Raw genomic sequence first — 55,697 nt, 5'->3', positions numbered from 1 at the left:
TTGCAGGCCGCCGAGCCCCTCTCCCCGGACCGCTTCGTCCGCGCGACCGCGGCATGGATCGAGGACGCCACCGAGAAGACAGCCCTGTGGGACGTCGGCGCGGTGCTGTCCACGGTTGCCGTAGCAGCTGGAGACGACCTCCTGAGCGAGATCCTCCTCCAGCTCCCGCCAGGCTTCGACCTCCTCTTCGGCCGGCCCCAGCCCACCTGACCGCCTGCCCGAACGCCGGGCTCTTCACGAGAAAGCCGCAGCACCATGTACGACCAGCCGCGACCGGACCAGGCCCGTCCCGCCATGACGTTCGACCAGATGCTGGAACGCGTGCGCTACGAAGGCGCCTACCCCACCCGCGAACGCGCCGAGGAAGCCGTCCGGACCGTTCTGGCCGCCCTCGGCCGACAGCTCGTCGGAGACGAACGCGTCGACCTCGCCCAGCGCCTTCCCGTCGAAGCCGCCCTCACCCTGACCGCCCAGATCCCCGACCCCGACCCCCTCACCGGCTGGGGCTTCGTCAAGGACCTCTCCGACCGCACCGGCGCCACCCCCGCCGTGGCCCGCTGGGACACCGGAGCAGTGCTCTCCGTCGTCGCACGCGCGGCCGGCCCCGAACTCCTCGCCCGAATCCTGCACCACCTCCCCAGCGGCTACGCCCTCCTCTTCGGGCAGGCGGAACTGAGCCGGCTCCAGACGGTCGCCTGACCTGCCCCAAGGGCAGCCGCAACCCGGGAGAGCGCGCGCCGGGCCCTCGTGTGGAACAGCCACGGCAGTGAAACCGAGGGCCCGGTGGAGCGCAAGATCTGGCGAAGATAAGCGTGCTCATGGAACAGGTCCGGCACCACATCCAGGGGGGAACAGGACTGGTTCCCGGAAGGGAATCTGGCCGGCGAGGCTCGGCCCTGGACACATCGCGGGACCGGGGAAGGAATGCTTTCCGGATGGTCAGACCACGAGATGGTGGGTAGACGCGGGCCATGATTCTCTCTACTGGTCTCGCGGCCTCCGGTTCTCCGTCCCTCTTCCTGATCCTGGCGGGCGTGGTAGTCGTCGTGCTTCTGATCGGCGCGTTCTGGTACGGCAGCAGGCGCGTCGCCGCCCGAAAGGACCCGGGTGCGCGCCCGTCGGAACAGAACGCGGCCGCGCGGGAGCGCCAGGGGTCCTGGAAGGCCCCCGACGACCCCGACTCGGGTCCCGCCACCCGGCCGCGCCCGTGACGTCGCCGCGACGGGGTGTGCCTGCCGACGCTGGAGGAAGGCCCAGGAGGGACCCGTGACGAGCACCGAGTTCGCTCTCACCGACCCCTACCCCACCTGATCGCGCTGCCGTCGGCGCCTGCGGCTGCGTGCCCCTGCACGGTGATGTCGTCGATCGGATCCGGGGGCGGCGCTTCGACCTGGCCCCGCTGCCTGGATCGGGCTCTGGCTGGGAGGCCCGGGGCCGTCGGCCGGTGTGCGGCTCAGCGCTTGGAGATGCGGACCACTCCGGTTTCGGTGCCCTGGTAGAGGGTGCCGTCCGGGGCGGCCGTTCCCCGCATTTGGAGCGGGTTGTAGACGAGCCCGATGCCCAGGAAGGAGCTGGTGAGCTGGGCGCCGGTGGCCGGATCGATGACGGAGTGGTGGTACTGGGCGAAGGTGTTCAGGCCGGCGCTGCCCGTCGGCCCGGTCACGGAGACGGTGTAGATCTTCCCGTCGGCCAGGGAGAGCCGGGGAAGTGCGGCGGACTTCACCGGGCTGTTCCACACCACCGAGCACCCCGTTCCCTCGGCGTTGACGTCGATCCGGCTGAGACCGCCCTCGAAGCTCGCGGAGGAGGGCCGGCTCGCCGGAGCGCCCTCGGGCAGGGCCGGGTAGGGGTAGCCGTAGGTGTTGGTGACGAAGACGCTGCGGCCGGAGGCGATGACGGCGTCCTCGGTGCCGCTGCGGGCGTACTGGGTGAGCACGGGGATCCGGCAGATCGGGTCCGGTCCGCCGGCCACCCGGTAGACGAGCAGGTTCCCGTGCGGGTCGGCGTTGTCGACGATGGTGATGTACTCGGTGCCGTTGCCCGGCCCGAAGAAGCTCGGGGTGGTGCCGGTGCCCCAGCTGAGCTGGCCGGGCTTGCGGGCCGGACCCCGGTCGTACGGCGCCCGCCAGTCCACCACGGGGGTACCGTCCGGGCCGGCCGACAGCAGGTAGAGCGCGTGGTCGGTGGCGACGGCGGTTCGGCCGGGGACGGTGGAGATGCTGTTCTGGACGCCCTCGCCGGTGCTGATGCTGCGCACCGCCTGGGTGACGGTGTCCACGGTCCCGATCACACCGCCGCTGGTGGCGAACCAGACCCTGCCCTCCCAGTCGGGGGTCAGGCCGACGATGTTGTCCCCGGCGGGGACGGCGTTGCCGAGTGAGGTGGACTCCTCGACCTGGAGGGTCCATCCGGAGCCGGCGCGACGGTGGCCGATGCGCACGAGGTTGTTGTTCCCGTCGACCACGACCAGCCGGTCGCCGTTGTCGAGGTAGGCGTACACGCCGCCGAAGAGACTGCCCTTGGGCAGTGTCAGGGAGGCGAGGTCGGCCCCGCCGGCGGGGTCGAGCAGGTGCACGGTCGGGTTTTGGCCGAAGATCGTGGTGCAGAGCGCGATCACGTAGCCGTCGCCGCCCACGACCACGGTCGGGCAGGCCGAGGCCAGTGCCGTGCGGGAGTAGTCGATGGCGGACGTCCCGGGCCCCGGGTGGGGTGTGGTGCCGCTCGAGGCGCTGTCGCCGTGCATGGTCGCGGCGCCGTTGGCCGCGGTGGCAGGGTTCTGCGGCGCCTGCGGGCCGAACGGGGAAGCCGGGTCGGCGGCGGCGGGGGCGCCGCCGAGCGCGAGGGTGAGGGAGAGGACGAGCACGGCAAGGCGCCCGCCCGCGGGCAGGGAGAAAGGCATCAGGGGTCCTCGTGACTGGAGGGGGAGGAAGCGGCTGCGGAGCGAGGAGCCGCTGGCCGCACCGGGCGCCGCGGCACCCGGAGACGGCCGGCGAGGGGGGAACGGCCGGCGTGATGGGGAACGGCCGACGGGGCGGCTGCCGATGGTGCGGCCCAGCCCTTGCTTCCGTGTGTGGCGGTTGCCCCCGGAACGGCCCTGACCGAAACGCTATCCGCTGCCCTCACGGTTCGGATCTTTCCGTGGCGGCCTGCCACAGCCTGTTCACGCAGTTCACGTTCCCGCAGCACGCGGGCAACCAATGGCGGGGGCGCACGGACCTCCGCCGGTGTCGCTGCCGGTGACGCGATCAGCCGTCACGGCCGGGAACGGCTCCACCGCGCATGATCTCGGCGAGACGACCGCGCAGCCGGGCGAACTCGGGTGAGGCCCGCAGCGCGGACACGTCCGTGCCGGGCCCCCTCGCCAGGTCCACCGGCAGCTCCGCCACCACCCGGCCGGGCCCCGCCGCCATGACCAGCACCCGGGAGCCCAGCAGCACCGCCTCCTCCGCCGAGTGAGTCACGAACAGCACCGTCGTGCCGAGCCGCCCGGCCAAGTCCCGCACCTCCTCCTGGAGCCGCTCCCGAGTCAGGGCGTCGAGCGCGGCGAACGGCTCGTCCATCAGCAGGAGTTCGGGCTCCGCGGCCAGTGCTCTGGCCAGCGCCACCCGCTGCTGCTGACCGCCCGACAGCTCCCACGTGCGCCGGCCCGCCATCCCGGGCAGTCCCACCCGCTCCAGCAGCTCCGCGATCCGGCCGGGCCGGTCGGATCGCGGCACACGCAGCCGGGCCAGCGCGAAGGCGAGGTTCCCGCCGACCGTGCGCCAAGGGAAGAGCCGGGGCTGCTGGAAAACCACCCCCGCCCCCGCGCCCGGCCAGGGAAGCGCGCCCCTGACCCGGGCATGGCCCGCGGCGGGCCGCTCGAAGCCCGCCACCACGCGCAGCAGGCTCGTCTTGCCGCAGCCGGAGGGCCCGACCAGGACGACGAACTCGCCGGCGTGGATCCGTACGTCCACGCCGTCGAGCGCCGTCACCGGCGCCTTCGCGGAGCCGTAGCGGACCGACACGCCCGTCAGCTCGACGACCGAGGTCCGCGTGTCAGGCTCGTCAGTTCGCGGCACGGCCGAGCTCCTCCACCGCGAGCGCCCGCCCGAAGACCGCCTCGTCCGGCACGGAGTCGACCGCCTTCTGCCCCTTCAGGAACACGGCGGCGTCGTACAGGTTCGCCGCGAGCTTGCCGGGGGCGCCCGGCGTGCCCAGATAGTCGGGTCCGGTCTGCTCCTTCGCGCTGAGCAGCACCAGTTCGGACAGCTGCCGCTTCGCCTCCTCCGGCGGCAGCCCGAGCTCCGCCCCGATGGACTTCGCGGCCTGGTCCGGTGCGGTACGCGTCTGTGCGACGGCCGTGTCCTGCGCCTTGATCCAGGCCGTGACCACTTCCGGGTGCTTGGCCGCGAACGCGTTCGTCACCACGCCCAGGTCGGCCGTCGGCTTGCCCTGCTTGGCCAGTTCACGGCTGGTGACGAGCACCTTGCCGTCCTTGGTCAGTTCGCTCAGCGTCGGCGTCCACACGTAGGCGGCGTCGATGTCCCCGCGCTTCCAGGCGGCGAGCGCGTCCTGCGGCTGGAGGTCGATGGTCTGCACGGACGACGGCTCGACACCCGCCGCCGTCAGCGCGGCGAGCAGTGAGTAGTGGGCCGTCGACCCGAAGGGAGTGGCGACCTTCTTGCCCACCAGGTCCTTCACCGAACCGATCCCGGGCTTGGCGACGAGCGCCTCGTTGTCCCCGATCAGGTCATGGATCCACACCACCTTGTACGGGATGTTCAGCGGCGCGGAGAGCCCCTTGGTGACGGGGCTCGACCCGGCAAGACCCAGGTCGACCGCGCCGGCGATGACGGCCGTGTTGACGTCGCCACCGGACTCGAACTTCACCCATTTCACGTCGACTTCGGGAAGCGCCTGCTCCAGCAGACGCTGGTTCTTCACCACCAGGTCGGCGTTGGGTATCGCCTGGTAGGCGATCCGTACGGTGGTCCGCCCCGAGGATCCGCCGGCCGCGTCGCCGTCACCTGCGCAGGCGGTGGTGACGGAGGCCGTCAGGGCGACGGCCGCGGTGAGCAGGAGGGTGCGGCGGGACAGACGTGCGGGCATGGACGATCTCCGGTCTGAAGTCGGACGACGAGGGAGGAAGGGAGCGAGGGAAGAAGGGAGCGAGGGAAGTAGGGAACGAGGGAGAAAGGGGACGAGGGAAGGAGGGAACGAGGGAAGGAGGGAACGAGAGGGAAGGGGCGGGCGTCAGGCGTGGCCGCGCCACGGCACGGCGATCCGCTCGACGAGCCGCAGCAGTGCGTCCAGCACGATCCCGGACAGGCCGATGGCGAGGATGCCCGCGATCACCAGCGCGGTCTGGTTGTAGCGCTGCGCGTCGCGGATCATGCCGCCGATGCCGGGCACACCGTTGATGGTCTCCGCCGCGACCACGGAGGTGTAGGCGACACCGACGGCGATGCGGACACCGGTGAGGATCTCGGGCAGCGCGGAGGGCAGCCGCACGGACAGCAGCAGCGCCGTCGGCCCCGATCCCAGCGCCCGTGCGGCCTCGACGAGTTGGCCGGGCACCGTGCGTACGGCCGCCGCGGTGGCCGCGGCGATCGGTGGCAGGGCCGCGATGACCAGCAGCCAGATCTTCGGGGCCTCGTCGATGCCGAACCAGATGACGAGCAGCGAGAGGTACGCCAGCGGCGGCAGCGTCCTCAGGAACGTCACCGCGGGCTCCAGGACGACGGCCAGCGGCCGGACCGTACCGATCAGCAGCCCCAGCGGCACTCCGGCCAGCACGGCGTACGCGGAACCGGTGCCGATCCTGCCCAGGCTGACGCCCAGATGCTCGATCAGCAGATGGCCGCCGTAGCCGCGCACTCCGTCGTGCTCCGTGGAGGCGAGGACGAACTGCCGCCACACGTCGCCGGGCGAGGGAACGAGGACCCGCGGCCATACTTCGGCGGAGACCACCGCCTGCCAGGCGGCGAGGAGCACGGCGAGCGCGAGAAGCCGCAGCCCGCCCCACCGGAAGGCTTCGCGCAGGCGGTCCCGCCGGGAGGAATCGCCCCCGGTCCCGGTCCCGGTCCCGGTCCCGGACGGTTCGGGGGAGGGTTGCGGGAGCCGGTCCGGCCCGGACGCCGCCGCCGTCGTCGTCGTGGGAGCGCTCACGGGGCTTCCGCCCCGGTCAGAGCGCGCAGCCGCGGTGCCACTTCCTCGCCGACCCGGTACGCCTCTTCGAGGTGCGGGTAGCCGGAGAGGATGAACTCGTCGATGCCCAGGGCACGGTACTCGGCGAGCCGTTCGGTCACCTCGTCGTGCGAGCCGACCAGCGCGGTCCCGGCGCCCTCGCGGACCAGGCCGATGCCCGCCCACAGGTTCGGCGCCACCGTGAGGCGGGCGGCGTCCACGACCCCGCCGTGCAGCGCGGTCATCCGGGCCTGCCCGGTGGAGTCCATGCCGGCGAACCGCTCCTGGCTCGCCCGTACGGCCTCCTGGTCGAACCCGGCGAGGATCCGGTCCGCCTCGGACCAGGCCTCGGCGGAGGTGTCCCGGCTGATGACGTGCAGCCGCAGCCCGAACCGGACGGTGCGGCCCGCGGCCCGGGCCCGTTCCCGCAGCCGGGCGACGCGTGCGGCGACGGCGGCGGGCGGCTCGCCCCACAGCAGTTGTACGTCGGCCTGCCGTGCGGCGACCTCCTCGGCGGCGGGGGAGGCCCCGCCGAAGTACAGGGGCACGGGGTGGCTCAGGTCCGGATCGGTGATCCGGGCGCCCGCGATCCGCACGTGGGCACCGTGGTGGTCGGCCGTCTTGCCCTCCAGGAGGGTGCGCAGGACCGTCATCACCTCCTCGGTCCGGGCGTACCGCGCGTCGTGCTCCAACCAGTCACCGTACGCCCGCTGTTCGGTCGGATCCCCACCGGTCACCACGTTGAGCGCGAGCCTGCCACCCGCGAACCGGCGGAAGGCGTCGGCCTGCTGGGCGAGCAGTGTCGGACTGGCGAATCCGGCGCGGAACGCCACGAGGAACCCGATCCGGGTGGTGTGCTGCGCGAGTGCGGCCGTGAGGATCCAGGGGTCCGCGCAGCCGAGCCCCACGGGTGTGAGCAGCGAGTGGAATCCGGCCTGCTCCGCGGCGCGGGCCACCTGGGACAGGTACGGGATGTCCGCTGACCGCCGGGTGGCGGATCCGGTACGGCCCTGGACGGCGGTGACACCGCCGGGATCGCGGCCGTCCCCGCCGGTGGGCAGGAACCAGTGGAGCAGGAGGGGGTTTTCCGGCATGAGGGAACCTCGTCGAAGCAGCAGCACGGCACGCGCCGGCACCGAGGGGAGCCGACACGTGTACGTGAGCAGAGGGGAAGGCGGAAGGGCGCGCGAAGGGGGCGCGCGGTTGTTCCGTTCCGTGCGGGATCAGGAGCGGCGGAGCGCGTAGTCCTCAGCGGACCTGCGGATCAACAGCCGTGCGCACGAGGGGAATCGGCCCGACACAGCATGGTCGAAACACGCAGCAGATCTACGTGACGACGCGATACGAGTACGGGGGCCATGGTTCGCATCCTGTCGGGGCGGCTCAGGAGCGTGCAAGCAGCGTCCGAGTGCTGGACCATGTGGTTCCGCATGCCGAGACTCATCGCTACGACCTCAAGCCCGCCCCCACGGGCGGGGCCGCGGCCTGAAGTTCCCAGACCCTGACAGCTTTACGGACGCGGTCTACGGGTTGGACGCCCCGGTGGTGAGCAGCGGGAGGAGACGGTCGGGGGTCAGGGGGAGGGCGCGGAGGCGGGCGCCGCAGGCGTGGTGGACGGCGTTGGCGATCGCCGCCGCTGTGCCGACGATACCGATCTCCCCGATGCCCTTGCTGCCCATCGGGTTGAGGTGGGGGTCGTGCTCGTCCACCCAATGTGCCTCGATGTCCGGCACGTCGGCACAGACGGGGACGTGGTAGGACGCCAGGTCGCGTTCGCGGAAGTCGCCGAAGACGAGGTCCATGGTGCTGTGTTCGGTGAGCGCCATCCCGAGCCCCATCGTCATGCCGCCGATGAACTGGGAGCGGGCGGTGCGCGCGTTGAGGACCCGGCCCACGGCGTAGACGCCGAGGAGCCGGCTCACCCGGACCTCACCGGTGACGGTGTCGACACCGACCTCCGCGAAGTGGGCGCCGAAGGCGTGGCGGGCGTACGGGGACGTCCGCCCCGCCTCCTCATCCGTGTCCGCCTCGACCGTGACGCCCTCGGGCGGCAGCGGGCGACCGGGGTCGGCCGCCAGGGTCGCGCGCAGCGCGGCACAGGCCTTGTGCACGGCCCAGCCCCAGGACGCCGTCCCGGAGGAGCCGCCGGCGACGGGGGCGTCGGGCAGTCGGCTGCTGCCGACTTCGACGGCTACGGAGTCCAGCGGGGCGCCGAGGGCGTCGGCGGCGATCTGGGCGAGGACGGTCGGCGCCCCGGTGCCGATGTCGGTGGCGTTGACGCGGACGACGAAGCGGCCGTTCGGGGCGGCGTGGGCGGAGGCGCGGGACGGGCTCAGGAGTACGGGGTAGGTGGCGGCGGCCACGCCCGTGCCGGCCAGCACGTCCCCGTCCCGCCGGACGCCGGGGCGCGGGTCCCTGTCCGCCCAGCCGAACCGGCGCGCGCCGTCCCGCAGGCAGGCGGCGAGGCCCCGGCTGCTGAACGGTTTGCCGCTGTCGGGCTCGGTGTCGGGTTCGTTGCGCAGCCGGAGCTCCACCGGGTCGACGCCGAGCGCGTCGGCGAGTTCGTCCATGGCCGCTTCGAGGGCGTACATCCCGGACGCCTCGCCCGGGGCGCGCATCCACGACGGGGTGGGCACGTCGAGGGCGACGACCCGGTGGGTGGTGCGGCTGTGGGGAGAGGTGTACATGATGCGGGCCGGAACGGCGGCCTGTTCGACGAACTCCTTCACCGTGGACGTCTGGGTGACCACGTCGTGGGCGAGAGCCGCGATCGTTCCGTCGGCGGCGGCGCCGATGCGGACGCGCTGGATGGTGGGCGCGCGGTGCCCCACGGTGGCGGGCAGGTCACGGCGGGGCAGGGCGAGCCGGACGGGTCGGCCGGTGTGCCGGGCGGCCATCGCCGCGAGGACGGCCGGCGGCCGGGGGGTGCCCTTGGAGCCGAAGCCGCCGCCCACGTAGGCGGAGACGACGGTGACCTTCTGCCGGGGCAGTCGGAACAGGCGCGCGAGGACGTCCCGTACGGTCGTCGCGCCCTGGCTGGAGTCGTACACGGTCAGGCCCTCGTCGTCCCACCAGGCTGTGGCGGCGTGCGGTTCCATCGGGTGGTTGTGCAGGGCGTCCATGGAGTAGGTGGCGTCGATGCGGACCGGGGACGCGGCGAAGGCGGTGTCGAAGTCGCCCCGCTCGCGTACGGCCGGATGGCCGCCGTTGGCCTTCTCGGGCGTGTAGAGACGCGGGTGGTCGGCGCTCAGCCGGACGTCGTGCTCGCTCGGCGCGTAGTCGATCCGCAGCACGTCGGCCGCGGCGCGGGCGTTCTCGGGCGTGTCGGCGACCACGACGGCGACGAGCCAGCCCCGGTGGGGGACCCGGTCCTCCTGCAGCAGCGCGAGGGTCGGGTCGTCGGTGTCACCGAGGCGCGGGGCGTTCTCGTGGGTGAGGACGGCGTGTACGCCGGGGCGCCGCAGGATCTCGTCGGAGTGGACGGCGGTGACCCGACCGCGGGCGATGGCAGCGGGCACCGCGCAGGCGTGGAGGCAGCCGGGCGGCGTCCGGTCGACGGCGTACCGGGCCTCGCCCGTCACCTTCTGGCGGGCGTCACGCCGGACGGCCGCCGGGGGCGGCGCGGTCGCGGGTTCGTGGCGGGTCACGGCGTGGTGCCTCCTCCGGTCGGCGTACGGCGGGCAGTGCGCGGTCGGACGTTCGGCGGGCCGACGGATGCCGGGCGAGCGGGGCGGACGCCGGGCAGGACGTCAGGGGGCGCGGCAGACGGGTGCGCGCGCGTCGTGGTCGTCACGGGGCGGCCGCGGCGGCGCGGGACGCGAGGTCGCCCAGGAGGCTCACGGCGAGGTTGCGGGCCAGCGGCACCTTGAAGCCGTTGTCGCGGAGGGGCTCGGCGGCGGCGAGTTCGGCGTCGGCGGCCCGCCGGAAGGTCTCGGCGGTGGCCGGCGCGCCCCGCAACACCTCCTCCGCCGCCCACGCCCGCCAGGGCTTGTGAGCGAGACCGCCGAAAGCGAGCGCGGCGTGCCCCACCCGGCCGTCCTCGACGCTCAGGACGAGGGCTACAGAGGCGAGCGCGAAGGCGAACGAGGTGCGGTCGCGGGCCTTGCGGTAGGCGCTGAGCGCGCCGCGCGGCGGCGCGGGGAGCGTCACGCCGGTGATGAGTTCGCCCGGCGCGACGACGGTGTCCAGGTCCGGGCGGTCGCCGGGCAGCCGGTGGAACGCGTCGACGGGCACCGTCCGCTCACCGTCCGCCCCACTCAGCCGGACCTCCGCGTCGAGGGCGGCGAGGGCGACGGCCATGTCCGAGGGGTGTGTGGCGACACAGTGGGCGGAGTGGCCGAGGACCGCGAGGTCCCGGTGAACGCCCTCCCTGGCGGGGCAGCCGGAACCTGGCAGACGCTTGTTGCACGGCGTGGACGTGTCCTGGAAGTAAAGGCAGCGGGTGCGTTGGAGGAGGTTGCCTCCGGTGGTGGCCGCGTTGCGGAGCTGGGGTGAGGCGCCGGCCAGCAGGGCCTGGGACAGCACGGGGTAGCGGGTGCGCACGTCGGGGTGTGCGGCGACGTCGCTGTTGCGCGCGGTCGCCCCGATCAGCAGCCCGCCGTCGGGGGTCTCCGCGATGCCGTCGAGGGGCAAGGCGCCGAGGTCGACGAGCAGCGGCGGGCCCGTGACGCCCAGCTTCATCAGGTCGACGAGGTTGGTGCCACCCGCCAGGAAGCGGGCCTCGGGGTGGGCCGCGAGGTGCGCGATGGCCTCCTCGGTACCTTGCGGGCGCACGTACGCGAAGGGCTTCACCGGGTGACCTCCTCGATCGCGGCCACGATGTGCGGGTAGGCGCCGCAGCGGCAGATGTTCCCGCTCATGCGTTCCCGGATCTCGTCCGGGGTGAGGGCGACGGTTTCACCCGGCAGGCGTTCCGGCGGTGTCACGTGCGAGGGTTCGCCGCGCGCCACCTCGTCCAGCAGGGCCACGGCCGAGCAGATCTGGCCCGGTGTGCAGTAGCCGCACTGCAGGGCGTCCCGGGCGACGAACGCCTCCTGGACCGGATGGAGGCGCTCGCCGTCCGCGAGGCCCTCGACGGTGGTCACGGAACGGCCCGCGCACGCGACGGTGAACAGCAGACAGCTGTTCACGCGCCGGCCGTCGACGAGGACGGTGCAGGCACCGCACTGCCCGTGGTCGCAGCCCTTCTTGGTGCCGGTGAGGTCGAGGTGATCGCGCAGCGCGTCAAGCAGGGTCGTGCGGTGGTCCAGGGTGAGCGAGTGGTCCGCTCCGTTGACGCGCAGCGCCACCCTGGACGCGCGCTCCGGCAGGCTCTGCTCCACCGGTCTTCCTCCTCACCTCTGAGTCATCGCCGACGCGCGCTCGAACGTCCGCCGCGCGGCGGTACGCGGGCGAACCCGACCGACCGGGTCACCACCGGCCACGCTCACCGGCCCGTCCCACTGGCGTGTGGACTCATGTCGGGACGGCGTGTCCATCCGTACGCCCCTGCGTCGACGCTATGCGACGACCGCCTCCCCCGCCTCCCGCGAGCCACGCGTCCCGCGAGCCATGCGTCCCGCCCTGAGGGCGCTACGGAAGGCCTGGCTCCGGCAGGCCGAAGTGGCGTTCGACCCGCTGCTTCACCGTGTCGAGGCGAGGTTGCGCTGCCCGCGCGGGAGGGCGCGCCCGGCTCGCTTGGGCTGGTCGATTTCGGGTGAGCGAACCTCCGATCAAACCACTCCGCGGCCCCCGCAGGAGTCCGCTGTGGGCAGGAGCCCGCACAGGCTCCGGGTACGGTCGGGCTGGCTCCGATCAGGTTGAACAGACGGCGCTCCGTGAACGAAGCCGTCAGACCCATTGCTGTCGGGCAGTTGGGCTACTCTCCTTCCTCGTGGACCAGTTGACCGCCGAAGACCCGCCCCACATAGGCCCCTACCGCCTCATAGCCCGCTTGGGCGTCGGCGGAATGGGCCGCGTCTACCTCGCCCGCTCCGAAGGTGGGCGCACTGTCGCGGTCAAGGTCGTGCAGACCGAGTTCGCCCAGCACACCGAATTCCGGGCGCGGTTCGCGCGCGAGGTCACCGCCGCGAAGCGGGTCGGTGGGGCCTGGACCGCGGCCGTGCTCGACGCGGACACGGACGCGGAGACGCCCTGGGTCGCGACCCAGTACATTCCCGGACCCGATCTGCACGCCGTCGTGGCCGAGCAGCACGGGCCGTTGCCCGAGCAGTCGGTGCGGGTCCTGGCCAACCGGCTCGCGCTCGCCCTGCATGCCATCCACGAGGCAGGCCTCGTCCACCGCGACCTCAAGCCGTCCAATGTCCTCGTCACCGTGGACGGGCCCCGGGTCATCGACTTCGGAATCGCCCGGGCGCTGGACAGCATCAGCGGAGACAGCCTGCAGACCCGCACGGGCATGGTGATCGGATCGCCTGGCTTCATGTCGCCGGAGCAGGTACGTGGGCTCCACGTCACCGCCGCTTCCGATGTGTTCTGCCTGGGTTCGGTCCTCGCCTACGCCGCCACGGGGCGGCAGCCCTTCGGGGCGACCGGCAACGGGCTGCACGCCCAGTTGTTCCGGGTCGCCGAGGAGGAGCCCGACCTGGACGGGCTGCCGGAGACGCTCCTCGGACTCGTACGGGCGTGCCTGCAGAAAGACCCGGCACAACGCCCCACGCCGGAGCAGGTCGCCGCGCGCACCGCCACAGAAGGCGTCGACGAATGGCTGCCAGGCGCGCTGCTCGGTCGACTGGGGCGGCACGCAGCACAGTTGCTGGACTTCGACCCGCTGCGGCCGCACACGGCCCTCGCGCCGGGTCAGGTTCCCACTCCGCCGACGCCTGGCCGACCCGTGCCCACACTCCGGCCCGTGCAAGCGCCCGCCGCACCTCAGCCCGTGCAAGCTCCCGCCGCACCTCAGCCCGTGCAAGCGCCCCCCGAGCATCAGCCCGTGCAAGCGCCTGCCACGTCCCCCTCGGACGAGCTCGCGCACGCGCCCACGGTGGGGCCGGGATACGACGAAACGGCACGCTCGCACGTTCCGGCACAGACCCCGGAACTGCGGCGTCGCCCGGCCGTCGTGGCGGGGACGGCAGCCGTCGCGGTGCTCGTCACCCTCGGCGGCCTGCTCGCGCTCCGCCCCTGGCAGGGCGAGGCGGGGGAATCACCGTCCCTGAGTGCTCCGGAGGTGTTGCAAGGGAGCTGGGAGGCACGTCTCAACTTGCGGGACAGGGGCGGCCTGCGCATCGAGGGCGTGCTCGGCCGCCTGCTCATCGATACGAAGGGCACCGCCGAGTACTCCCTGCTGAACGAGGAGCGGTTGTGCGTCTGGGAAAGCACCATCACCGCATCCAGAAGCGACGCGATCAGGCTCGGCTCGAGCCGGCTGAAGAGGGCGAGCCCCAAGTCGGAGGCGGAACGTTGCGAGGACAACACCAGTGACTACGGTTCCTCCGCCCCGGACGGTACGGGGGCGTTCGTAGCCGTATGGAACGGTGCGTTCGAGTGGGATGACGACACGGGTTTTTACGACCACCAAAACGAAGGCATCTCCTACACACCTGACATGTTCGAGAAGGTGCCGCCCGCCAAGGGCGCGCTGCCGGAGAAGTTCCGGGGCTCGTGGGGCGGCCGCGCAGCGGACGGCACCTACCGCTTCGAATTCACGATGGGCGAGGGGCCGACGAACCGCGACATTCGTCTCGTGTCCATCAACGCGATGGGGGAGAGGTGCACGTACAAGGCGGAGGTGTTCTCCCGGGAGCCGGCCCGGCTCCGCACCGCGCCCGCGGAGCTCGCCGACAGCAAGCAGCCATCGGGCTGCGCCAAAAGCACCCCCTCCCTGACTTTCTGGGAGAGCGAGGAGAAGGGAAGGCGGAAGCTGTCGTCCGGGCCCCTCCTCGGCGCCGACACCCCCCTCATCGAAGCCGGGCACTGGGTGGGAGAGCTGACCGCCGTGGGCACCTGACGAGCTCGGACACGGCCGAATGCGCTCGCAGAGCCGGTCGGAGCATCGAGGCCCTGTTCCGCTTCTTCGCCAAGTTCCTGGACGGCGGCGAACCGTCTCATCGAGCAGCCCATGGAGGAACCGGACCGTGTCAGGCCCACGCGACCGGTGGGCGCCTGCCTGGGTAAAACCCCAGGTCAGGCGCCCTTTCTTGTACCCCTAAAAGAAGCCGAGCTTCTTCGGGGAGTAGCTGACCAGCAGATTCTTCGTCTGCTGGTAGTGGTCCAGCATCATGCGGTGGGTTTCGCGGCCGATGCCGGATTGCTTGTAGCCGCCGAAGGCGGCGTGGGCGGGGTAGGCGTGGTAGCAGTTGGTCCAGACGCGGCCGGCTTGGATGGCGCGGCCGGCGCGGTAGGCGGTGTTGGTGTCGCGGGTCCAGACGCCGGCGCCGAGGCCGTAGAGGGTGTCGTTTGCGGTGCGGATGGCGTCGTCGAAGTCGGTGAAGGAGGTGACGGCGACGACGGGGCCGAAGATCTCCTCCTGGAAGACGCGCATGCGGTTGTCGCCTTCGAAGATGGTGGGCTGGACGTAGTAGCCGCCTTGGAGTTCGCCGCCGTGTTCGACGACCTGGCCGCCGGTGAGGATCTTGGCGCCTTCCTGCTGGCCGATCTCGAGGTAGGAGAGGATCTTCTTGAGCTGGTCGGCGGAGGCCTGGGCGCCGATCATGGTGGTGGTGTCGAGGGGGTGGCCCGGGATGATCTGTTCGGTGCGGGCGATGGCGGCGTCGAGGAAGTCGGCGTAGTGGCCGCGCTGGACGAGGGCGCGGGAGGGACAGGTGCAGACCTCGCCCTGGTTGAGGGCGAACATGGTGAAGCCTTCGAGGGCCTTGTCGCGGAAGTCGTCGTCGGCGGCCCAGACGTCGTCGAAGAAGATGTTGGGTGACTTGCCGCCGAGTTCGAGGGTGACGGGCTTGAGGTTCTCGGAGGCGTAGCCCATGATCAGGCGGCCCGTGCTCGTCTCGCCGGTGAAGGCGATCTTGGCGACGCGGGGGGAGGAGGCGAGCGGTTTGCCGGCTTCCTCGCCGAAGCCGTTGACGACGTTGAGGACGCCCGGCGGGAGCAGGTCGGCGACGAGGCTGAGCCAGAAGTGGACGGAGGCCGGGGTCTGTTCGGCCGGCTTGAGGACCACGGCGTTGCCCGCGGCGAGCGCCGGGGCGAGCTTCCAGACCGCCATGAGGATCGGGAAGTTCCAGGGGATGATCTGCGCGACGACGCCGAGCGGCTCGTGGAAGTGGTACGCGACGGTGTCGTCGTCGATCTCGCTGAGGGCGCCCTCCTGGGCCCGCAGCGCCCCCGCGAAGTAGCGGAAGTGGTCGATCGCGAGCGGGATGTCCGCGGCGAGGGTCTCGCGTACGGGCTTGCCGTTGTCCCAGGTCTCGGCGACGGCGAGGGCCTCCAGGTTGCTCTCCATGCGGTCCGCGATCCGAAGGAGGACGGCCGCGCGCTCCGCGGGTGCCGTACGGCCCCAGGCGGGGGCGGCCGCGTGCGCCGCGTCCAGGGCGCGCTCGACGTCCTCGGCGGTGCCGCGGGCGATCTCGGTGAAGGGGCGGCCGTCGACCGGGCTGGGGTTGTCGAAGTAGCGTCCGCCCGCCGGGGCGACGTACTCGCCGCCGATCCAGTGGTCGTAGCGGGCCTGGTACGACATGAGCGCGCCCTCGGTACCGGGTGCGGCGTAACGGGTCATGGGCTTGGCCTCCCTCGGACGCGCCGGCCGTCCCTGGCCGGCGCTCACGGCCGAGTGTGGTGGCCCGTACGTTGCAACCCCGTTGCACCGGCGGACAGTTCCGCCTCCAGGGAGTCGAGCCGGGCCCGTACGGGTGCGAGCCGGTCCGCCGGTACGGCCGCGCACAGCGCACGCCAGACGACCACGTCGTCCTCGCCCCACGTGCTGTACGCCCAGTCCGCGAGCAGCCCCGGATCGCCCCGGTCCACGAGCGCCGCCCGCAACCGTCCCGCCAGCCGCTCCCGGAGCCGTACGACCCCGGGGGCGGTCGACGAGGGAAGCAGCGGGCCCGGGTAGTCGGCGGCGGCCGCCGAGACGGCACCGGAGGCGAGCCGGCGGTCGACCGCTGTGAAGTCGGCTTCGACGGCGCCCGCGAGGCGGTACGGGCGGGAGCGCAGCACATCGGGGCCGAGGAGCGTGCGCAGCCGGGACAGCTCGGCCCGCAGGGTGACCGGGGTGACGTGCTCGTCCTCGTACAGGAGCGTGAGCAGGGCGTCGCCGGTCAGGCCGTCAGGGCGGTGCGCGAGGAGCACCAGGATCTCGCTGTGGCGGCGGCTGAGCCGGATCCGCCGCCCGTCCACGCCGAGCACGGCCTCGTCACGGCCGAGCGCCGACACCGTGAGCCGGCCGGGTTCGGGGGCCGGCGCGAGCAGCGCGAGCTGGGACTCGGCCGCCCGCGCGACGGCCTGGACGAAGCCGAGGCTGTGTGGGTGCGCGAGCCGTGCGCCGCCCGTGATGTCGACCGCGCCGAGGAGCCGGCCGGTGCGCGGGTCGTGCAGGGGAGCGGCGGCGCAGGTCCACGCCTGGACGGGGCGCCGGAAGTGCTCGGTGGCGACGACCTGCACCGGCCGGTCGACGGCGAGCGCGGTCCCGGGCGCGTTCGTCCCGGCCGCCGACTCCGACCAGCGGGCCCCGGCCACGAAGTTCATGCCGTGTGCCTTGCGGAGGGTGGCCGGATGGCCTTCGACCCAGAGCATCCGCCCGGCCGCGTCGCAGACCGCGAGCAGGTGCTCCCCGTCCGTCGCGTACGCCCCCATCAGCTCCCGGATCACGGGCATCGCCGCCGCCAGCGGATGGCCGTCGCGGTGGGCCGCGAGTTCGTCGTCCGCCAGCTCCACCCGCGCCGCCCCGTCGGGGCTCACGCGCGCGCGTACCGAACGCCGCCAGGACTCGGCGACCAGCGGCCGGGCGTCCCCGGCGGCCGGACCAGGGTCGGCTTTCCCCGTCACCCACGCATCGCTCAACTCGGCCTCCCCGTCGAGGTCGTCATGGCCCGTCCGGGTCATCGTGGTGCCCGTGCGGGCCGCCGACAAGCGGCCGGACCGGGCGGCATATGCACCCTGTCCGGGACCCGACGCGAGCCCCTCACGTAGAGTGGGGCTCGGGCCGTGACTGGCGCTTGAGGTGGATCACCACCGGGGAGCGGCCCGGCGGCGCGCGTCCTGTCGGCGCGGGCCCGCCGATGCCGTGCGCCTGGGCGAACCACCTGTCATCGACGACGCCCAGGAGCAGCCATGTCCACCAGCACCGCCACCCTCATGGACGGCACGGCCCTCGCCCGCCGCACGGTCGAGGAGACCGCCGCCCGCGCCGCCGAGATCACCCGCCGCACCGGCGTCACGCCGTGTCTCGCGACCGTCCTCGTCGGCGAGGATCCCGCCTCCGTCACGTACGTGAAGATGAAGCAGAACCGCTGCGCGAAGGCCGGAATCCGCTCCAAGCACGTCGAGCTCCCCGCGTCCACGACGACCGAGGAACTCGTCGCCGCGATCACCGCGCTGTCCGAGGACCCCGAGGTCCACGGCATCCTCCTCCAGCACCCCGTCGGCCCGCACATCGACGAGCGCGCCGCCTTCGAGGCCATCGCCCCTGAGAAGGACGTCGACGGCGTCACCATGGCCTCCTTCGCCGCCATGGGCTTCGGCCTCCCCGGCTTCGTCTCCTGCACGCCCGGCGGCATCATGCGCCTCCTCGACGCGTACGACGTCGAGCTCAGCGGCAAGCGTGCCGTCGTCGTCGGCCGCAGCGCGATCCTCGGCAAGCCGGCCGGTCTTCTCCTCCTCGGCCGCGACGCCACCGTCACCTACTGCCACTCGCGCACCAAGGACCTCTCCTCCGTCGTCCGCGAGGCCGACATCCTCGTCGCCGCCGTCGGCAAGCCGAACTTCATCAAGGGCGAGGACATCAAGCCGGGCGCCGTCGTCATCGACGCCGGCTACAACCCCGGCAACATCGGCGACGTCGACTTCGCCTCCGCCGCCGAGCGCGCCTCCCTCATCACCCCCGTCCCCGGCGGCGTCGGCCCCATGACCATCGCCGTCCTCCTCGCCCAGACCGTGGAAGGCGCCGAGCGCCAGCTCGGCCTGTAGGCACCGAGGCGGCACCGGTGCGGCCCCGGAACCTCGGGGCCGCCCGGCCATGTCCGGCGCGCGCCGGAGTTCCGCAGCGCCTGTGGAGCCCGTGGCGCTGCGCCTGGGCCGGGCCGGGCGGGTGGCCGGGACTGGGCCGGCGCGCCCCGGTGGGCCTACGCGCTCTCGCCCGCCGCACCCGCTGTCAGCGCCGTCGCCAGCGCGACGGCCGGATCCCGGTCCGCCGGCCCCGCGGGCGACCAGTGCGCGCCTTCCCTGGCGTACGGCCACCAGCGGCCGTCCGAGCCGAGCCGCAGCTGCGTGTCGTCGCTCCCGGTCGTCCACCGGCAGCCCGCGGACCGTCGCAGGGCCGGCCGCTCGTCGTCCTCCCACGCATCGGCCAGCCGCGTCTCCGCCCAGGCGAGGCCTTCCGCGTCCGGGGTCCACTCCTCCTCCAGTACGGAGAGGGCGGCGGCCCCGCCGAGGCGCCACGCGCGCGTGGCGAGGTCCAGCTCGGCCGGAGTCCGGCCGGAACCGGAGGCCAGCCGGGCCGTGATCCATGACACGGGGGAGTCGGCCGCGAGCCGTACCGCGTCCTGAGTGGCCGTCAGCTCCGGTGCGGCGGTGCCGGACGAGGCGAGGGACGCCACCAGCATCCGATGGGCCCGGGCCGCCGCGTCCGTCGCGAGGAACTCCAGCGCCGTCGGGTCGACGCCGGGCTCGGGGTCCGTCTCCGTGTCCAGCGAGGGCGAGACGCCGGGTGCGGCAGGGGCGGCCGGGGGGTCGGGCAGAGGCGGCAGGAGGAAGGACTCCGCGTACGCCTCGGCGGCGGGGACGCCCGCCATGCCGCCGACACCCGCCGGAGCGTCCTCGGCGGGCCCGTCGTCGCCCTGGCGCCCGCCGCTCGGAGCGAGGGCGCGGGCGGCGCTGCGGGCCTGGAGCTCGTGGAGGAGGGTGCGTTCGCCGCGGCCGCGCATCAGGAGCAGCACGAAGGGGTCCTCGTCGAGCAGCCGCGCGACCTGGTAGCAGAGCGCCGAGGTGTGCGGGCAGTGGTCCCAGGCCTCGCAGCCGCACTCCGGCTCCAGGTCGCCGATGCCCGGCAGCAGGTCGAGACCGGCGGCCGCGGCGTCCTCCACCAGATGCGGGGGCATCTCGCGGTCGAGGAGCGCCGCGATGTGCCCCGCGCTGTCCACGGCGAGGTCGAGGAGCCGCTCCCACTCGTCCTCCGAGAGCTCCCGCACCAGGACGTCGCTGCGGTACGCCGTGCCGTCGCGGTCCTTGACGACCGCCGTGATCCGGCCGGGCCGTACGGTCACGGCACCCACCGCTCCCGCGCGCGCGTGGCGGCGCCCGGCCTTCAGCTGCACCCCGTCGAGCGCGGTGTCCTCCAGGGCCTTGAGCCAGGCCCGGCCCCACCAGGTCCGGGCGAAGGCCGTGCCCTGCGTCGGCGGCAGCGCCGTGAACGTCCGCTCGTCGCCGCCGTGCCCGGGGCCCGGAGCGGCCTCGTGCCCGCCGTACGATCCGCCGCCGTGCCCGCCGTACGATCCGCCGCCGTCCCCGCCGGGTCCGTACTCGTCCCCGTACTCGTTTCCCGCCCCGCTCATCGTCCGTCCCCTCGCAGTCGCACCAGCTCCGCCAGTTCGGCATCGGTCAGTTCGGTCAGTTCCCTCGGGGCGTCCGAGTCCGCGCCGAGGACGCTGTCGGCGAGTTCCTTCTTGCGGTCGAGCATGGCCGCGATGCGGTCCTCGACCGTGCCCTCGGCGATGAGCCGGTGGACCTGGACCGGGCGGTCCTGGCCGATCCGGTAGGCGCGGTCGGTGGCCTGTGCCTCGACGGCCGGATTCCACCAGCGGTCGTAGTGGACGACGTGCTCGGCGCGGGTGAGGTTGAGGCCGGTACCGGCCGCCTTGAGGGAGAGGAGGAAGACGGGGACGTCACCGTTCTGGAAGCGCGCGACCATGGCTTCCCGTTCGGCGACGGGCGTTCCGCCGTGCAGGAACTGCGTGCGCACGCCCCGCGCCGCCAGATGCGCCTCCAGGATCCGGGCCATGCCCACGTACTGGGTGAAGACCAGCGTCCGGGCGTCCTCGGCGAGGATGGTGTCGAGCAGTTCGTCGAGCAGTTCGAGCTTGCCCGAGCGGCCTTCGATCCTCGGCCGCTCCTCCTTGAGGTACTGGGCGGGGTGGTTGCAGATCTGCTTGAGGGCGGTCAGGAGCTGCATGACGAGGCCCCGGCGTTCCATGCCGTCGGCGTCGGCGATGTCGGCCAGGGTCTCCCGTACGACGGCCTCGTAGAGGCCGGCCTGCTCCGGTGTCAGGGAGACGGCGCGGTCGGTCTCCGTCTTCGGCGGCAGTTCGGGGGCGATGCCGGGATCGGACTTGCGGCGGCGCAGCAGGAACGGGCGGACGAGGGCCGCGAGCCGTTCGGCGGCGGCCGGGTCAGCACCGCCTTCGACGGCGGCGGCGAAGCGGGTCCGGAACGCGCCCAGGGTGCCGAGCAGCCCTGGCGTGGTCCAGTCGAGGATCGCCCACAGTTCCGAGAGGTTGTTCTCCACGGGGGTGCCGGACAGCGCCACGCGTGCGCGTGCCCGGATCGTCCGCAGCTGCCGGGCGGTCGCCGAGTACGGGTTCTTGACGTGCTGGGCCTCGTCCGCGACGACGAGTCCCCAGTCGTGTGCGGCGAGCCGTTCGGCGTCGAGGCGCATGGTGCCGTAGGTGGTGAGGACGAAGCCGCCGTCGGCGAGCTCGTCCAGGTCGCGGGTGGCGCCGTGGAAGCGGCGCACCGGTGTGCCGGGCGCGAACTTCTCGATCTCCCGCTGCCAGTTGCCCATGAGCGAGGTGGGACAGACGACGAGCGTGGGGCCCGCGGCGGCCGGGTCGGTCTGGCGGTGGAGGTGGAGCGCGATGAGGGTGATCGTCTTGCCGAGGCCCATGTCGTCGGCGAGGCAGCCGCCGAGGCCGAGCGAGGTCATCCGGTGCAGCCAGTCGAACCCGCGCAGCTGGTAGTCGCGCAGGGTCGCGGCGAGCGCGGCGGGCTGCGCGATCTCGGGCCGGCCGCCCTCGGGGTCGGCCAGCCGTTCGCGAAGCCGTTCCAGCCAGCCGGTCGCCGCCACCTCGACCGGGCGCCCGTCGACCTCGGTCGTGCCGGTGAGGACGGCCGCGAGGGCGTCGACCGGCGTCAGCTTGCGGTCCTGCCGGTCCCTCGCCTTCCGCACGTCGGCCGGGTCGACGAGGACCCAGCGGTCGCGCAGCCGGACGAGCGGCCGTCCGGCCTCGGCCAGAGCGTCGAGCTCCGCCCGGGTCAGTTCCTGGTCACCGACGGCGAATCGCCAGTGGAAACCGAGCAGCGCGTCGGCCGACAGGAACGAGGGGAGGGCGGAGACCGCGTGCCCCTCGTCCGCACCGGCGGGTGCGGCGGCCCGTTCGTCCGCCTCAAGCGGGCCGATCGCCCCGCGCGAGGTCAGCCGGTCCGCGAGCTCGCGCGGCCAGTGCACCTGGACGCCCGTCGCCGCGAGGGCGCGGGCGGCCGGGCCCAGGAGTTCGGCGATCTCCTCGTCGGCGAGTTCGACGGTGTCGGGAACGGCCGCCGAGAGCAGCGGGGTCAGCGCGGGCCAGGCACGGGCGGCGCGCCGCAGGGCGAGCAGCGCGTCCATCCGGGCTCGCGGCCCGAAGGCGGCCCCGGCCGGTCCGGAGCCCGCCCACACCTCCGCCGCGTCCGCGACCAGGGTCGGGTCGGCGACGCCGTGCAGCTGGAGCACGGCCCGGAAGGCCGGTGCCTCGGCGGACTCGGCGGTGAAGCCGGGCAGTTCGATGCGCAGCGACAGCCGTACGCCCGCGTCGTGGACGGCCGCCACGTCGGCGGCCCACGCCCGGTGCTCGGCGACCGTCTGAGGCTCGTCGGCGGCGAAGGCGGGGCCACCGGCGGCGAGCGGAGCTGCGGGGGTACGGGGGAGGGTGTCCGCGACCGCGTCGGCGAAGGCGCGCAGCAGCGCCTCCGGGTCGGGCAGCAGCAGCGGCTCGTCGAGGGAGAGCGGTACGGCGTGGGCGGTGGGCGGCATCGACGCGGCGAGCGTCCGGAGTTCCGCCAGCTCGCCGGGGCCCAGCGGCCCCGCACGCCAGGCGTCGTGGTCGCCGGGGGAGACGCCGGGCAGCAGGAGGCCACGGGAGACGACGTCGAGGGCGAGGAGCGAAGCGGCGCCCCAGAAGGCCCCCGCCGGCGAGGCGGACTCCGAGAACCGCGCGCGGATCAGCAACGGCAGGGCGTCCCGTACGGAAAGGGTGTGCGCGGGGACGGTCACGGGCTGGTGGTCGACGGCGTCGACGACGGTGAGCTCCCGCACCTCGGCCGGCCCGCAGGCCTCGGGCAGCTCGTCGCCGTCCGGCGACCAGAAGGCGATCCGGCCGGCGCGCGGCGGATCGGCGGGAAGGAACACGGCGGCGTGGCGGGTGAGTGCGGGGGCGGGTTGTTCCTGGGCGAGAAGGGGAGCGGGAGCGGGTTCGCGGGCCGAATCATGGGGTCCGTGCGACAGCGACAACGCATTCCTCAAATTTGACTACCTGGGGTTCGAGCGGCCGAGGATACCCCGCCGTCCACCCCTGACACGTCATCAACCGCCGTGATCCGCCTCACAGGGGCAGGGGGTGGGGCTGTCCCCACCCCCGCACCCCGGGTCGCCCCCTGTCGGGGACGGGTGGTGACGCCATGGCCCCGGACGATCACGGATCCGTACGTTCTCGGTAGACGCCCAGCAGCGCCCGACACCCCTGACCGACAGAACCGGAGCCCCTCATGTCCCAGGCCACCGTCCTGCCCCCGGCCCCCGCGCCGTCCGTGGCGGTTCCCACGGTCATCACGGCGAAGCCAGGCCGTGCCAAGGGCGCCAGCGAGTTCAGCCCGCTCCTGCGCACGGTCAGGGAGCAGGGACTCCTCGAACACCGGCCTGGCTGGTACGCCCGGGGCATCGCCGTCAACCTGCTCGGCTTCGCCGCCGTCGTGGCCGGCCTCGCCCTGATCGGCCCCTCCTGGTGGGCGCTGCTCCTCGCGGTCCCCCTGGCCCTGCTGTCCGCCCGGGCGGCGTTCGTCGGCCATGACGCGGGCCACGCGCAGATCACCGCCGACCGGCGGGCGAGCCGGATCATCCAGCTCGTCCACGCCAACCTCCTGCTCGGGATGAGCCGGGAATGGTGGAACGACAAGCACAACCGCCACCACGCCAACCCGAACCACCTCGACAAGGACCCCGACGTGGCGGCGGACATCCTCGTCTTCGCCGAGCACCAGACGGCCGGCCGCACCGGTCTGCGCGGCTTCCTGACCCGTCACCAGGCCTGGCTGTTCTTCCCGCTGACGACCCTTGAGGGCATCGCCCTGAAGGTGTACGGGGTCCAGGCCCTGCTCGCGAAGGACGGCCCGTGCCGCACCCGGCGAGAGCGCCTCGTCGAAGGCGGCCTGCTCCTGGCCCACTTCGCCGGATACGCCGCCCTCCTCCTCACCCTGCTCACCCCCGCCCAGGCCCTGGTCTTCGCGCTCGTCCACCAGATGCTGCTCGGCGTGCACCTGGGCATGGCCTTCGCGCCCAACCACAAGGGCATGGAGCGGCCGGACGAGCACGAGGACGGCGACAGCTGGGGCCATCTGCGCCGACAGGTCCTCACCTCGCGCAACATCCGTGGCGGCGCCCTGACCGACTGGTTCCTCGGCGGGCTCAACTACCAGGTCGAGCACCACCTCTTCCCGAGCATGCCGCGCCCCCACCTCCGGCTTGCCCAGCCCGCCGTCAAGGCCCACTGCGCCGCGCTCGGCGTGCCGTACACGGAGACGGGCTTCGTCGACTCGTACCGCCAGGCCCTCGGCCACCTGCACGAGGTGGGCGCGCCGCTCCGCTCCGAGGGCGCCGAGTAGGGTCGTACCCGCAGGGCGCGATGTGATCATCGGTCCGGGCGGGCGGTCGGCCGCCGCCCGGACGGACAGCGAAGGGGGAGCTCTCACCATGAGCGGCGGCACCGTCACGACGGTCAGCAGCAACGGCACCTACTCGTTCACCAAGCCGAACCGGGAGGACATCACGCTCCTCACCGGGCTCGGGGTGGAGGGCGACGTCCACGCGGGCGTCACGGTGAAGCACCGTTCCCGCGTCGCGCAGGACCCCACCCAGCCCAACCTGCGGCAGGTGCACCTCATCCACGCCGAGCTCTTCGACGAGGTCGCGGACGCCGGCTTCGAGGTCGAGCCCGGTGACCTCGGGGAGAACATCACGACCCGGGGGATCGACCTCCTCGGCCTGCCCACCGGCACCGTCCTGAGGATCGGTGCCGAGGCGGTCGTCGAGGTCACCGGACTGCGCAATCCCTGCGCCCAGATCGACAACTTCCGGCACGGACTGCTCAAGCAGGTCGTCGGCCGTGACGAGAACGGCGAGATCGTCCGCAAGGCCGGGATCATGGGCATCGTGCTGACCGGCGGGAAGGTCGGCCCCGGCGACTCGATCACGGTCGAACTCCCGGCGGAGCCGCACCTTCCGCTGGAGCGGGTCTGAGCCCCGGGGGCTCAGCCGCGCATCCCGCTCACTGCTCCAGAGAGCAGGAGTTGACCAGGTCACCGCCCGCCGGCCGCGCGATCGTGCGGTCCGCGGGCGGAGCCGTACCCTCCTCGACCCAGCCGGTCAGCGCGTCGAACGCCGAGCGGTAGCACGGCAGGATCGGACGCAGCCGGTCCGGGTAGGTGTCGTACAGGCCGTCCGTGTGCGTCCCGCCCTGCACCGTGTAGTACCGGTGCAGTCCTCCGCGCCGGCGCGCCTCGATCATCCCGGCGTACACATCGGAGTCGGTCGCGATCGGCAGCAGGGTGTCGAGGTCGCCGTGCAGGGTGATGAGCGGCTTGCCGATCCTGCCGGTCAGCGCGACCTTCGCGACCGCGCGGTGCACGGCGGCGGGACGGGACGCGTAGTCGTAGGAGGCGTCCGAGGCGCACGGCGCGAGGATCTGCTCCACCGTGCCGCCGATCGAGGCGCCGGGGCAGGCCGGGTCGTACGCCGGGTCGAACTCGACCCGGAACATCTTCTGCGTCAGCCCCCAGTACGCCTTCTCGTGGTACGGCCACAGGAAGCGCGAGCCGGGCGCGAAGCCCGCCGCGATCAGATCGTCGTCGGTGGCCAGGCCCTGCGACCGCGCCACCGTGACCGGCAGGCTGGTCAGCAGGTTCGGGCCGCGCGTGGTCCACAGCACGCCCTCCCAGTCGACCCCGCCGTCGTACAGCTCGGGCCGGTTCTCCAGCTGCCAGCGCGTCAGATAGCCGGCATTGGAGATGCCCGTCATGTACGTGTGCTCGGGGCCCTTCCCGTACCTCTGCCGTACCGCCTTCTTGGCCGCCCGGGTCAGCTCGGTCACGCGGCGGTTCCACTCGGCGACCGCGTCGCCCGGCTCCTGCCCGTCGGTGAAGAAGTTCGGCCCGGTGTTGCCCTTGTCGGTGGCCGCGTACGCGTACCCCTGCGCGAGGACCTGGTCGGAGATGAGCGCGTCCGTCGAGTACTGGCGCCGCGTGCCCGGCGCACCGGTGACGACGAGCCCGCCGTTCCAGTCGTCGGGCAGCCGGATCACGAACTGCGCGTCGTGCGCCCAGCCGTGGGTGGCGTTCAGCCGCGAGTCGTCGGGGAAGTACCCGTCGATCTGCAGGCCCGGTACCCCCGAGGGGTTACGGGTCCCCTTCGCGGCCAGACCCGCCTGGTCCGCCGTGTCGGTGTACGACGTGCCGGCGAGCCCCGCGGTCGTCAGGTCCTCCAGACACGCGGCTTGCTGGTGTTCGGCGCCGGGCACCCGGAGCCGGTCCTGCCGCGCGCAGTGCGCGGCGGACCCCTCCGAGGCCCCGGCGGGGCTCGCGGGAGCGAGGACGGTGACCCCGGTCAGCAGCGCGGCGAACAGGGAGACGCCTGGGAACAGGCGCATGGTGGGCCTCCGATGGGACGACGTGACGATGTACAGCGCCACATCGTGCGGTCCCCTTCCACCCCCGGACCATGGTTCGGAACCACACCTCGGCCCATCGCCCCATGTGGGCGCCGAACGCGCCGGTCTTCCGTCGACCCCACTCGCTACCCTGCCGGGATGGAGATCTCCACGACGGACGACATCCGCGCACTGCACCTCAAGTACGCCCCCGACGAAGCGGCCTTCGAACGCGTCTTCACCCACTGCGAGATCGTGTGGAAGGTGGCCCAGCACCTCATGTCACGCGGCGCGGACCGGGACGTGGACCCGGAGCTGGTCCGGGCGGGATGCCTCCTCCACGACATCGGCGTCTACCGCCTGTACGACTCCGAGGGGCGCCGCGACGGCCGCAGCTACGTGCTCCACGGCATGCTCGGCCACGAGCTCCTCGCCTCCGAAGGCCTCCCCGAGGTGCTCTGCCGGTTCTGCTCCTGCCACACCGGCGTCGGCCTCACCAAGGAGGACATCCTCACGCAGGGCCTGCCGCTGCCTCCGGCCGACTACGTCGCCGTCAGCCCGGAGGAGCGCCTCGTCATGTACGCGGACAAGTTCCACAGCAAGAGCACCCCGCCGCGCTTCGTGTCCCCCGAGACCTACACGGTGGCCGTCAGCCGCTTCGGCGCCGAGAAGGTCGCCGCGTTCGGGACGCTGAGGTCCGTGTACGGCGACCCGGAGCTCGACGGCCTCGCGGCCGAGTACGGGCACGCGGTGACCTGAGTTCGGAGCCGGTCAGGACGGGCGCACGGCCAGCGCGGAGAGGCCTTTGAGGAGCGCGGCCAGCTCGGGGCCCCGGGGCACCGGCAGCACCTCGCGGGGCACCTCGTCGAGGAGGACGAACGCCATGTCGTCACTCCGGGCCGCCAGCGACCAGCCGGGGCCGTCCGCGCGCAGGGTGCACGCCCCGTCCTCCGAGGCGGCGTCGGCCCGGACCCGGCCGACGGGCGGCGCCTTCTCCAGGTAGCCCTGGAGCTCCCCGAGCGCCCGCCTGACGCCGTCGTACGGGTCGGGGGCGGCCGCGGCATCGTCGACGGCCGGCATGTCGGCCGCGGAATCCTCGTCGAGGGACGGCGCGTCGGCCGCCGAATCCTCGTCGACGGACGGCGCGTCGGCCGCCGAATCCTCGTCCCTCCTGGCCCGCCAGGACGCCCAGTGGAGCGCCACCTCGTCGGCGCCGAGGCGGCGCTGGGCAGGGCCCCACTCCGTACCGGAGGGCGGGACCAGCGGATCCGGGTCCCCCTCCTCGGGCTCGGGGTCGTGCGGGTCCGGCACGCCGGGAGCGCGGCTGGCCAGGTCGAGCGGCCAGCCCGGCAGGCCGGTGACCACCGAACGCTCGTCGGGGGAGAGGTCGTACGCCATGCCGCAGTCCCAGGAGGAGATCGCGACGGCGACGAGCGAGACGTCGTCCACGACGACCGTCCACCGCGCCCCGAGCCCGTCCTGGCCGAAGACGAGCCCGTATCCCCGGGCGTGCGGCTGGAGCCCCAGCGCGGCACAGGCCGCCGGGTAGTCGTCGCCGAGCACGCTCAGGAAGCGCTCGGGCGTCAGCAGCGCCGCGGTCAGCACGAACAACGCGTCCGCGTCGCCGTCGGCCCCTGCCTCGGCGATCGGGTCCGTCCCAGCCACTGCAGCCTCCCCATCCGGTCGTCGGCGCACCTTAACCAGTGAGTAACCCGCACGTCGAGAGGCTTCGCCCCGGAACCCGGCCGGTCAGGTCCCGCCGGTCAGGTCCCGCCGGTCAGGCGTCTCCCGCCGGTCAGGCGTCTCCCGCCGGCGGGCGGGGCGGCTCGGCGCGCAGGCCGAGGAGGGAACGGGCGACGGCGGTCGGCGTCTCGTTCCGCTCGCGGGCGAGGGTGAGCAGGGCCCGGCAGGCCAGCTCGTTGACGCCGAAGCTGAGCATGCCGGGTGACACCCGGCTCGCCGCCTCCTCCGCGCGGGCCGGATCGTCCTCGGCGCAGGCCGCCACGTAGGCGGCGGCCGCCTCGAAGAGGTTGTGTCCCTGCCGGGGCCGCGGGGGCGCCGGCGCGGCGGCCGAGGGTGCCCGCCGTGCGGAGGGGAGGAGTCTGCGCAGTCTTTCCGGTACTGGTGCCACGGCCCGCCGCCTCTCCCGGGCACGACTGCCCGGCATGTCCACGGTAGACAGTGAAGTGCCGTGACAGAAGGGTGCGTTGACACCGGAGATCAGGGAGCGGCGCCGTGCCCTGGTGTCCGGACCGCCGGCGTCGCCGACGGTCCGGACACCAGGGGAGGCGTGCCTAGGAGGCGCGGCCGAAGACCGCCGTCAGGGTGTGGCCCTGCTCCTCGAAGGTGACGGCCGTCTCGCCCTGCGTGAGCTCCTCGTCACCGCCGTACGACTCGCCGTCGAGCAGCCAGTCCATGAACACGAACCCGGGGTCGGGCACGGCGGTGGCGATGACGGTGTCGCCGTCGGAGTAGGGGCCGTCCTGCGACAGCGACACGGTGCCGTGGCCGCCCTCGCACTCCACCTTCAGGGCGTGCCGCTTCTGCTCGAAGAGCGCGGTGAGTTCCATGTCGTCGGTGCCGACGCCGAGGGCGATGGTGTCGTCGCCGCCCGCGCTCGATCCGTCGAGCTCCCAGCCCGCGAAGTCCCAGCCGGCGGCGGGCACGGCCTCGTAGAGGAGGTCGGCCCCTTCCAGTTCGGCGCGCTTCGCGGGAGCCTTCTTGACCGTGCCGCTGCCGCTGGTCTTGGTGGTGACGTTCGAGGTCGGCGTGGTGCCCTTCTTGAAGAGGGCGACCAGGGTGTGGTCACCGGCCGGCACCCGGAAATTGGCCGCTCCACCCGTGACCGCCTTGCCGTCGAGCTTCCAGCCACTGAACACGTACCCCTTGGCGGCGACCGCCGAGTGGACCGTGCTGGTGCCCTGCGGGTACGGCCCGGGCGTGGCCGCCTTGACCGTGCCGCCGCCGGCGGGCGAGACGGAGGAGGTCACCGCGCACAGCGCGTCCGAGGTCTTGGCGGCGCGGTACGCGGCGACGGCGACGCCGGTACGGCTCAGCACGTCGGAGTTGTCCGCCTGGTTGGCATTGCCGAGCGGGACGCCGATCGGCTCGCCGCGATACTTCTGCTTCGGGTTGGTGAAGTGGTTGATCCGGTTGCACGCGCCCTTGGTCGCCTTGCGGCAGCTCGACTCGTACGCCATCAGGGACGACCAGTCGCCCTTCGGCGGGAAGTAGCCGGTGGCGCCGTTCTCGGGCTGCACCGGCTGGGTGACGCGGTCGTGGTCGGCGCTCATGTTGTGGCCGATCTCGTGGCCCATGGAGTAGTTGCCGATGGCGGACCGGCCCACGACGTTGTAGCCCCACGCGGCCGTGGACGGGCCCGGGTTGGGCGGCGTGTAGCCGAGGCCGCCGGCGGCACGCCCGGCGGCGATGACGGAGACGACGTCGGCGCCGTACTGGTCGCGCAGCTTCGGGATGTTGTCGGCGACGCCGTCGGTGGGCGAGGCGACCGCGCTGAGCAGGGTGTTCGTGACGCCGTCCTGCGCGGTGGACACGGTGACGGGGGTGGTGGCGACGAGCCGCAGCCGCACCTTGGTGCCGCTCGCGGAGAAGGCGTCGTTGGCCAGCGAGATGCCCTGCGCCGCGAGGGCCTTGATCTGGGCGTCGCCGCCCGCCTCCGTACGGGCGCCCGGGGTGTAGCCGACCAGGACGTCGATGAGGGCGTACCCCTTGCCGCCCTTGCAGGGGGCAGCCGCGCGGGAGGGCGCCGGGGGTGCGGAGGCCAGCCGGCGGGCCTCGGCGGCGATCGCCGCGCGGGGCGGGGTGCCGGCCGGGGGCTCGTCCTCGTCGGTGAGCGGGGTGCGCTGGACGATCATCACCCGGCCCGGAGCGAGCGGCTCGACGGCGTAGGAGTCGCCGCCCAGCATGAACTGGGCGCTGAGGATCTCGTTCCCGGGCGTCTTGTCGCAGCCGCCCTCCAGGGTCACGACGACGTTCTGGTCGACGGTGCCGGTGACGACGCCGTTCCAGATCAGCGTGGAACCGATCGTGGAGCGGGACTGCTCGACGGCCTGGACGGTCACGTCACCGAAGAGAGGAAACGTCACTTCACGGCCGTAACCACTGCCGCACACGGGGGCGAGCGCGGCGGGCAGGACCCGCGCGACGCGGCCCCGGACGTGCTCGGCGCCGAAGTCCTCGCCGGCGTCGTCCTCGGGAGCGCGCGCGTCCTGACCCGCCGCCGCACGCGTGCGCGTGGCCGTGGTGACGCGTTCGCCGTTGTCGGCGCTGAAGGCCCCCTCCGTGACGGCCGCCCGTACCTCGCGTTCGTGCGCGGTCGGCCCGGACACGCCGGCCTCACCGCCGTCCCGGGTCGGCGCGAAGCCGGTCACGGTGGTGACCCCCAGCGCCATCGCCCCGAGGGCCACACCGCCCGTCCATCTGTAGCGGGCCATCTCGTCCTCTCCTCCTGTTTCCCGGGGCACTCGTACCGTGTGCGCCTGGTTCACCTGCAGAAACGACAGAAGGAGTTCCCCGAGCCGATCATGGGATCACCTGTTCGGTGCGAAGATCACCCGCCGTGGCGGAGTGTTCGGCCGGCGTGTGCTCCGCATGGCGGTGCTCCCCGGCCGGGACGGCCGGTTCAGGACTCGCGTACGGCCATGGCCAGATAGCGCGCGTCCTCGTCGACGTAACTGACCAGCCGCCAGCCGGCCTCGGCGAGTACCGGGCGCAGCCGCGGCTCGGCGCGCAGGTCGTCCGGGGTGATCTGCCGGCCGTGCCGGGCCGCGAGCGCGGCTCGGCCGATCGGGTGGAAGAGCGCGAGCCGGCCGCCGGGGCGTACGACACGGGCCAGCTCGCGCAGGTCGGCGACCGGGTCGGCCAGGTGGGAGACGAGTCCGGCGCCGAACACGGCGTCGAGGGCGCCGTCCCGCACGGGGAGGCGGCCGACGTCCGCGATCAGCAGGGTCGCGATTCCGCCGTCACCGCCGGGCTCACCTACTGCGTTCCGGCCACCGCGCCCGGCCAGAATGGCCTGTTCGAGCATTTCGGGGGTGAGGTCGGCGCCCAGTACGGTGCCGGTCGGGCCGACGGCGTCGCGGAGCGGCGGCAGCGCCCGGCCGGTGCCGCAGCCGGCGTCGAGCACGGCGTCCCCGGGGCGCAGGCCCAGTTCTGCCACGGCGGCGGCGTACGCGGGCCCGTCGTCCGGGAACCGGCTGTCCCAGTCGGCCGCGCGGGCACCGAAGAACTCTCGTACGTGTGTGGGGTCATCGCTCATGTGCTCATGATCGCGCACACGGAAGGGTGAACGTTCTGTGTGCACGTTCGAACTCGGCGTGATCGTTCGGGATCATCTCTCTGTCATATTCCATCAGCTTTCGAAATGCGCCCCCGGTGCGCCCCCCGGTGCGGACTAGCGTCCCGGAGCCATGGGACACCTGGACCACGCCACCTTCGGCTGGCTGACACCCGCGCTGTCGTACGCGATGGCCTGCATCGGCGCCGCCCTCGGGCTGCGCTGCACCGTACGGGCGCTCGACGCGACCGGTCGGTCGCGGCGGAACTGGCTGCTCACCGCCGCCTCCGCCATCGGCACCGGCATCTGGACGATGCACTTCGTCGCGATGCTCGGCTTCGGCGTCACCGGAACCGACATCCGCTACGACGTTCCGCTCACCATCCTCAGCCTCGTCGTCGCGATGGCCGTCGTCGGCGTCGGCGTCTTCGCCGTCGGCTACGGACGGGACCGGGTCCGCTCGCTCCTGATCGGCGGACTGACCACGGGCGTCGGCGTCGCGAGCATGCACTACATGGGCATGGCCGCCCTCCGCCTCCACGGCCGGGTGACGTACGACCCCGTCCTCGTCGGCCTCTCCGTGCTCATCGCGGTCGTCGCCGCCACCGCCGCCCTGTGGGCCGCCCTCAACATCCACTCGCCCGCCGCGGTCGCCGTCGCCTCCCTGGTGATGGGCGCGGCCGTCAGCAGCATGCACTACACCGGGATGTTCGCCGTCGGGGTCGAGGTCGCCCCCTCCGCCGCGGTCCTCCCCGGGGCCACGGTCATGCAGTTCATCTTCCCGCTCGCCGTCGGCCTCGGCTCCTACCTCTTCATCACCTCGGCCTTCGTGGCCCTCTCCCCGACGGCCAGGGAACGCGCCGCGTACGCCTCCGCGGGGCGCCTGACCGAACCGGACGAACGCGCCGTCGACGTCGCACCCCCCGGCTTCCGCACCACCGAACCCGCCCGCACACCCACCCCCTGACCCCGCGCGACCTCACCCACCACCCGCCGAAACCCGACCGAAGTGCACCACCCGCCGACGCCCACCCCGCACCACCCGCGCAGGACCCACTACCCGCCGAAGCCCACGCCCCACCCACGCAGGACCCACCGCCCGCCGAAGCCCGCCACCCACCGAAGTTGACCCCGCACCACCCGCGCAGGACCCACCGCACCAGAGCACGAAGCAGCCGGAACGAGGAGGCCATGCGAACTCCCCGCAAGACCAAGGGCACCGGGGCGACACCGCCGCCGGCCGCCGCACGCGGGCGGCGCGCACACGCCGGGCCGCCCGCCGACGAGCCGGGGCGGACCCCGGACGCCTTCCCGGCCACCGGCCGCACCCCCGCCGAGGCGCCGGTCACGCCTCCCGCCGACTCCGCCCCGGCGCCCGGCCGAGCGCACCCCGACAGCATCGAAGGGCCCACCGTCGGGGGACCCGCCACTACGGACCCGCGGACCTCCGGCCCTGGGCGTCGCATGGGACAGGGGCTGCGCCCCCGTACGGTCCGCGCCAAGATCGTGTCGCTCCTGATGGTCCCGGTCGTCTCGCTCCTCGCCCTGTGGGGATTCGCGACCGTCACCACCGCGCAGGACGTCGCCGGGCTCCGCAGGCTCCAGCGCGTCGACGCCGAGATCCGCGAGCCGGTGTCCGCCGCCCTCGCCGCCCTCCAGGACGAACGGCGCGCCGCCGTACGGCAGGTCGCGGCGCCCGGCGCCGGCCGGGCCGCCGAGCTCAAGGACCGCGTCCGCCGCACCGACGAGGCCGTCGACCGGCTCCGCCTCGACGACACACACACCGTCGGCGACACCGGTGACCTGCCGGACGAGGTCGCCGGCCGCGTCGGCGCGTTCGTCGCCAAGGTCGAGGGCCTCGCCAAGCTCCGTACCGCCGCGGCCGACGGCAGGGCCGACCGGGACCAGGTGTACGAGGAGTACACGAACGCCATCTCCGCCGCCTTCGCCGTCGGCGGCGCCCTCACCGGCATCCAGGACGGCGGGCAGGGATCCGACGCGCGCGTACTCCTCGAATTCGGCCGGGCGGTCGAGATGCTCTCGCGCGAGGACGCCCTCCTCGGCTCCGCCCACCTCACCGGCAGCCTCAGCGCGGAAGGACTCCGCGCGTTCTCCGGCGCCGTCGAGACCCGGCGCACCCTCACCGCCACGGCCACCGCCGACCTGCCCGCCGCAGCCCGCGCCGAATGGGCCGAACTCGCGGCGGGCGGCGACCACGCCCGGCTCACCCGGGCCGAGGACCGAATCCGCGCGGCGAACCCCGGCCGGCCCGCCGCCCAGGCCGTCACCTCCGCCGACTGGGACGACGCCGTCACCGCCGTCCACCGCGGCCTCACAGCGATCGAGACCGACGCCCGCACCGAGGCGGCCGGCCGCGCCGACCCCTTCGCCGGCGGAGTCCTCAGCGCCGGCGGCGCCGCCGTCGTCCTCGGCCTCGCGGCCGTTGCCGCCTCCCTCGTCATCTCCGTCCGGATCGGCCGCGGCCTCGTCGTCGAGCTCGTGAGCCTGCGCAACACCGCGCTCGGCATCGCCCGCCGCAAACTCCCCGCCGCCATGCGCCGGCTGCGCGCGGGCGAGGAGATCGACGTCCAGGCGGAAGCCCCGCCCGGGCCCGTCTCCCAGGACGAGATCGGCCAGGTCGGCGAGGCCCTCACCACCGTCCACCGCGCGGCCCTCTCCGCCGCCGTCGAACGCGCCGAACTCGCCAGCGGCATCTCCGGTGTCTTCGTCAACCTCGCCCGCCGCAGCCAGGTCCTCGTCCACCGCCAGCTCAACCTCCTGGACAGCATGGAGCGGCGCGCCGACGACCCCAACGAGCTCGGCGACCTCTTCCGCCTCGACCACCTGACCACCCGCATGCGGCGCCACGCCGAGAGCCTGATCATCCTCTCCGGCGCCGCACCCGGCCGCGCCTGGCGGATGCCCGTCCCCCTCACCAACGTCGTCCGGGCAGCCGTCTCCGAAATCGAGGACTACGCGCGCGTGGAGGTGCGCAGACTGCCCGAGACGGCCGTCGTCGGCGGCGCCGTCGCCGACCTCACCCACCTCCTGGCCGAACTCATTGAGAACGCGGCACAGTTCTCCCCGCCCCACACCAAGGTCCGCGTCAGCGGCGAGCCCGTCGGCAACGGGTACGCCCTGGAGATCGAGGACCGCGGACTCGGCATGGGCAAGGAGACCCTCGCCGAGGCCAACGACCGCATCGCCCAGTCCGAGGCCCTGGACCTCTTCGACAGCGACCGGCTCGGACTCTTCGTGGTCAGCCGCCTCTCCGCCCGCCACGACATCAAGGTCCACCTCCGTACCTCCCCCTACGGCGGCACCACGGCCGTCGTCCTGCTCCCCACCGACCTCCTCCAGGGCGCCCTGCCCCCCGGCCGCGGCACACCCGCGACCGCACCGGGACCCGACGCCACCCACACCGGAGCCGCGCCCACCGGAGACCCCCGAACCCAGGCCTCCGGCGCGGCGCCCCAGACGGCCGGCGACCATCACGCCCGCGCCGCCCGGGAACGCGAAGAGGCCCAGCGCGCCGAGGCCCGCCGCTTCGGCCGGGCACCGGGACCGCGCACACCCCCGCAGCCCGGCCCGAGCGCCACGACGCCCCCCGCGCTCGCGCCCGGCGCACCGGTCCGCCCCGTCGCCCCCACCGCGGGCCCGGCCGTGGGACCGCGCCGCAGCGCCCCGCAACCACCCGCGGGCGCGCCCCGTCCGGCGGACGGCTCCCGTCCGTCGTCCACCCCCCAGTCCGTGCCGTCCCCCCGCCCGCCGCAGCCGCTCACGCGCCCGACCGCCGTGCCCGCACTCGCCGCTCGACCGGACGCGGGGGCCCCGCCCGCGGGCGTCACCGCACTGCGCCCCCGCGACGCCGCCACGCAGCCGCCGGCGGTCGAACACCCGTCCACCACGCCCGAGGCCCCGGCCGGACACGACGACCCCGAGGCCGAACTGCCCCGTCGGGTACGCCAGGCGAGCCTCGTACCGCAGCTGCGCGAGGCACCGGCTCCCGAGCCCGTGCCCACCCCGGCCGCCGCCACGGACACCCGCACCCCGGAACAGGTCAGGGACCGGATGTCCGCCTTCCAGGACGGCTGGCAGCGAGGCGGTGGCGGCGCGTCAGGACCCCGTCGCCCCCTCGGTTCCGGCTACATCACGACCCCCCTCGACGACCCCCGCAGCGAAGGAGACGACGCATGATCGACCACGAGAGGATCACCCACCACCGCTCCGGCGAACTCGACTGGCTCCTCGACGACCTCGTCATGCGGGTCCGCGAGGTCCGGCACACCGTAGTGCTCTCCAACGACGGACTCGCCGTCGGCGCCTCCAGCGGCCTCAGCCGCGAGGACGCCGAGCACCTGGCCGCCATCGCCTCCGGCTTCCACAGCCTCGCCAAGGGCGCCGGACGCCAGTTCCACACCGGCGGGGTACGCCAGACGATGGTCGAGATGGACGACGGCTTCCTCTTCGTCGCCGCCGCCGGAGACGGCTCCTGCCTCGCCGTCCTCAGCTCCGCGAGCGCCGACATCGGCCTCATCGCCTACGAGATGGCCCGCCTCGTCAAGCGCGTCGGCGAGCACCTGCACACCCCGCCGCGGCTCTCGATGACACCGCCGAGCGCCGGCTGACCCGGAGAGACCCATGAACGAGGACAGCACCGGGGAAGGCCCGTCCGTACCGGGCAGTCAGTGGTACGACGCCGACGCCGGACCACTCGTCCGTCCCTACGCGATGACCGGCGGCCGCACCAAACCGGGCCCCAGCAACGTGCGGTTCGACCTCATCGCCCTCGTCGTCGTCGACGACGACCCGCCGGGCCCGGCGGACGAGGCCCTCCTCGGGCCCGAGCACCGGTCCCTGCTCACCCTGTGCCGGGCCGAGACACAGTCGGTGGCCGAACTCGCCGCCGACGCCGACCTCCCCGTCGGTGTCGTCCGGGTCCTCCTCGGCGACCTCCTCGAATCGGGCTTCGTGCGCGTCAGCAGACCCGTACCGCCCGCACAGCTCCCTGACGAAAGAATCCTGAGGGAAGTAATCGATGGCCTACGAGCGCTCTGAGAGCACCGGTGCGGGCGACGAGGCGGACACCGCCCTCGCCCTGAAGATCCTCGTCGCCGGCGGATTCGGCGTCGGCAAGACGACCCTCGTCGGCGCCGTCAGCGAGATACGTCCCCTGCGCACCGAGGAACAGCTCAGTCGCGCCGGTCAGTCGGTGGACGACACCGGCGGCGTCGACCAGAAGACCACCACGACCGTCGCCATGGACTTCGGCCGCATCACCATCCGCTCCGGGCTCTCCCTCTACCTCTTCGGCACGCCCGGCCAGGACCGGTTCTGGTTCCTCTGGGACGAACTGTCCCAGGGCGCCCTGGGAGCCGTCGTCCTCGCCGACACCCGGCGCCTGGAGGACTGCTTCCCCGCGGTCGACTACTTCGAGCACCGGAAGATCCCCTTCGTCGTCGCCGTCAACTGCTTCACGGGCGCGCGTACGTACGGCGCCGCCGACGTCTCCCGCGCCCTCGACCTGGACCGCGGCACCCCCGTCGTCCTGTGCGACGCGCGCGACCGCGACTCCGGAAAGGAAGTGCTCATCCGCCTGGTCGAGTACGCGGGACGGATGTACACCGCACGGCTCCTGGACACGGTCGGCTGACCCCCGGCCACCGGCCGGAACCCGCCGCCCCGATGCCGACCGAACCGCCTCCCGGCCCTTGGTGCCCTCCCGCGGCACGCGCGAGCGTGGTGCGGTGCTTGCCCTGCTCACGACAGTGCGTAAGGCTTGCGGGCGATACGGCGGCCCACGACGGCACGGGGACCACGGGAATCCGGGTCGACGGGGGACGCACCACCCAGGGGGAGGAACACTGATGGCATTGGACAAGGGCCTGGACTGGCTCCTCGACGACCTGACCCAGCGGGTCGGTTACATACGGCACGCGCTGGTGCTGTCGAACGACGGCCTGGTGACCGGCGCCAGCAGCGGACTCGCACGCGAGGACGCCGAGCACCTCGCGGCCGTCTCCTCCGGCCTCCACAGCCTCGCCCGCGGCTCGGGCCGGCACTTCCGCGCGGGCCGGGCGCGACAGACGATGGTCGAGTTCGACGAGGCGCTGCTCTTCGTCACGGCCGCCGGCGAGGGCAGCTGCCTCTGCGTCCTCAGCGGCGCCGAGGCGGACGTCGGCCAGGTCGCCTACGAGATGACCCTGCTCGTCAACCGCGTCGGCGAACACCTCGGCGTCGCCGCACGCCAGCCCGGCCTGCCCGGCGGCGCGCTCTGACGTCCTGAGCGCCTGTGCACGAGCAGTAGTCCGTAAGTGCTTGTCCACAGGTCGTTGTCCACAGGTCGTGCGACTGTCGTCACTCTGCGTTACTTTCTCTTCGTGGGTCCGAGGGGCTCACAGCACGAAGAGAAGACGGACGTACGGGGGAGGGTCACACGATGACGGTGGACGAAGGGACGCGCACGGTCACACCGGCGCGGGCCGCACAAGAACTGGAACTGAGGCGCGATGAGTTCCGGCTCGCGGTCCAGCTCGGTCTGGTGAGGACGGTACCGACGGGCGAGGGCGGACGGAGGCGGGTCGAGCGTGGCGAGCTCGACCGCCTCAGCGCGGCGCCCGACTTCCCCGCCGGACTCCGCGACCGCGTGCGCACGGTCGGTACGGGGGAGGCGGCGGCCCTTCTGTCGATCACCCCCGAACGCTTCACCAAGCTCGCCCGCATGGGATACCTCAGCCCCGTGCGGTTCACCCTCAACCGCTACCGCGCGGTGGTGTGGACGTACCTCGCCGAGGAGGCCGCCGACTTCGGCCGCCGCTGCCCGGCCCTCCTCTCCGGGCGACTGCCCCTCGACCTCCGCGAACGCCTCGCCGCCCACGAGGACCGACGCCCCCGGAACTGGCGCGCCCGCCGGCTCGGCCTCCTCCTTCGCGCCACGGACGACCCCTGGGCCCGCGCCGCCGCCATCGCCTCACTCCTGGACCCCGTCCAGGTCGCCGAAGTCGTCGACGACCCCTACGAACGCGCCCACCTGGACCGGCTCCGCCCCCCGCCCCCCTCCGGCATGCCGACCGCGGCCGCCGCACACGACATCGCCCAACGCCTCACGCGCGCGGACGAACCCGACGAGATCCTGTGGCACCGGATGAGCCTCGGATTGGCTTTGGACGAGGCCCGCGAACGGCGATCGGCGCCGTACCCCGGGGACGGTGCGATCCGCGAGGCGCCTGCCGGGGGCTTCGGGGCGTCTGTGCCGGAGGGCGAGGCTGGGCTCGCGCCACGGTCGGGGTGGGAGCCGGTGCCGGTGCCGGTGCCGGTGCCAGGGCCCGAGCCTCAGCCTCAGCCTCAGCGTGAGACTCAGCCTGAGCGTGAGCCCGTGGTCGTGTCCGGGGTGTACGTGACCGCACTGCCACCGCAGCGGACCCGGCTCCTCGATCGGCTGCGGCGAAAGCGAGGGCCGGGGGAGGGGCGTGTCCGGAGGGGGAGGCGGCCGGTGGCCTGGCCCTGAGGCGGAGGCGGACCGTCGCGGGGGAGTCGGGGTGCGGTGGGGGCGGGGTGTGGGGAGGATGGCCCCATGCTGCTGGCCCAAGTCGCGGAGGTGTCACGGGAGGTCGCCGCGGCGTCGGCGCGGTCCCGCAAGATCGGGTTGCTCGCCGAACTGTTCGCGGAGGCCGACCCGGACGAGAGTCCGCTGGTGATCGCGTACCTGTCGGGGCGGCTCCCGCAGGGGCGGATCGGCGTCGGCTGGAGCGTGCTGAAGGAAGTCGTCCCCCCGGCCGTTCCCCCGGCCCAGAGCCCTACGCTCACGCTGGATCGGGTCGACGCCGCGATGACGGGGCTGGCCGCGGTCTCGGGAGCGGGGGCGAAGGCCGAGCGGACCCGGCTCGTCCACGCGCTGTTCGCCGCCGCCACCCTCGCCGAACAGGAACTGCTGCTGCGACTGCTCACAGGGGAGGTGCGGCAGGGAGCACTCGACGCCATCGCGCTGGAGGGAGTCGCGCGGGCGGCCACCGTGCCGGCCGCCGAGCTGCGGCGCGCGGTGATGCTCGAAGGGTCGCTGCCGCCGGTCGCCCAGGCGGTGCTCGCCGAGGGGGCTGCCGCGCTCGACCGGTTCACGCTGCGGGTCGGGAGCCCCGTGCTGCCGATGCTGGCGCACACGGCGGGCTCCGTGACGGAGGCGGTCGAGGCTCTCGGGCCGTGCGCCGTGGAGGAGAAGCTCGACGGCTTCCGCATCCAGGTCCACCGCCGTGGCGACGAGGTCCGCGTGCACACCCGTTCGCTCGACGACATCACCGACCGCCTCCCCGAGGTGGTGGAGGTCGTGCGGGCCGTGCCCGCTGACGGGTTCATCCTGGACGGCGAGGTCATCGCGCTCGACCCGGAGACCGGGCGCCCGGCGTCCTTCCAGACCATCTCGTCCCGGGTCGGCTCCCGCACCGACGTGGCGGGCGCGCACGCGGCGCTTCCACTGACGCCCGTATTCTTCGACGTGCTCGCGGCGGACGGTGAGGGCCTGATCGACCGGACCGGCCGGGAACGGCACGAGGTGCTCGCCCGACTGCTCCCGGCGTCCCACCGGGTGGGCCGTCTCGTCGTCAGCGACCCGGCGGACCCGGTGCAGGTCGAGGCGGCCGAGCGGTTCTTCACCGACACGCTGGCCCGGGGACACGAGGGGGTCCTGGTGAAGGCGCTCGAGGCGCCCTATGTGGCCGGGCGACGGGGGCGCACCTGGCTGAAGGTGAAGCCCGTCCACACGGTCGACCTGGTTGTCCTCGCTGTGGAGCGCGGGCACGGGCGCAGGACGGGGCTGTTCTCCAACCTGCACCTCGGCGCACGGACCTCCGACGGCGGGTTCGTGATGCTCGGGAAAACCTTCAAAGGCCTTTCCGACGAAATGCTGCGCTGGCAGACGGAGCGGCTGGGTGAACTCGCGGAGTCGGACGACGGGTTCACCGTGCGGGTGCGGCCCGAACTCGTCGTGGAGATCGCCTACGACGGACTCCAGAGATCCACCCGATACCCGGCGGGCGTGACCCTGCGCTTCGCCCGGGTCGTGCGCCACCGGCCCGACAAGCCGGCCTCGGAGGCCGACACCGTCGAGACGATCACCGGCCGTGGCTGAGCCGGCCGTGGCTGAGCCGGGCGGTCGAGCCGTGCGTGGCTGAGTCGGGCGCGGCTGAGCCGGCCGTGCGGGTCTCGCGGGACCGCGTTCCGCGAGGGATGCTGGAGACGTGGCACGACGAGCGCCCGGTACGACGACCGCGTGGCACCACGACCGACCGGCGCGCCGCGAGGAGATGAGCGACGTGTACGACTTGCACATCGACACCGACGTCACCGTGCAGCTGTGCGACTGCAGCCGGGAGGACGCGCGGGCCGTCTTCGACGTCCTCGACCGCGTCTACCAGCTGGAGGACACGGCGACCCCCAATCCACAGACGGCCACGGGACCCGCGCCCACCGTCTGGACGGCCATCTACGACACGGCCGGCGGGCAGCACCAGGAGGTGGGCCCCGCGCATCTGTCCGCACTGGTCGGCGCCACCCTCTCCGGTGGGTACCACGCTGTGGACGAAGTCCAGAAGGTGCTTGCCACGGGCTTCGATATCCAGTCCCTGCAGGCCGTCTCCGGCGACCAGGAGACCGAGGCCCGGCTGCTGCTCGCCTCCCGCTGAGCGGGGGGCGCGGACACCCCGGACGGAGCGGACGGGTTCCGCCCGGGGTTCACCTGTGCCTCCGAGCAGGGACCCCGCAGGTCACCCCGGTATACACCGTGTGTAGAGTTCCTGGCGGTCGTGATCCCCGCCCTGACCAGGCGGGCGCGCGGCTGTACCGAAGCCACTAAGGGGAAAGCGGGTCCCACCATGTTCCGATCCAGGACGGGCCGACGCGGGGGAGCGGCCACCGCCCTGCTCGCCGCCGCGTCGCTGATGCTGACGCTCACCGCCTGTGGAACCGACACGGTCACTCCGCAGGACGCGCGGGAAGAGGCGGGGGCGGGCACCAAGGCCGACGCCGCCGCCCGTCGCGTCGACTGCGAGAAGGTCAAGTGCATCGCCCTGACCTTCGACGCCGGACCGGGCGAGGACACCCCCAGGCTCCTCGACATCCTCAAGGAGAAGAAGGTCCCCGCGACCTTCTTCCTGCTCGGGAACAAGCACGTCAACCGCTATCCCGCGGTGGTCAAGCGGATCTCGGACGAAGGGCACGAGGTCGCCAACCACACCTGGACCCACCGGATCCTGACCGACCTGGACGCCGCCGAGGTCCGCGACGAGCTGTCGCGCACCCAGGACGCCGTCGAGAAGATCACCGGCCGCAAGCCCACCCTCATGCGTCCGCCGCAGGGCAGGACCGACGACACCGTCTCCGATGTCAGCCGCGAGCTCGGACTCGCCCAGGTCCTCTGGAGCATCACCGCCAAGGACTACTCCACCACCGACTCGGCCCTCATCCGGCAGCGCGTCCTGGAGCAGGCGCACGAGGACGGCATCATCCTTCTCCACGACATCTACGACGGCACCGTCCCCGCCGTCCCGTCGATCATCGACGAGCTCAAGCGGCGAGGCTTCACCTTCGTGACGGTGCCGGAGCTCCTCGCGCCCGGAAAGGCCGAGCCGGGTGCCGTCTACCGCCCCGAGAAGGACTGAGATCACCTGATGAAAACGGGTGAGGTGACTCACATCGCCCACCTAGGACCTCTCGGAACATTCGGGAAAGGTTTACCGTTCATACGTATGTGACTGCGAAGGGGCCCGGTCCCCAAGGTCCCCCCCCGAGAGGTGACCGCCCTTCGCCGTCACGACGATCGGCCCCGGTTGGAAACCCCCGTCCAACCGGGGCTTCGTCGTTCCCCGGCGCCCCCGGGCACCCCAGCGCCCGGGCTCCCCGCGCAGGGCACGCGGACGGCGCCCGAGGGGCGCACGCACCGGCGCGTTCGACTCGTTCGAGTGAGCATCGGCATGGTCGCCGAGCCTCCGGGCAGTGATCCCCCGGGCCGTCTGACGATCACCGGAAGGCGGCTCCGACCAGGGACGTTCGAAGGGGGACCACCATGCTGCGTACCGCCGGGCCCGCCCGCAGGGCAGTCGTCACCGCCGCCGCATCGCTGCTGCTCTCCGGCTGCACCGTGGTCGGCCCGGGACGTTCGGCAGGGCCGGGACCCCCGGCCGTGCCGGTCACCAAGGCGGGCCAGGACGAGCTGCTCAAGGCCGCGGAGCGCCGGCTCGTCGATGAGTGCCTGAGCGCCCAGGGGATCAGCCTCGCGGCCAGGCCCCGCGCGCCCGACGAGGACCGTGCCCTCCAAGCGGCGCTCTTCGGCGCCGGACCTCGCGAGCTCTCCGTCACCCTGGCCACGGGCGCCACCGTCACCGCCCACGACGACGGGTGCCTCGCCACCGCCAGGCAGCGGCTCTACGGCGACCAGCGGCGCTGGTTCCGTGTCCAGGTCACCGTCGACAACCTCCGTGCCGAAGCCCAGGCCCGTATGCGCGACGACCCGGCCCACCGGGCGGCGCTCGCCCGCTGGACCAGTTGCGCGACCCCGCCCGACCGCCCCAGGCCCGAGCGCCCCGACCCTGCCGTCGCCGCCCGCTGCGGCCGCGAAAGCGGACTCGACGAGGTGCGCAAGCGCCTGGAGACCGCAGAACTCGTCGAGGTGCGCGCACTGCACCACGACGAACTCACCACCTACCGGCAGCTGCGCGAGCGCGCACTGCTCCGGGCGGCCGCACTGCCGGCAGCCGAACCGCCCGCGAGGCGACCGCCCGCCACCGCACCAGCAGAACCATCAGGATCCCCCGTAGAAAGGCCACACTCCTCGTGAAGCGACTTCTCGCCATCGCCGCCGCCGCACTCCTCGGCACCACCGCGGGCCTCGCCCTCGCGAGCTCCGCGGGGGCCGCCGAATGCCCCAGCGGGGAGTTCTGCGTCTGGCAGGACGCGAACTTCGGCGGCCAGCGCGCCAACTGGAGCGGAGACGACGGCTGGTGGGAGAGCTGGATCGCCGACACCGACTCCTCATGGGCGAACCACGGCATCTCCGGCCCGGGCATCAAGGACCACGTCAAGGTCTACGACAGCGCCTGGCAGGGCGGCAGCATGACCATCTGTCTCTCCCCAGGCCAGGAGGTCGGGTACAACGGAGCCGCCAACGACCGGGGCGACTCCCACATCTGGTCGACCGGCTGCTGAGCGACCCACCCGCGACACCCGTGACGCCCGCGGCCGGCCCGGGGGCTGCGTGCCTCCGGACCGGCCGTGACGGGACTGACGTCGACCCGATGAACTCCGCTCAGTTCTCGGCGCCGAGCCACAGGTCGGGACCGAACACCTCGTAGTGGATGTCCGCCGCCGCGGTGCCGCCGCTCAGGAGGTCGCCGCGCACGGCACGCAGGAAGGGGAGGGGGCCGCAGAGGTAAGCGGTCGTGCCGGCCGGCAGGTCGATCGTCGTCACGTCCGCGCGGCCCGGGCGGGCGCCGGAGTCGCCGGGCTCTTCGTACCAGAGGTGCAGGGTGCCCTGGGGCAGTGTGCCGACGAGGCGGCGCAGTTCGGCGGCGTGCGCGTGGGACGCGGGGGAGCGGTCGGCGTGCACGACCACGACCGGGCGGGCCGAGCCGGTGGCCGCGAGATGGTCGAGCATCGCCAGCATCGGGGTGGTGCCGACGCCGGCGGAGGCAAGGAGCAGCGGGCCCTCGCCCTCGGGCAGCACCAGGTCACCGAAGGGGGCCGACACCTCCACCGTGTCACCGGTGCGGGCGTGGGCGTGCAGCCAGGAGGAGACCTCGCCGGCCGGGTCGCCGTCGACGCGCTTCACGGTGATGCGCCAGTGCGGGTTCCCCGGCGCGGCGGAGAGGCTGTACTGACGGATCTGCCGGGCGCCGTCGGGCAGCGTGACCTGGACGCTCACGTACTGGCCGGGGCGGAAGCCGGGGGCGGGGGTGCCGTCGGTGGGCCGCAGGGTGAAGGACGCCGTGTCGGCCGTCTCCTCGTGGCGTTCGGCGATCTCCATGGACCGCCAGACCTCGCCGTCGGGCACACCCGACTCCTGGTAGAGGCGGGCTTCGACGGCGATCAGCGCGTTCGCCATCAGCCAGTACACCTCGTCCCATGCCTGGGCGACCTCCGGGGTCACCGCCTCGCCGAGCACCTCCACGATCGCGGCGAAGAGGTGCTCGTGCACGATCTTGTACTGGTCGGAGGTGACGCCGAGCGAGGCGTGCTTGTGGGCGATCCGGGACAGCATGGCGTCGGGGCGGCCGTCCGGGTTCTCGAGCAGGGCGACGGCGAAGGCGGCTATGGAGCCGGCGAGCGCCTTCCGCTGGTCGCCGTTGGCCTGGTTGCCCCGGTTGAACAGGTCGCGCAGGAGCTCGGGGTGGGCGGCGAAGAGGCGCCCGTAGAACCGCTCGGTGATCTGGTCGAGCGCGCCCCCGACGGCGGGCAGGGTGGCACGGACGACCGGGACGGCCTGCTCGGACAGCATGGCAACCTCAATCTGGTAGATGATCTGCGTATTAAAAGGCGTGTGGGGGCCTGGTGACGCCCGGGGCGTCACGGTTCAGGGGGTGGGGCGTGGGTCGAGCGTGAGCAGCAGGGGGCCGGTCGGCGAGTCCACCAGCTCCGCCACGGTGAGCGGGTCGAGCACCCGGTAGAACGCCTCCTGGGCCTCGCGCAGCGCCCCCCGCAGGCGGCAGGCGGTCCGCAGCGGGCACGGCGGATCGCCCTCGCAGGCGACGACCTCCTCCTCGCCCTCCAGCGTGCGGGCCAGCCATCCCACCGAGGAGCGTCGGCCCAGCTCCGTCAGGGCCAGACCGCCACCGCGTCCGCGCCGCGCCTCGACCACGCCGAGGTGCTGGAGGCGGGTGACCACCTTCGCCATGTGGGCGTAGGGCACGTCCATCGACTCCGCCACCTCGCGGGTGGTGACGGACTCCTCCGGTGCGGTGACCGCCAGGCGCATCACGGCACGGAGCGCCAGGTCGGTGAACTTCGTCAGCCTCACGTTCCGACCGTATCAAAGCGGTATGTGGGGTTCGTATTAAGGGGTGGGTCCGTGCCCGTGCCGCAGGTGCCGCCACAGCCACCAGCCGCCCGTGAGCAGACAGCTGGAGGTGAGGACGATCCCGAGCACCGGCCACCGCCCGCCCGCGATCCGGAGATCCGCGACGACGACCAGGAACACCGCGATCGCGGGCACGAGCAGCGACCCCAGGGCCCGCAGCAGCGCCAGGCCCATGCCCGTGTCGACCCGGACAGCGCGCGGAGTGCGCAGATCGACGGCGCCGACGTAGAAGACAGTGGCCCGGTCCGTCAGCCGTGTGGTGGCCCGCCAGTACGAGGAGGCCATGTACGGCAGCCACACCAGCGGCGCCACCAGACCGACGAGGAAGACGGCCGCCGAGAGCAGGAACTGCCCGACCCGGACGAACCAGCCCGCACTGTCGGTGGCGGGCGTCAGCAGACCGAGGAGCCGGGCCATCCGGAGCACCACGTCCCACAGCGCGGCCCACCGCCCGCGGTCGCTGCGCTTCCTCCGTCGGGCACGGCCGGCAGGTTCGGCACGGCCGGCAGGGGCGACCGCGAGCGCGGCCCGTGCCGTCACCGTGTCGTCGTACACCCCCTGGAGGACCAGGAGTTCGGCCGCCCGTTCCGGGTCCGTGGAGTCCCGGCCCTCGGCGGCGGCCAGTTCGAACACCGTCCGTGCCTGGGAGAGCAGGGCCCCGCAGAAGGCGAAGGGGATCAGCAGCATGAAGGGGCCGCCGACGAAGGCCCCTTCGGCGGTCACCGCCCGGCGCCCGCGTGCCACCACCAGGGCCCGCAGCGCCGCCGGCTCGGCCTCCGGGTGCGCGGCCCGCAGCCGTTCGACGGCGGCTCCGGCACCCGGACCGAGGCGGCGCAGAGCGAAGGAGGCCAGGGCTTCCGGCAGCCTGCCGGGCTCCGCCTTGACCTCCCGCCACAGGGAGCCCGCGAGCCCGGCGGCCACCGCCGCCCCAGCCTCCTTCCGCACCTCCGTCAGCCCTCCTCTGCCCTGTCGCGGGACGTCAGGTCAGGACAGCACCTTCGCCTTCGCCTTCTCGAACTCCTCGTCCGTGATGGAGCCCTTCTCCTTCAGGTCGGCGAGACGGGCCAGCTCGTCGGTGGCGCTGGTGCCGCCCGCGGGCGCCGTGCCCGCCGTCTTGCGGATGTACTCCTGGAACGCGGCCTCGCTGTCCTTGGCCTGCTTGATGTCACGCTGCCCCATGCTCTTGCCGCGGGCGATGACGTACACCAGCACGCCGAGATAGGGGAGCAGGATGCAGAAGATCAGCCAGCCGGCCTTGCCCCAGCCGCTGAGGGAGTGGTCGCGGAAGATGTCGGTGACCACCTTGAAGAGCAGGAACAGCCACATGATCCAGAGGAAGAACCACAGCATGGTCCAGAAGAGGTTGAGAAGCGGGTAGTCGTCCATTCCTGCACACTCCGTTCCCGCGCGGCCGGGAGAGGCCCGCGTTGGAGTGAGTCTCACCCAGCCCCCGTGCCCCCGCATGTCGTGGCGGCTCGGGGTGCGGGCCGCCCACCGCCGTGTTCGGATGGAGACCTCGGCCCGGGGGCAGTGTGATGTGCCCACGCGGAGCCGCGGTTCGGACGAGGAACGGAGCAACATGGGGCCGGTGGAATGTGTCGTGCTCGCCTTCCCGGGGGAGCGGCTGAAAGTGGCGGCGGTGACGGCGATCGCCGACCTCCGCAGGGCGGGACAGGTGCGGCTGATCGATTCGCTCGTCGTCGTCAAGTCCGTCACCGGTGAGGTGTCCACCTCGGAACTCGTCGAGTACGAGGAGTACGACGAGGCCACCGCCGAGATCGGGCCCGAGGCGAACCTGCTCGGCCCCGAGGACGCGGCCGAGGCGGCCGAGACCCTCGAACCGGGCACGTGCGCGCTGATGCTGCTGGTCGAGCACGTCTGGGCGGCGCGGGCGGCCGAGACCATCCGCGAGGCCGGCGGCCACATCGCCGGGACCGTACGGATTCCCCCCGAGCACGTCGAGCAGGCGCGGGACGCCTACCGCGAGGCCGTGGCCGGCGCCGCGGCCGGAAGGAGCTGACCCGATGTTCATGCGACGCCGCCCGCTCGTCCGACCCGTGATCCGGCCCGCCGGCGCCCCGCTGCTGCGCGGCGCCCTCGTCGGCGGCGCGGCCTACGCGGCCGGCCGCAGCGCCGCCCGCTCCGCGCGCCGTGAGCAGGACCAGGAGCAGGCCATCGCCGAACTCCAGGCCCAGCAGCAGACCTCCGCCGCACCCCCACCCGCCCCGGCCGCTCCGCCGGCTCCCGTCGCGCCCCCTCCGGCCCCGGCCGCGGCGGCCGCGCCGAGCGTGACCGACCAGCTGACCCGCCTCGGCGAACTCGCCCAGCAGGGGCTGCTCACCCCCGAGGAGTTCGCGGCGGCCAAGGCGAAGCTCCTCGGCGTCTGACGACGCACCCGGGCCCGGCCGCCAAGCGCAGCCGGGCCCGTGGGCGTGTGGTCGGACGTCAGTCCTTGCGCAGGGCCGCCAGGGCGCGGTCGGCGTGGGCGCTCATGCGGAGCTCGCTGCGGACGACCTCGCGGATGCGCCGGTCCTGGCCGATGACGAAGGTGACGCGCTTGGTCGGGGCGAGGGAGAAGCCGCGCTTGACGCCGAAGCGTTCGCGTATGGCGCCGTCCGTGTCGGAGAGCAGGGGGTAGCCGAGGGAGTGCCGCTCGGCGAACTCCTGCTGGCGCTCGACGTCGTCGGAGCTGATCCCGACGGGGAGCGCGCCGACGGCGCGGAACTCGGCCGCGAGGTCGCGGAAGTGGCAGGCCTCGGCCGTGCAGCCCGGCGTCATGGCCGCCGGGTAGAAGAAGAGGACGACCGGCCCCTCGGAAAGGAGTCCGGTGAGGGAGCGCGCCGCGCCCGTCTCGTCCGGAAGGCTGAAGTCCTCGACGAGGTCACCGACGTTCATGGCAGTCCGTCCCCGATCCGTGCCCGCGACGCCACCGGTGCCTCCGGTGGCCGGTCGGTGACGTTACCGCAGGGTACGACCGACCGGAACGCGGGGGTGCGTGCGGGCGGTACTGGCGGGAGTGCGGGCCTCAGGGTTGATCCCATACGAGCGTGTAGCGCCAGAACAACCGGCGTCGAATCCTCGCCCCGGGGAGGACGTCCGCGGCTTCGCGGACGATGTCGTCGAAGGTCATGTCCGCCGAGCGGGTGGGGGCCGTCATGGAGACGGGCCGTGGCGCGGGGCGCCCCCTGTTCTTCAGCCAGCCCATGGCGGCGTTGGCCGGAATGGCGACGGCTCCGAGCAGGTGGTCCACAGGGGTCTGCGCGCGGGACAGGCCGACGATCACCAGGGTCCCTCCCGGGGCCAGATGGCGGCGGAACCGGGTGAGTGTCTGGGTGAACGGCATGTGGTGGAGGGTGGCGACGCAGGTGATGACGTCGTAGGAGCCGACGGGGAACTCGGCTGTCGCGTCCGCGACGCCGAAGGTCACGGGCAGCGCGGCGGGAGTCAGTTTCCGGGCTTGAGCGGTGATCGCCGGATCGGAGTCGACCGCTCTCACGGCGTCGGCTCGTCCGGCCAGGAGCCTCGCGAGATCACCACTGCCGGAACCGACGTCGAGGGCGCGGGGGAAGCGCCTCGGCAGCTGGCGCAGGATCCAGCGATGGTAGTGAGCGTTGTGATCCCAGGGATAGGCGGCGTTGAACCGTTCGAGAGCCCGCAGGACACGAGGTGACAAGATCATCATCGCCCCAGTCCATCAACTCCCGGCGGAATGCGCACCCCCCGGTACGGAACGCGGATCCCGCGCGGCGGCGCGGCGGTCGAGCACCGCGAGGGCGCGCTCGCCCCAGCGGAGGTTCTCCTCCTCGAAGAACCGGCCGCGCATCAGGGTCAGATAGGGGCCGATCCGGTCGGCCTCGGCGAGGTACGTCTCCTCGTCGCGGCCGTCGAGCATCCGCTCCCGCAGCCGGTCGTAGCGGGCCAGCTTGGCGCCGGCCGCCTCCATCCGCCGGGCCACGAAGCCGCGTACCGCCGCCGTGTCGCCCTCGTCGCAGGCCTGGACCTGGACCATCAGCTCGTCGCGCACGGCGCTGGGGCGCGGAGGGGTCGACGTGTAGGCGGCCAGATCGCGCAGGCCGGGTTCCGTGAGGCTGAACACGCGCTTGTTGGGACGCCGTTCCTGCTCCACCACGCGGGCCTCGATCAGCCCGGCCTCGTCGAGGCGGTCCAGCTCGCGGTAGAGCTGCTGCGGGGTGGCGGCCCAGAAGTTGGCGACGGACACGTCGAAGATCTTGGCCAGGTCGTATCCGGAGGCCTCGCCCTCCAGGAGAGCTGCGAGGACGGCGTGCTTGAGCGACATCCGGACACGCTAGCAGCACGTTGAATAGTTTCCTCCGCACCTATTCAACCGGTTCGGTACCGGCCGCCGGCGGGCCGGACGGGTGTCTCTCGCTGGCACGTCCGTCCGGCGCCTGCCTAGGCTGGAGAGGGGAAGGCAGCGGGGGAGCAGATCCGAGGGGCAGCACGATGGACAGCGACTCGTTCGTCTACACCACCTACATCCGGACGACCCCGGACGAGCTCTGGAAGGCGCTCACGGACCCCGAGCTCACCCGGCGCTACTGGGGCGTGGCCTTCGAGACCGAGTGGACGCCCGGCGCCCCGATGGTCTGGGACGAGGGCGGGCGGCGGACCGCCGACCCCGAGCAGGTCGTCCTCGCCGCCGAGCCCGGCCGGCGCCTCGCGTACACCTGGCACACCTTCACCCCCGCCTGGGCGCAGGCCGTCCGCCTCGATCACGAGGTGTACGAGCGGCTCGCGGCCGAGCGCAGGTCCCGGGTGACGTTCGACATCGAGCCCTCCGGCGACATCGTCCGACTCACCGTCACGCACGGGGACCTGGAGCCCGGTGGAACCATCAAGGGCCTGATCGGCGAGGGGTGGCCCGCGCTCATCTCCAGTCTCAAGTCGCTCCTGGAGACCGGTGAGGAGCTCCCCGAGCCCGCCCGCTGACCCATTCGAGTCGTCTCGCCCGCCACTCCGCCGCCACGCCCGGGTCTTGATCATCTTTTCCTGCTTTGATCAGTTTTGATGCTCCGGTCGGCACCGTCCGCCGACGTCGTCGTCCGGAAGGGGAGGGTGTCCGACGTGTCGTCACGCAGATACGCGCGGGGGTGGGGAGCGCTTTCCCTGGCTGTCGGAGCCGTACTCGTCGCCACGGCAGCGCAGACGCCCCCCGGCCGGGACGCGCTCCCCGCCGCGGCCCCCGGTTCCACCGCCGTCGTCACGGTCGACGGCTGCTCCGCGGGCGGCGGACTCTGCTCCGCGCCCCGGCACACGGTCGCGCTCGCCGGCGGCCCCGTGCTCACCGGTGCGCCCGTCGCGCTGGACGCACGGGCGAACGGCCCCGTCGAACTCGCGCTGCGCACACCGGGAGTGCTCGCCGACGTCACCGTCACCGACCGGCGCGGCCGCCGGATCGCCGGGGCGCCGAGCGCCGACGGAACCCGGTGGACCAGCGCGGCGGCGCTGCCCGCCGGCACCCGCTTCACGGCCCGCCTCGTCGTGGAACGGCCCTCGGGCCGGGACGTCCACCGCGATGTCGCCCGCCTGGAGTTCCGTACCCCCGCCGCGCCCTCCGGGGAGCGGCTCACCGTCGCCTTCGGCCCCGAGGACGGCCGTACGTACGGCGTGGGGCAGCCGATCACCGCCGAACTCAGCCACCCCGTGCCCGCCGACGACCCCGAGGCGCGGCGCACCGTCGAACGCGCCCTCGACGTCCGCAGCGAACCCCGGGTCGAGGGCGCCTGGTACTGGGTCGACGCCGGCACCCTCCACTACCGGCCGCGTTCCTACTGGCCCGCCCACACCACCGTGCGCGTGCGCAGCGGCCTTGAAGGCGCCCGGGTCACCGGCGGTCTCTACGGGGGGCGCTCGCGTCCCCTCACCTTCACCACCGGAGCCCGGATCGAGGCGGTGACCGACGTCTCCGCCCTCACGATGACCGTGTTCCGGGACGGCGAGCCGCTCCGCACCATGCCCGTCACCACCGGCAAGGCCGGCTACCGCACCCGCGGCGGCATCAAGGTCGTCCTCGGCAAGGAGCCGATGGTCCGGATGCGCGGCGACTCCATCGGCATCGCGCGCGGCAGCCGCGACTTCTACGACCTCAAGGTCCGCTGGGCCACCCGGGTGACCTGGAGCGGCGAGTACCTGCACGCCGCCCCCTGGTCGGTCGACGCGCAGGGCAGCGAGAACGTCAGCCACGGCTGCACCGGTATGAGCACCGAGGACGCCGCCTGGCTGTTCGGCACGGTCCGCGAGGGCGACCTCGTACGGGTGATCCACGGGTACGGGGAGCCGATGACGCCCTTCGACAACGGCTACGGCGACTGGAACCTCAGCTGGCCCGAATGGCAGCGGGGCAGCGCCCTCGACCCGGGCGCCGCGCGCGGCGCGGCCGGACCGACCGGCGGCGTGCTCCGCCCCGCGCTCTGAGACCCGCCGCGCCACGCCGAGGCGGTCGCGGGCGGCCTCCCGCCCGTACCCCTCGGTGATACTGGCGTCCTGCCCGCCCCCGCCGACCGTAGGGAGCTTCGATGTCCGACGTCACCAAGGTCGAGGTGGGGGACGCGACGCTGTTCGTGGAGGCGCGCCGCCTCGGCCCCGACTCGGAACTCGAAGGGCTCGGCGACCGCCTGCCCGACCTCTCCGCCGTCACCGAGGCCCTGTCCTCCTTCGCGGGGCAGATCGGCGAGGCCCTCCACCAGGCGGCCCCGGACCGGGCGACCGTCGAGTTCGGCTGCCAGCTCGGTCTGGACGCGGGCCGGCTGACGGCACTCGTCGTGCAGGGCAGCGCGAACGCGAGCCTGCGGGTGACGCTCGAATGGACGAAGAAGCCCCGCTGAGCGCGGGGCCTCGTCGTCACGTGGCTCTCAGAGACCGCCGCCGGCGTTCGGCTTCTCCGACGTGCCGTCCCCGCCGGGTTCGGGCAGCGGTGAGGCGGGTGCGGGTTCGCCGAGGCTGAGACGGGGGCGCCGGTGGAGACCGGCCCCGACGAGGACGCCGAGGGCGATGGCGGCCACGGTGATGACCGTGCCGACCAGGCTGTCCAGGCCGGCGTTGGTGTCACCCTCCACGATGATCTCGGAGACGCTGGTGAGGCCGATCGCGCCGGGCACGAGCAGCCAGAAGCAGGGCAGGAACACCACCTGGTCCGGGGTGTGCGAGTGGCGCGCGATCCAGCCGGCCATCGGGGGCAGCAGCATCCCGGCGGCGAAGGCGCCGAACGTCGCCCCGGCGAACTCGGAGGCCGCCGACTGCACGAACCGCTCGACGAGCAGCGCGCCGAGCAGCCACAGCGTGACGCGCGGAGGAGCGGAGAAGTACAGCAGGAAGCCGAAGCCGAGCAGCAGCACCCCGGCCCACGGGGCCCAGGCGCCCAGCGCGTCGGACGCGGGACCGCCCGACGGGCGGGGCCGCAGGAGTTCGGTGCCGACGAGGATGCCGAGCGCCAGGAGCAGCAGCACGTTCACGGCCCCGGCCAGCCGGGCCATGCCCGACAGGGCCGCCCCGGTGGCCAGTTCGATGGCACCGAGGGTCAGCGCGGCGCCCGGCAGGAAGGCGATCAGCGGCGGGATGTACAGGACCGTGGGCTCCTCGTGCAGGAGCGGTCCGGCCCAGCGCAGGGAGGCCGCCGTGACGAGGATCGCCGCGACCACGGGCAGGGCGGTGCGGGCGGCGGGGAGCCGGTCCCCGAAGAGCCGCAGCAGGCCGACGCCGGCGCCGAGCACCGTGTACCCGATGACGGCCGGGACGGTCGCGTGGCGCATCGCGCCGAGGCCGACGGTGAGGAGGACGTAGCCGAGGACGGTGGTCGCCGGGCTGAACCGGTCGGGGGCCTCCCGCACTTCGCGGAGCGAGCGCCGCGCGTCCTCGAAGGACACCTCCTCGGCGCGCATCCGCTTGACCAGCGACTGGAGCGCCTCGACCTGGTCCAGGCGCAGGTCGGGTCCCTCGACCGGGGCGAAGTCCAGTTCGCCGCCCCGTCCGTCGGGACCGCCGCCGACCCGGACGAAGAGCCCAGTGGGGACCACGAAGGAGCGCACCCGCATGCCGTAGCGGGCGGCGACGTCGTGCAGCGCCCCCTCGACCTCGGCCGTCTGCTCCCCGGCCCGCAGGAGTTCGGCGCCGAGTTCGCACAGCAACGCGGCCAGGTCCCGCAGCCGTTCCCGGCCGGCGTCCTCGGCCTCCGGCACCGTCACGGTGTTCCCGCCGCGCCGAGAGGGCCGCAGCGAGGCCGCCCGGCGGGCGAGGGAGCGCAGATCGAACCGGAGGCGCCTCACCACACGCGCCCGCTCTCCGTGGCGACCGCGCCACGCCTCCTCTGAAACTCGTACAAGCTGTGCATTTCGGAAAGGTAGCAGCGGGGTGGCGGTCACGCGCCGTGGAGCGGCGCGTGCCGCGGCCTCAGACCCTCCCGCCGCCCGCCGTGTCCGAGGACAGCCGCTGGGCGGCGTAGATCGGCACCACCGACAGCAGGACGAGCGCCGCGGCCACCACGCTGACCACCGGGGCCTGCTGAGGACGGGTCATGTTGTTGAAGATCCACACCGGCAGGGTCTGCACCCCGGGCCCCGCCGTGAACGTGGTCACCACGATCTCGTCGAAGGAGAGCGCGAAGGCGAGCAGACCGCCCGCCAGGAGCGCCGAGCGCAGCAGGGGGAACGTCACGTCCCAGAAGGTGCGGAAGGTGTGCGCGCCGAGGTCCATGGCGGCCTCCTCGTACGAGCCGGGGAGTCTGCGCAGCCGGGCCACCACGTTGTTGAAGACCACCACGATGCAGAAGGTGGCGTGACCGACGACCACGGTGAACATCCCCAGGCCGACGCCGAGGGGCGCGAGGACCGTGCCGAAGGCCGAGTTGAGGGCGATGCCGGTGACGATGCCGGGCAGCGCGATCGGCAGCACCACCGCGAACGAGACGGCCTCGCGCCCGAAGAACGAGTGCCGCTGCACCGCGAAGGCGATGAGCGTGCCGAGCACCAGCGCCACCGCCGTCGCCGCGAGGCCCGCCTTCACCGAGGTCCACAGGGCCTCGCGGGCGCCCTCGTTGTCCCAGGCGGCCGCCCACCAGTCGAGCGTGAGACCCGGCGGCGGCCAGCTCGCCGACCGGTCCGGGTTGAGCGAGCCGAGCAGCACGAGCAGCAGCGGCAGGTAGATCGCCGCGAAGCCGAGTCCGGCCGCGGTGCGCAGCGCGATCCGCGCGGGACGGGAGAGGTTCATCGGTCGCGGTCCTTCCGGCCGGTCACAGGCTGCGCAGCGCGCCGGAGCGCCGCACCGCGAGCAGGTACACCACGATGACGGCGACCGGCACGGTGCCGAGCGCGGCGGCCAGCGGCAGGTTGAGGGTGACGTTGGAGTAGACGAGATTGCCGATCAGCTGGGTCTTGCCGCCGACGATCTGCACCGTGATGTAGTCGCCGAGGCTCAGCGAGAAGGTGAAGACCGATCCGGCGGCCACCGCGGGCCACACCATCGGCAGCACGACGGAGACGAAGGTGCGTCCCGCCCGCGCGCCGAGGTCGGCCGAGGCGTGCAGCAGACTGTCGGGGAGCTGGACGAGCGCCGTGTGGATCGGCAGCGCCATGTACGGCAGCCACAGGTACGTGAGGACGAGCACCGTGGCGGTCAGCCCGTACCCCGGTCCGCTCAGCCCGAACGGCCGGAGCGCCCAGTCCAGCGGGCCGCCCTCCGAAAGGATCAGCCGCCACGCGTACACCTTGACCAGGTAGCCCGCCCACAGCGGCATGAGCAGCGCGACCACGAACAGCGGCCGCCGGCGCGGAGGGGCGACCCGGGCGGTGTAGAAGGCGAGCGGGAAGGCGATGAGCGCGCAGAGCGCGGTCACCGCGAGGGCGACGCCGACGGTCCGCAGGGCCACCGTCCGGTAGACGGGGGAGGTGACCAGCTCCTCGAAGTTCTGCGAGGTCCAGATCCGGACGACCTCGGAGGTGAAGCTGTCGGTCGTCCAGAAGGCGGAGAGGAACAGCGCCGCCAGCGAACCGAGGTAGGCGAGGACCAGCCACAGCAGCGGGGCGGTGAGCAGCGCCGCGAGCCGCAGCCGGGGCCTGCGGTGCAGGACCCCGGCGAGGGGGCGGGGAGGGGGGGGGGGGCGGCGCCGGCCGCGAGGGTCACCGGCCACAACCCACCAGCTGTCGAGGCCACGCCCGCCCCCCCCACC

Annotated in this window: 52 protein-coding genes and 1 riboswitch (1 of these 53 only partly in view); of the genes, 25 read left to right on the top strand and 27 right to left on the bottom strand. The window is 73.2% G+C overall.

The features are described 5' to 3' along the window. From ACZ7G1_RS16365 to ACZ7G1_RS16355, 3 genes are all read left to right on the top strand, one after another. Positions 1 to 210 carry the 3' portion of a DUF2267 domain-containing protein gene (locus ACZ7G1_RS16365; protein ID WP_470881791.1) on the top strand. It extends 186 nt beyond the left edge of the window, so the window shows 210 of its 396 coding nt (coding positions 187–396); the start codon falls outside the window, past its left edge; it ends in the stop codon at positions 208 to 210. A gap of 45 nt (positions 211 to 255) precedes the next feature. Further along, entirely contained in the window at positions 256 to 699 is a 444-nt protein-coding gene (locus ACZ7G1_RS16360; protein WP_470881793.1) for a DUF2267 domain-containing protein, read from the top strand. Positions 700 to 971: 272 nt separating this feature from the next. After that, entirely contained in the window at positions 972 to 1,211 is a 240-nt protein-coding gene (locus tag ACZ7G1_RS16355; protein ID WP_470881794.1) for a DUF6479 family protein, read from the top strand. Between the two features lie 242 nt (positions 1,212 to 1,453). On the opposite strand, the gene ACZ7G1_RS16350 is transcribed toward ACZ7G1_RS16355, so the two are convergent. The 8 genes from ACZ7G1_RS16350 to ACZ7G1_RS16315 form a co-directional block, all read right to left on the bottom strand. Then, positions 1,454 to 2,899: a hypothetical protein gene (locus ACZ7G1_RS16350; RefSeq protein ID WP_470881796.1), complete on the bottom strand. Its 1,446-nt coding sequence runs from the start codon at positions 2,897 to 2,899 to the stop codon at positions 1,454 to 1,456. 346 nt (positions 2,900 to 3,245) lie between these two features. Further along, complete coding sequence (locus ACZ7G1_RS16345; RefSeq protein WP_470881798.1) at positions 3,246 to 4,058, bottom strand: ABC transporter ATP-binding protein; 813 nt, start codon at positions 4,056 to 4,058, stop codon at positions 3,246 to 3,248. After that, positions 4,045 to 5,088: a taurine ABC transporter substrate-binding protein gene (locus tag ACZ7G1_RS16340; RefSeq protein ID WP_470881800.1), complete on the bottom strand. Its 1,044-nt coding sequence runs from the start codon at positions 5,086 to 5,088 to the stop codon at positions 4,045 to 4,047. The genes ACZ7G1_RS16345 and ACZ7G1_RS16340 overlap by 14 nt, the downstream gene beginning before the upstream one ends. Before the next feature lie 144 nt (positions 5,089 to 5,232). Beyond that, positions 5,233 to 6,147 (bottom strand): ABC transporter permease, encoded by a 915-nt coding sequence (locus tag ACZ7G1_RS16335; protein ID WP_470881801.1) that lies wholly within the window; start codon positions 6,145 to 6,147, stop codon positions 5,233 to 5,235. After that, the gene (locus tag ACZ7G1_RS16330; protein WP_470881803.1) at positions 6,144 to 7,259 is read right to left on the bottom strand and encodes an LLM class flavin-dependent oxidoreductase; all 1,116 of its coding nucleotides are present in this window, start codon (positions 7,257 to 7,259) and stop codon (positions 6,144 to 6,146) included. Before ACZ7G1_RS16330 ends, ACZ7G1_RS16335 begins: the two co-directional genes overlap by 4 nt. A gap of 429 nt (positions 7,260 to 7,688) precedes the next feature. After that, entirely contained in the window at positions 7,689 to 9,812 is a 2,124-nt protein-coding gene (locus tag ACZ7G1_RS16325) for a xanthine dehydrogenase family protein molybdopterin-binding subunit (protein ID WP_470881805.1), read from the bottom strand. Positions 9,813 to 9,954: 142 nt separating this feature from the next. Next, entirely contained in the window at positions 9,955 to 10,956 is a 1,002-nt protein-coding gene (locus ACZ7G1_RS16320; RefSeq protein WP_470881806.1) for an FAD binding domain-containing protein, read from the bottom strand. Then, on the bottom strand, positions 10,953 to 11,486 hold the full coding sequence (locus tag ACZ7G1_RS16315; protein WP_470881808.1) for a 2Fe-2S iron-sulfur cluster-binding protein: 534 nt from the start codon (positions 11,484 to 11,486) through the stop codon (positions 10,953 to 10,955). Before ACZ7G1_RS16315 ends, ACZ7G1_RS16320 begins: the two co-directional genes overlap by 4 nt. A 551-nt stretch (positions 11,487 to 12,037) precedes the next feature. Between ACZ7G1_RS16315 and ACZ7G1_RS16310 the strand changes: the two genes are divergently transcribed. Next, positions 12,038 to 14,113 carry a serine/threonine-protein kinase gene (locus ACZ7G1_RS16310; RefSeq protein WP_470881810.1) on the top strand — a complete coding sequence of 692 codons (2,076 nt, stop codon included), beginning with the start codon at positions 12,038 to 12,040 and terminating at the stop codon, positions 14,111 to 14,113. Between the two features lie 198 nt (positions 14,114 to 14,311). Here ACZ7G1_RS16310 and exaC read toward each other — a convergent pair whose 3' ends face one another. Then, complete coding sequence (gene exaC, locus ACZ7G1_RS16305; protein ID WP_470881812.1) at positions 14,312 to 15,835, bottom strand: acetaldehyde dehydrogenase ExaC; 1,524 nt, start codon at positions 15,833 to 15,835, stop codon at positions 14,312 to 14,314. Between the two features lie 44 nt (positions 15,836 to 15,879). Beyond that, positions 15,880 to 17,118, bottom strand: a complete 1,239-nt coding sequence (locus ACZ7G1_RS16300; protein ID WP_470881814.1) for a GAF domain-containing protein — start codon at positions 17,116 to 17,118, stop codon at positions 15,880 to 15,882. Between the two features lie 134 nt (positions 17,119 to 17,252). Next, a riboswitch (ZMP/ZTP riboswitch) is annotated at positions 17,253 to 17,360 on the top strand. 28 nt (positions 17,361 to 17,388) lie between these two features. Here ACZ7G1_RS16300 and ACZ7G1_RS16295 point away from each other — a divergent pair. Continuing rightward, on the top strand, positions 17,389 to 18,243 hold the full coding sequence (locus ACZ7G1_RS16295; RefSeq protein ID WP_470881816.1) for a bifunctional 5,10-methylenetetrahydrofolate dehydrogenase/5,10-methenyltetrahydrofolate cyclohydrolase: 855 nt from the start codon (positions 17,389 to 17,391) through the stop codon (positions 18,241 to 18,243). Between the two features lie 155 nt (positions 18,244 to 18,398). Here ACZ7G1_RS16295 and ACZ7G1_RS16290 read toward each other — a convergent pair whose 3' ends face one another. Together ACZ7G1_RS16290 and ACZ7G1_RS16285 are read right to left on the bottom strand one after the other, a co-directional pair. Next, on the bottom strand, positions 18,399 to 19,826 hold the full coding sequence (locus ACZ7G1_RS16290) for an SWIM zinc finger family protein (RefSeq protein ID WP_470881818.1): 1,428 nt from the start codon (positions 19,824 to 19,826) through the stop codon (positions 18,399 to 18,401). Then, on the bottom strand, positions 19,823 to 22,654 hold the full coding sequence (locus tag ACZ7G1_RS16285) for a DEAD/DEAH box helicase (protein ID WP_470881820.1): 2,832 nt from the start codon (positions 22,652 to 22,654) through the stop codon (positions 19,823 to 19,825). Before ACZ7G1_RS16285 ends, ACZ7G1_RS16290 begins: the two co-directional genes overlap by 4 nt. A 356-nt stretch (positions 22,655 to 23,010) precedes the next feature. Here ACZ7G1_RS16285 and ACZ7G1_RS16280 point away from each other — a divergent pair, with 356 nt between their 5' ends. Continuing rightward, positions 23,011 to 24,123, top strand: coding sequence for a fatty acid desaturase family protein (locus ACZ7G1_RS16280; protein ID WP_470881821.1), 1,113 nt, complete (start codon positions 23,011 to 23,013; stop codon positions 24,121 to 24,123). An 88-nt stretch (positions 24,124 to 24,211) separates the two neighbouring features. Then, positions 24,212 to 24,757 carry an MOSC domain-containing protein gene (locus ACZ7G1_RS16275; RefSeq protein ID WP_470881823.1) on the top strand — a complete coding sequence of 182 codons (546 nt, stop codon included), beginning with the start codon at positions 24,212 to 24,214 and terminating at the stop codon, positions 24,755 to 24,757. Positions 24,758 to 24,785: 28 nt separating this feature from the next. Here the strand turns inward: ACZ7G1_RS16275 and ACZ7G1_RS16270 are convergent, their stop codons facing one another. Then, positions 24,786 to 26,162 (bottom strand): tannase/feruloyl esterase family alpha/beta hydrolase, encoded by a 1,377-nt coding sequence (locus ACZ7G1_RS16270; RefSeq protein ID WP_470881825.1) that lies wholly within the window; start codon positions 26,160 to 26,162, stop codon positions 24,786 to 24,788. Positions 26,163 to 26,321: 159 nt separating this feature from the next. Here ACZ7G1_RS16270 and ACZ7G1_RS16265 point away from each other — a divergent pair, with 159 nt between their 5' ends. Next, complete coding sequence (locus ACZ7G1_RS16265; protein ID WP_470881827.1) at positions 26,322 to 26,921, top strand: HD domain-containing protein; 600 nt, start codon at positions 26,322 to 26,324, stop codon at positions 26,919 to 26,921. Positions 26,922 to 26,933: 12 nt separating this feature from the next. Here the strand turns inward: ACZ7G1_RS16265 and ACZ7G1_RS16260 are convergent, their stop codons facing one another. The 4 genes from ACZ7G1_RS16260 to ACZ7G1_RS16245 all read right to left on the bottom strand — a co-directional run bounded on the left by ACZ7G1_RS16260 (position 26,934) and on the right by ACZ7G1_RS16245 (position 31,440). Then, positions 26,934 to 27,827, bottom strand: coding sequence for a hypothetical protein (locus ACZ7G1_RS16260; protein WP_470881828.1), 894 nt, complete (start codon positions 27,825 to 27,827; stop codon positions 26,934 to 26,936). Between the two features lie 130 nt (positions 27,828 to 27,957). After that, complete coding sequence (locus ACZ7G1_RS16255) at positions 27,958 to 28,293, bottom strand: hypothetical protein (RefSeq protein WP_470881830.1); 336 nt, start codon at positions 28,291 to 28,293, stop codon at positions 27,958 to 27,960. 163 nt (positions 28,294 to 28,456) lie between these two features. Continuing rightward, positions 28,457 to 30,616, bottom strand: a complete 2,160-nt coding sequence (locus ACZ7G1_RS16250; RefSeq protein ID WP_470881525.1) for an InlB B-repeat-containing protein — start codon at positions 30,614 to 30,616, stop codon at positions 28,457 to 28,459. A gap of 188 nt (positions 30,617 to 30,804) precedes the next feature. Continuing rightward, a complete protein-coding gene (locus ACZ7G1_RS16245; RefSeq protein ID WP_470881527.1) occupies positions 30,805 to 31,440 on the bottom strand; it encodes a class I SAM-dependent methyltransferase in 636 nt (211 codons plus the stop codon). 151 nt (positions 31,441 to 31,591) lie between these two features. Here ACZ7G1_RS16245 and ACZ7G1_RS16240 point away from each other — a divergent pair, with 151 nt between their 5' ends. The 12 genes from ACZ7G1_RS16240 to ACZ7G1_RS16185 all read left to right on the top strand — a co-directional run bounded on the left by ACZ7G1_RS16240 (position 31,592) and on the right by ACZ7G1_RS16185 (position 43,650). Continuing rightward, on the top strand, positions 31,592 to 32,425 hold the full coding sequence (locus ACZ7G1_RS16240) for an MHYT domain-containing protein (protein WP_470881529.1): 834 nt from the start codon (positions 31,592 to 31,594) through the stop codon (positions 32,423 to 32,425). A 224-nt stretch (positions 32,426 to 32,649) separates the two neighbouring features. Continuing rightward, the gene (locus ACZ7G1_RS16235; protein WP_470881531.1) at positions 32,650 to 35,655 is read left to right on the top strand and encodes a sensor histidine kinase; all 3,006 of its coding nucleotides are present in this window, start codon (positions 32,650 to 32,652) and stop codon (positions 35,653 to 35,655) included. Then, positions 35,652 to 36,086, top strand: a complete 435-nt coding sequence (locus tag ACZ7G1_RS16230; RefSeq protein ID WP_470881532.1) for a roadblock/LC7 domain-containing protein — start codon at positions 35,652 to 35,654, stop codon at positions 36,084 to 36,086. Before ACZ7G1_RS16235 ends, ACZ7G1_RS16230 begins: the two co-directional genes overlap by 4 nt. A gap of 13 nt (positions 36,087 to 36,099) precedes the next feature. Then, entirely contained in the window at positions 36,100 to 36,516 is a 417-nt protein-coding gene (locus tag ACZ7G1_RS16225; RefSeq protein WP_470881534.1) for a DUF742 domain-containing protein, read from the top strand. Further along, positions 36,497 to 37,111, top strand: coding sequence for a GTP-binding protein (locus tag ACZ7G1_RS16220; protein WP_470881536.1), 615 nt, complete (start codon positions 36,497 to 36,499; stop codon positions 37,109 to 37,111). The genes ACZ7G1_RS16225 and ACZ7G1_RS16220 overlap by 20 nt, the downstream gene beginning before the upstream one ends. Before the next feature lie 214 nt (positions 37,112 to 37,325). Beyond that, positions 37,326 to 37,736, top strand: coding sequence for a roadblock/LC7 domain-containing protein (locus ACZ7G1_RS16215; RefSeq protein ID WP_470881538.1), 411 nt, complete (start codon positions 37,326 to 37,328; stop codon positions 37,734 to 37,736). A 161-nt stretch (positions 37,737 to 37,897) separates the two neighbouring features. Then, entirely contained in the window at positions 37,898 to 38,965 is a 1,068-nt protein-coding gene (locus tag ACZ7G1_RS16210; protein WP_470881540.1) for a DUF6397 family protein, read from the top strand. Between the two features lie 66 nt (positions 38,966 to 39,031). After that, positions 39,032 to 40,579 (top strand): ATP-dependent DNA ligase, encoded by a 1,548-nt coding sequence (locus ACZ7G1_RS16205; protein ID WP_470881542.1) that lies wholly within the window; start codon positions 39,032 to 39,034, stop codon positions 40,577 to 40,579. Positions 40,580 to 40,688: 109 nt separating this feature from the next. After that, positions 40,689 to 41,132 carry a hypothetical protein gene (locus tag ACZ7G1_RS16200; protein WP_470881543.1) on the top strand — a complete coding sequence of 148 codons (444 nt, stop codon included), beginning with the start codon at positions 40,689 to 40,691 and terminating at the stop codon, positions 41,130 to 41,132. A 189-nt stretch (positions 41,133 to 41,321) separates the two neighbouring features. Continuing rightward, a complete protein-coding gene (locus ACZ7G1_RS16195; RefSeq protein ID WP_470881545.1) occupies positions 41,322 to 42,107 on the top strand; it encodes a polysaccharide deacetylase family protein in 786 nt (261 codons plus the stop codon). Between the two features lie 404 nt (positions 42,108 to 42,511). Beyond that, complete coding sequence (locus ACZ7G1_RS16190) at positions 42,512 to 43,282, top strand: hypothetical protein (RefSeq protein WP_470881546.1); 771 nt, start codon at positions 42,512 to 42,514, stop codon at positions 43,280 to 43,282. Next, on the top strand, positions 43,279 to 43,650 hold the full coding sequence (locus tag ACZ7G1_RS16185; protein WP_470881548.1) for a peptidase inhibitor family I36 protein: 372 nt from the start codon (positions 43,279 to 43,281) through the stop codon (positions 43,648 to 43,650). The genes ACZ7G1_RS16190 and ACZ7G1_RS16185 overlap by 4 nt, the downstream gene beginning before the upstream one ends. A 100-nt stretch (positions 43,651 to 43,750) precedes the next feature. Here ACZ7G1_RS16185 and ACZ7G1_RS16180 read toward each other — a convergent pair whose 3' ends face one another. From ACZ7G1_RS16180 to ACZ7G1_RS16165, 4 genes are all read right to left on the bottom strand, one after another. Beyond that, complete coding sequence (locus ACZ7G1_RS16180; protein WP_470881550.1) at positions 43,751 to 44,938, bottom strand: globin domain-containing protein; 1,188 nt, start codon at positions 44,936 to 44,938, stop codon at positions 43,751 to 43,753. A gap of 75 nt (positions 44,939 to 45,013) precedes the next feature. Then, positions 45,014 to 45,457, bottom strand: coding sequence for an RrF2 family transcriptional regulator (locus tag ACZ7G1_RS16175; RefSeq protein WP_470881552.1), 444 nt, complete (start codon positions 45,455 to 45,457; stop codon positions 45,014 to 45,016). A 36-nt stretch (positions 45,458 to 45,493) separates the two neighbouring features. Then, on the bottom strand, positions 45,494 to 46,462 hold the full coding sequence (locus ACZ7G1_RS16170) for a hypothetical protein (protein WP_470881554.1): 969 nt from the start codon (positions 46,460 to 46,462) through the stop codon (positions 45,494 to 45,496). Positions 46,463 to 46,501: 39 nt separating this feature from the next. Beyond that, positions 46,502 to 46,903, bottom strand: coding sequence for an SHOCT domain-containing protein (locus ACZ7G1_RS16165; protein WP_470881555.1), 402 nt, complete (start codon positions 46,901 to 46,903; stop codon positions 46,502 to 46,504). 193 nt (positions 46,904 to 47,096) lie between these two features. Between ACZ7G1_RS16165 and ACZ7G1_RS16160 the strand changes: the two genes are divergently transcribed. Further along, complete coding sequence (locus tag ACZ7G1_RS16160) at positions 47,097 to 47,537, top strand: DUF6325 family protein (protein ID WP_470881557.1); 441 nt, start codon at positions 47,097 to 47,099, stop codon at positions 47,535 to 47,537. A 4-nt stretch (positions 47,538 to 47,541) separates the two neighbouring features. Further along, positions 47,542 to 47,904 carry an SHOCT domain-containing protein gene (locus ACZ7G1_RS16155; RefSeq protein ID WP_470881558.1) on the top strand — a complete coding sequence of 121 codons (363 nt, stop codon included), beginning with the start codon at positions 47,542 to 47,544 and terminating at the stop codon, positions 47,902 to 47,904. 58 nt (positions 47,905 to 47,962) lie between these two features. On the opposite strand, the gene ACZ7G1_RS16150 is transcribed toward ACZ7G1_RS16155, so the two are convergent. The 3 genes from ACZ7G1_RS16150 to ACZ7G1_RS16140 all read right to left on the bottom strand — a co-directional run bounded on the left by ACZ7G1_RS16150 (position 47,963) and on the right by ACZ7G1_RS16140 (position 49,814). Further along, the gene (locus ACZ7G1_RS16150) at positions 47,963 to 48,412 is read right to left on the bottom strand and encodes a peroxiredoxin (RefSeq protein WP_470881560.1); all 450 of its coding nucleotides are present in this window, start codon (positions 48,410 to 48,412) and stop codon (positions 47,963 to 47,965) included. Between the two features lie 130 nt (positions 48,413 to 48,542). Next, positions 48,543 to 49,199: a class I SAM-dependent methyltransferase gene (locus ACZ7G1_RS16145; RefSeq protein ID WP_470881562.1), complete on the bottom strand. Its 657-nt coding sequence runs from the start codon at positions 49,197 to 49,199 to the stop codon at positions 48,543 to 48,545. Between the two features lie 12 nt (positions 49,200 to 49,211). Continuing rightward, positions 49,212 to 49,814 carry a PadR family transcriptional regulator gene (locus ACZ7G1_RS16140; RefSeq protein WP_470881564.1) on the bottom strand — a complete coding sequence of 201 codons (603 nt, stop codon included), beginning with the start codon at positions 49,812 to 49,814 and terminating at the stop codon, positions 49,212 to 49,214. A 167-nt stretch (positions 49,815 to 49,981) separates the two neighbouring features. Here ACZ7G1_RS16140 and ACZ7G1_RS16135 point away from each other — a divergent pair, with 167 nt between their 5' ends. From ACZ7G1_RS16135 to ACZ7G1_RS16125, 3 genes are all read left to right on the top strand, one after another. Then, positions 49,982 to 50,467: an SRPBCC family protein gene (locus tag ACZ7G1_RS16135; RefSeq protein ID WP_470881566.1), complete on the top strand. Its 486-nt coding sequence runs from the start codon at positions 49,982 to 49,984 to the stop codon at positions 50,465 to 50,467. Positions 50,468 to 50,602: 135 nt separating this feature from the next. Beyond that, positions 50,603 to 51,952, top strand: coding sequence for a L,D-transpeptidase (locus ACZ7G1_RS16130; RefSeq protein ID WP_470881568.1), 1,350 nt, complete (start codon positions 50,603 to 50,605; stop codon positions 51,950 to 51,952). Between the two features lie 101 nt (positions 51,953 to 52,053). Further along, positions 52,054 to 52,362, top strand: coding sequence for a CU044_2847 family protein (locus tag ACZ7G1_RS16125; RefSeq protein ID WP_470881570.1), 309 nt, complete (start codon positions 52,054 to 52,056; stop codon positions 52,360 to 52,362). Between the two features lie 27 nt (positions 52,363 to 52,389). Here ACZ7G1_RS16125 and ACZ7G1_RS16120 read toward each other — a convergent pair whose 3' ends face one another. The 3 genes from ACZ7G1_RS16120 to ACZ7G1_RS16110 form a co-directional block, all read right to left on the bottom strand. Next, the gene (locus ACZ7G1_RS16120; RefSeq protein ID WP_470881572.1) at positions 52,390 to 53,802 is read right to left on the bottom strand and encodes a threonine/serine exporter family protein; all 1,413 of its coding nucleotides are present in this window, start codon (positions 53,800 to 53,802) and stop codon (positions 52,390 to 52,392) included. Between the two features lie 121 nt (positions 53,803 to 53,923). Next, the gene (locus ACZ7G1_RS16115; protein WP_470881574.1) at positions 53,924 to 54,739 is read right to left on the bottom strand and encodes an ABC transporter permease; all 816 of its coding nucleotides are present in this window, start codon (positions 54,737 to 54,739) and stop codon (positions 53,924 to 53,926) included. Between the two features lie 22 nt (positions 54,740 to 54,761). Then, positions 54,762 to 55,658: an ABC transporter permease gene (locus ACZ7G1_RS16110; protein ID WP_471204170.1), complete on the bottom strand. Its 897-nt coding sequence runs from the start codon at positions 55,656 to 55,658 to the stop codon at positions 54,762 to 54,764. Positions 55,659 to 55,697 lie beyond the last annotated feature (39 nt).

The sequence above is a fragment of the Streptomyces sp. NPDC037273 genome (assembly GCF_055603625.1).
Note: the sequence above shows the minus strand (reverse complement) of the source record. Positions and strands in the feature narration are given on the sequence as shown.

Excerpts from the sequence above, each read along its gene's own strand:
- ACZ7G1_RS16275 (WP_470881823.1), top strand. The coding sequence starts at position 24,212 with ATGAGCGGCGGCACCGTCACGACGGTCAGCAGCAACGGCACCTACTCG.
- ACZ7G1_RS16135 (WP_470881566.1), top strand. The coding sequence starts at position 49,982 with ATGGACAGCGACTCGTTCGTCTACACCACCTACATCCGGACGACCCCG.
- ACZ7G1_RS16350 (WP_470881796.1), bottom strand. The coding sequence starts at position 2,899 with ATGCCTTTCTCCCTGCCCGCGGGCGGGCGCCTTGCCGTGCTCGTCCTC.
- ACZ7G1_RS16265 (WP_470881827.1), top strand. The coding sequence starts at position 26,322 with ATGGAGATCTCCACGACGGACGACATCCGCGCACTGCACCTCAAGTAC.
- ACZ7G1_RS16295 (WP_470881816.1), top strand. The coding sequence starts at position 17,389 with ATGTCCACCAGCACCGCCACCCTCATGGACGGCACGGCCCTCGCCCGC.
- ACZ7G1_RS16280 (WP_470881821.1), top strand. The coding sequence starts at position 23,011 with ATGTCCCAGGCCACCGTCCTGCCCCCGGCCCCCGCGCCGTCCGTGGCG.
- ACZ7G1_RS16290 (WP_470881818.1), bottom strand. The coding sequence starts at position 19,826 with ATGAGCGGGGCGGGAAACGAGTACGGGGACGAGTACGGACCCGGCGGG.
- ACZ7G1_RS16235 (WP_470881531.1), top strand. The coding sequence starts at position 32,650 with ATGCGAACTCCCCGCAAGACCAAGGGCACCGGGGCGACACCGCCGCCG.
- ACZ7G1_RS16225 (WP_470881534.1), top strand. The coding sequence starts at position 36,100 with ATGAACGAGGACAGCACCGGGGAAGGCCCGTCCGTACCGGGCAGTCAG.
- ACZ7G1_RS16165 (WP_470881555.1), bottom strand. The coding sequence starts at position 46,903 with ATGGACGACTACCCGCTTCTCAACCTCTTCTGGACCATGCTGTGGTTC.
- ACZ7G1_RS16270 (WP_470881825.1), bottom strand. The coding sequence starts at position 26,162 with ATGCGCCTGTTCCCAGGCGTCTCCCTGTTCGCCGCGCTGCTGACCGGG.
- ACZ7G1_RS16245 (WP_470881527.1), bottom strand. The coding sequence starts at position 31,440 with ATGAGCGATGACCCCACACACGTACGAGAGTTCTTCGGTGCCCGCGCG.
- ACZ7G1_RS16155 (WP_470881558.1), top strand. The coding sequence starts at position 47,542 with ATGTTCATGCGACGCCGCCCGCTCGTCCGACCCGTGATCCGGCCCGCC.
- ACZ7G1_RS16210 (WP_470881540.1), top strand. The coding sequence starts at position 37,898 with ATGACGGTGGACGAAGGGACGCGCACGGTCACACCGGCGCGGGCCGCA.
- ACZ7G1_RS16145 (WP_470881562.1), bottom strand. The coding sequence starts at position 49,199 with ATGATGATCTTGTCACCTCGTGTCCTGCGGGCTCTCGAACGGTTCAAC.
- ACZ7G1_RS16205 (WP_470881542.1), top strand. The coding sequence starts at position 39,032 with ATGCTGCTGGCCCAAGTCGCGGAGGTGTCACGGGAGGTCGCCGCGGCG.
- exaC (WP_470881812.1), bottom strand. The coding sequence starts at position 15,835 with ATGACCCGTTACGCCGCACCCGGTACCGAGGGCGCGCTCATGTCGTAC.
- ACZ7G1_RS16150 (WP_470881560.1), bottom strand. The coding sequence starts at position 48,412 with ATGAACGTCGGTGACCTCGTCGAGGACTTCAGCCTTCCGGACGAGACG.
- ACZ7G1_RS16355 (WP_470881794.1), top strand. The coding sequence starts at position 972 with ATGATTCTCTCTACTGGTCTCGCGGCCTCCGGTTCTCCGTCCCTCTTC.
- ACZ7G1_RS16190 (WP_470881546.1), top strand. The coding sequence starts at position 42,512 with ATGCTGCGTACCGCCGGGCCCGCCCGCAGGGCAGTCGTCACCGCCGCC.
- ACZ7G1_RS16220 (WP_470881536.1), top strand. The coding sequence starts at position 36,497 with ATGGCCTACGAGCGCTCTGAGAGCACCGGTGCGGGCGACGAGGCGGAC.
- ACZ7G1_RS16240 (WP_470881529.1), top strand. The coding sequence starts at position 31,592 with ATGGGACACCTGGACCACGCCACCTTCGGCTGGCTGACACCCGCGCTG.
- ACZ7G1_RS16250 (WP_470881525.1), bottom strand. The coding sequence starts at position 30,616 with ATGGCCCGCTACAGATGGACGGGCGGTGTGGCCCTCGGGGCGATGGCG.
- ACZ7G1_RS16360 (WP_470881793.1), top strand. The coding sequence starts at position 256 with ATGTACGACCAGCCGCGACCGGACCAGGCCCGTCCCGCCATGACGTTC.
- ACZ7G1_RS16115 (WP_470881574.1), bottom strand. The coding sequence starts at position 54,739 with ATGAACCTCTCCCGTCCCGCGCGGATCGCGCTGCGCACCGCGGCCGGA.
- ACZ7G1_RS16140 (WP_470881564.1), bottom strand. The coding sequence starts at position 49,814 with ATGTCGCTCAAGCACGCCGTCCTCGCAGCTCTCCTGGAGGGCGAGGCC.
- ACZ7G1_RS16195 (WP_470881545.1), top strand. The coding sequence starts at position 41,322 with ATGTTCCGATCCAGGACGGGCCGACGCGGGGGAGCGGCCACCGCCCTG.
- ACZ7G1_RS16215 (WP_470881538.1), top strand. The coding sequence starts at position 37,326 with ATGGCATTGGACAAGGGCCTGGACTGGCTCCTCGACGACCTGACCCAG.
- ACZ7G1_RS16125 (WP_470881570.1), top strand. The coding sequence starts at position 52,054 with ATGTCCGACGTCACCAAGGTCGAGGTGGGGGACGCGACGCTGTTCGTG.
- ACZ7G1_RS16330 (WP_470881803.1), bottom strand. The coding sequence starts at position 7,259 with ATGCCGGAAAACCCCCTCCTGCTCCACTGGTTCCTGCCCACCGGCGGG.
- ACZ7G1_RS16180 (WP_470881550.1), bottom strand. The coding sequence starts at position 44,938 with ATGCTGTCCGAGCAGGCCGTCCCGGTCGTCCGTGCCACCCTGCCCGCC.
- ACZ7G1_RS16160 (WP_470881557.1), top strand. The coding sequence starts at position 47,097 with ATGGGGCCGGTGGAATGTGTCGTGCTCGCCTTCCCGGGGGAGCGGCTG.
- ACZ7G1_RS16340 (WP_470881800.1), bottom strand. The coding sequence starts at position 5,088 with ATGCCCGCACGTCTGTCCCGCCGCACCCTCCTGCTCACCGCGGCCGTC.
- ACZ7G1_RS16230 (WP_470881532.1), top strand. The coding sequence starts at position 35,652 with ATGATCGACCACGAGAGGATCACCCACCACCGCTCCGGCGAACTCGAC.